This window comes from Allobaculum sp. Allo2, from assembly GCF_022701175.1.
Lineage (GTDB): Bacteria > Bacillota_I > Bacilli_A > Erysipelotrichales > Erysipelotrichaceae > Allobaculum > Allobaculum fili.
Genome location: NZ_CP078088.1, coordinates 1,648,366 through 1,702,874, shown reverse-complemented (window position 1 = coordinate 1,702,874; position 54,509 = coordinate 1,648,366). Strand labels below are relative to the sequence as shown.

General features: G+C 49.9%; 63 protein-coding genes and 9 pseudogenes (1 of these 72 running past the window's edge). 21 read left to right on the top strand and 51 right to left on the bottom strand.

Annotation, left to right across the window (positions count from 1 at the left end; all coding sequences use genetic code 11):
• The first annotated feature begins 27 nt into the window (after positions 1 to 27).
• From KWG61_RS17450 to KWG61_RS09515, 4 genes are all read left to right on the top strand, one after another.
• On the top strand, positions 28 to 1,158 hold the full coding sequence (locus KWG61_RS17450; protein WP_367614361.1) for an FctA domain-containing protein: 1,131 nt from the start codon (positions 28 to 30) through the stop codon (positions 1,156 to 1,158).
• Positions 1,159 to 1,776: 618 nt separating this feature from the next.
• Entirely contained in the window at positions 1,777 to 2,694 is a 918-nt protein-coding gene (locus tag KWG61_RS09525) for a hypothetical protein (RefSeq protein WP_242743562.1), read from the top strand.
• Positions 2,679 to 2,876: a hypothetical protein gene (locus KWG61_RS09520; RefSeq protein ID WP_242743375.1), complete on the top strand. Its 198-nt coding sequence runs from the start codon at positions 2,679 to 2,681 to the stop codon at positions 2,874 to 2,876. Before KWG61_RS09525 ends, KWG61_RS09520 begins: the two co-directional genes overlap by 16 nt.
• 559 nt (positions 2,877 to 3,435) lie before the next feature.
• On the top strand, positions 3,436 to 4,410 hold the full coding sequence (locus KWG61_RS09515) for a hypothetical protein (protein WP_242743561.1): 975 nt from the start codon (positions 3,436 to 3,438) through the stop codon (positions 4,408 to 4,410).
• A gap of 131 nt (positions 4,411 to 4,541) precedes the next feature.
• Here KWG61_RS09515 and KWG61_RS09510 read toward each other — a convergent pair whose 3' ends face one another.
• A complete protein-coding gene (locus KWG61_RS09510; protein ID WP_242743560.1) occupies positions 4,542 to 4,934 on the bottom strand; it encodes a (deoxy)nucleoside triphosphate pyrophosphohydrolase in 393 nt (130 codons plus the stop codon).
• A gap of 325 nt (positions 4,935 to 5,259) precedes the next feature.
• Between KWG61_RS09510 and KWG61_RS09505 the strand changes: the two genes are divergently transcribed.
• The 4 genes from KWG61_RS09505 to KWG61_RS09490 are packed head-to-tail and all read left to right on the top strand — an operon-like array spanning position 5,260 to position 8,343.
• A complete protein-coding gene (locus KWG61_RS09505; protein ID WP_367614360.1) occupies positions 5,260 to 5,865 on the top strand; it encodes a phospholipase D-like domain-containing protein in 606 nt (201 codons plus the stop codon).
• Positions 5,829 to 7,031, top strand: a complete 1,203-nt coding sequence (locus KWG61_RS09500) for a DEAD/DEAH box helicase (RefSeq protein ID WP_242743559.1) — start codon at positions 5,829 to 5,831, stop codon at positions 7,029 to 7,031. Before KWG61_RS09505 ends, KWG61_RS09500 begins: the two co-directional genes overlap by 37 nt.
• Entirely contained in the window at positions 7,028 to 7,399 is a 372-nt protein-coding gene (locus tag KWG61_RS09495) for a hypothetical protein (protein ID WP_242743558.1), read from the top strand. The genes KWG61_RS09500 and KWG61_RS09495 overlap by 4 nt, the downstream gene beginning before the upstream one ends.
• Positions 7,400 to 7,413: 14 nt before the next feature.
• Complete coding sequence (locus KWG61_RS09490) at positions 7,414 to 8,343, top strand: DUF3427 domain-containing protein (RefSeq protein ID WP_242743557.1); 930 nt, start codon at positions 7,414 to 7,416, stop codon at positions 8,341 to 8,343.
• Here the strand turns inward: KWG61_RS09490 and KWG61_RS09485 are convergent.
• The 9 genes and pseudogenes from KWG61_RS09485 to KWG61_RS09445 all read right to left on the bottom strand — a co-directional run bounded on the left by KWG61_RS09485 (position 8,340) and on the right by KWG61_RS09445 (position 15,351).
• On the bottom strand, positions 8,340 to 9,164 hold the full coding sequence (locus KWG61_RS09485; RefSeq protein ID WP_230267684.1) for a pyridoxamine kinase: 825 nt from the start codon (positions 9,162 to 9,164) through the stop codon (positions 8,340 to 8,342). The genes KWG61_RS09490 and KWG61_RS09485 overlap by 4 nt on opposite strands.
• A 71-nt stretch (positions 9,165 to 9,235) precedes the next feature.
• Positions 9,236 to 9,610, bottom strand: coding sequence for a hypothetical protein (locus KWG61_RS09480; protein WP_242743556.1), 375 nt, complete (start codon positions 9,608 to 9,610; stop codon positions 9,236 to 9,238).
• The gene (locus KWG61_RS09475) at positions 9,607 to 9,978 is read right to left on the bottom strand and encodes a hypothetical protein (protein WP_242743555.1); all 372 of its coding nucleotides are present in this window, start codon (positions 9,976 to 9,978) and stop codon (positions 9,607 to 9,609) included. The genes KWG61_RS09480 and KWG61_RS09475 overlap by 4 nt, the downstream gene beginning before the upstream one ends.
• Complete coding sequence (locus tag KWG61_RS09470; RefSeq protein ID WP_242743554.1) at positions 9,978 to 10,592, bottom strand: hypothetical protein; 615 nt, start codon at positions 10,590 to 10,592, stop codon at positions 9,978 to 9,980. The genes KWG61_RS09475 and KWG61_RS09470 overlap by 1 nt, the downstream gene beginning before the upstream one ends.
• A 261-nt stretch (positions 10,593 to 10,853) precedes the next feature.
• The gene (locus KWG61_RS09465) at positions 10,854 to 11,084 is read right to left on the bottom strand and encodes a hypothetical protein (protein WP_242743553.1); all 231 of its coding nucleotides are present in this window, start codon (positions 11,082 to 11,084) and stop codon (positions 10,854 to 10,856) included.
• A 39-nt stretch (positions 11,085 to 11,123) separates the two neighbouring features.
• Positions 11,124 to 11,639: a serine O-acetyltransferase EpsC gene (gene epsC, locus KWG61_RS09460; protein ID WP_367614182.1), complete on the bottom strand. Its 516-nt coding sequence runs from the start codon at positions 11,637 to 11,639 to the stop codon at positions 11,124 to 11,126.
• 226 nt (positions 11,640 to 11,865) lie between these two features.
• Positions 11,866 to 12,105, bottom strand: a complete 240-nt coding sequence (locus KWG61_RS09455; protein WP_242743552.1) for a hypothetical protein — start codon at positions 12,103 to 12,105, stop codon at positions 11,866 to 11,868.
• A gap of 171 nt (positions 12,106 to 12,276) precedes the next feature.
• Positions 12,277 to 14,905, bottom strand: a pseudogene (ppdK, locus tag KWG61_RS09450) (pyruvate, phosphate dikinase).
• 203 nt (positions 14,906 to 15,108) lie between these two features.
• Positions 15,109 to 15,351, bottom strand: coding sequence for a hypothetical protein (locus KWG61_RS09445; protein WP_242743551.1), 243 nt, complete (start codon positions 15,349 to 15,351; stop codon positions 15,109 to 15,111).
• 187 nt (positions 15,352 to 15,538) lie between these two features.
• On the opposite strand from KWG61_RS09445, the pseudogene trpS reads away from it, so the two are divergent.
• A pseudogene (gene trpS, locus KWG61_RS09440) lies at positions 15,539 to 16,520 on the top strand (tryptophan--tRNA ligase).
• A gap of 234 nt (positions 16,521 to 16,754) precedes the next feature.
• Here the strand turns inward: trpS and KWG61_RS09435 are convergent.
• The 10 genes from KWG61_RS09435 to KWG61_RS09400 form a co-directional block, all read right to left on the bottom strand.
• Positions 16,755 to 17,111, bottom strand: a complete 357-nt coding sequence (locus tag KWG61_RS09435; RefSeq protein WP_242743550.1) for a DUF6591 domain-containing protein — start codon at positions 17,109 to 17,111, stop codon at positions 16,755 to 16,757.
• Positions 17,053 to 17,280, bottom strand: a complete 228-nt coding sequence (locus tag KWG61_RS09430; protein WP_242743549.1) for a hypothetical protein — start codon at positions 17,278 to 17,280, stop codon at positions 17,053 to 17,055. The genes KWG61_RS09435 and KWG61_RS09430 overlap by 59 nt, the downstream gene beginning before the upstream one ends.
• Before the next feature lie 223 nt (positions 17,281 to 17,503).
• Positions 17,504 to 18,106: a helix-turn-helix transcriptional regulator gene (locus KWG61_RS09425; protein ID WP_242743548.1), complete on the bottom strand. Its 603-nt coding sequence runs from the start codon at positions 18,104 to 18,106 to the stop codon at positions 17,504 to 17,506.
• 502 nt (positions 18,107 to 18,608) lie between these two features.
• On the bottom strand, positions 18,609 to 19,232 hold the full coding sequence (locus KWG61_RS09420) for an SIMPL domain-containing protein (protein WP_230267691.1): 624 nt from the start codon (positions 19,230 to 19,232) through the stop codon (positions 18,609 to 18,611).
• Between the two features lie 206 nt (positions 19,233 to 19,438).
• Entirely contained in the window at positions 19,439 to 20,404 is a 966-nt protein-coding gene (murD, locus tag KWG61_RS09415; protein ID WP_242745634.1) for a UDP-N-acetylmuramoyl-L-alanine--D-glutamate ligase, read from the bottom strand.
• A 32-nt stretch (positions 20,405 to 20,436) separates the two neighbouring features.
• A complete protein-coding gene (locus KWG61_RS09410) occupies positions 20,437 to 20,760 on the bottom strand; it encodes a hypothetical protein (protein WP_242743547.1) in 324 nt (107 codons plus the stop codon).
• A 395-nt stretch (positions 20,761 to 21,155) separates the two neighbouring features.
• Positions 21,156 to 21,278, bottom strand: coding sequence for a hypothetical protein (locus KWG61_RS16285; protein WP_256460662.1), 123 nt, complete (start codon positions 21,276 to 21,278; stop codon positions 21,156 to 21,158).
• A complete protein-coding gene (locus tag KWG61_RS17445) occupies positions 21,278 to 21,646 on the bottom strand; it encodes a hypothetical protein (RefSeq protein WP_367614181.1) in 369 nt (122 codons plus the stop codon). Before KWG61_RS17445 ends, KWG61_RS16285 begins: the two co-directional genes overlap by 1 nt.
• The gene (locus KWG61_RS17440; protein WP_367614180.1) at positions 21,601 to 22,167 is read right to left on the bottom strand and encodes a hypothetical protein; all 567 of its coding nucleotides are present in this window, start codon (positions 22,165 to 22,167) and stop codon (positions 21,601 to 21,603) included. Before KWG61_RS17440 ends, KWG61_RS17445 begins: the two co-directional genes overlap by 46 nt.
• Before the next feature lie 404 nt (positions 22,168 to 22,571).
• Complete coding sequence (locus tag KWG61_RS09400; protein WP_230267694.1) at positions 22,572 to 23,954, bottom strand: neutral/alkaline non-lysosomal ceramidase N-terminal domain-containing protein; 1,383 nt, start codon at positions 23,952 to 23,954, stop codon at positions 22,572 to 22,574.
• A 343-nt stretch (positions 23,955 to 24,297) separates the two neighbouring features.
• Here KWG61_RS09400 and rpmB point away from each other — a divergent pair.
• Positions 24,298 to 24,488, top strand: a pseudogene (gene rpmB / locus KWG61_RS09395) (50S ribosomal protein L28).
• Between the two features lie 44 nt (positions 24,489 to 24,532).
• Here rpmB and KWG61_RS09390 read toward each other — a convergent pair.
• From KWG61_RS09390 to KWG61_RS09370, 5 genes are all read right to left on the bottom strand, one after another.
• Positions 24,533 to 25,387, bottom strand: coding sequence for a hypothetical protein (locus KWG61_RS09390; RefSeq protein WP_242743546.1), 855 nt, complete (start codon positions 25,385 to 25,387; stop codon positions 24,533 to 24,535).
• A gap of 314 nt (positions 25,388 to 25,701) precedes the next feature.
• Positions 25,702 to 26,778, bottom strand: coding sequence for an MBG domain-containing protein (locus KWG61_RS09385; RefSeq protein ID WP_242743545.1), 1,077 nt, complete (start codon positions 26,776 to 26,778; stop codon positions 25,702 to 25,704).
• Positions 26,775 to 28,763 carry an MBG domain-containing protein gene (locus tag KWG61_RS09380; protein WP_242743544.1) on the bottom strand — a complete coding sequence of 663 codons (1,989 nt, stop codon included), beginning with the start codon at positions 28,761 to 28,763 and terminating at the stop codon, positions 26,775 to 26,777. Before KWG61_RS09380 ends, KWG61_RS09385 begins: the two co-directional genes overlap by 4 nt.
• A complete protein-coding gene (locus tag KWG61_RS09375; RefSeq protein ID WP_230267699.1) occupies positions 28,739 to 29,305 on the bottom strand; it encodes a hypothetical protein in 567 nt (188 codons plus the stop codon). The genes KWG61_RS09380 and KWG61_RS09375 overlap by 25 nt, the downstream gene beginning before the upstream one ends.
• Before the next feature lie 36 nt (positions 29,306 to 29,341).
• Positions 29,342 to 29,608, bottom strand: coding sequence for a hypothetical protein (locus KWG61_RS09370; RefSeq protein WP_230267700.1), 267 nt, complete (start codon positions 29,606 to 29,608; stop codon positions 29,342 to 29,344).
• Positions 29,609 to 29,739: 131 nt separating this feature from the next.
• On the opposite strand from KWG61_RS09370, the gene KWG61_RS09365 reads away from it, so the two are divergent.
• A complete protein-coding gene (locus tag KWG61_RS09365; protein ID WP_256460861.1) occupies positions 29,740 to 30,486 on the top strand; it encodes an SDR family NAD(P)-dependent oxidoreductase in 747 nt (248 codons plus the stop codon).
• A gap of 200 nt (positions 30,487 to 30,686) precedes the next feature.
• On the opposite strand, the gene KWG61_RS09360 is transcribed toward KWG61_RS09365, so the two are convergent.
• From KWG61_RS09360 to KWG61_RS09305, 13 genes and pseudogenes are all read right to left on the bottom strand, one after another.
• A complete protein-coding gene (locus tag KWG61_RS09360) occupies positions 30,687 to 31,289 on the bottom strand; it encodes a hypothetical protein (protein WP_242743542.1) in 603 nt (200 codons plus the stop codon).
• A 5-nt stretch (positions 31,290 to 31,294) separates the two neighbouring features.
• Positions 31,295 to 32,011 (bottom strand): hypothetical protein, encoded by a 717-nt coding sequence (locus KWG61_RS09355; protein ID WP_242743541.1) that lies wholly within the window; start codon positions 32,009 to 32,011, stop codon positions 31,295 to 31,297.
• Positions 32,012 to 32,140: 129 nt separating this feature from the next.
• A pseudogene (locus KWG61_RS09350) lies at positions 32,141 to 32,380 on the bottom strand (thiamine diphosphokinase); the annotation flags it as partial.
• Positions 32,356 to 32,628, bottom strand: coding sequence for a hypothetical protein (locus KWG61_RS09345; RefSeq protein ID WP_242743540.1), 273 nt, complete (start codon positions 32,626 to 32,628; stop codon positions 32,356 to 32,358). The gene KWG61_RS09345 and the pseudogene KWG61_RS09350, both read right to left, overlap by 25 nt.
• On the bottom strand, positions 32,622 to 32,945 hold the full coding sequence (locus tag KWG61_RS17435) for a hypothetical protein (protein ID WP_367614179.1): 324 nt from the start codon (positions 32,943 to 32,945) through the stop codon (positions 32,622 to 32,624). The genes KWG61_RS09345 and KWG61_RS17435 overlap by 7 nt, the downstream gene beginning before the upstream one ends.
• Entirely contained in the window at positions 32,888 to 33,277 is a 390-nt protein-coding gene (locus tag KWG61_RS17430; RefSeq protein ID WP_367614178.1) for a hypothetical protein, read from the bottom strand. Before KWG61_RS17430 ends, KWG61_RS17435 begins: the two co-directional genes overlap by 58 nt.
• A gap of 472 nt (positions 33,278 to 33,749) precedes the next feature.
• Positions 33,750 to 34,619 carry a ribosome small subunit-dependent GTPase A gene (gene rsgA, locus KWG61_RS09335; protein ID WP_230267705.1) on the bottom strand — a complete coding sequence of 290 codons (870 nt, stop codon included), beginning with the start codon at positions 34,617 to 34,619 and terminating at the stop codon, positions 33,750 to 33,752.
• Positions 34,620 to 34,627: 8 nt separating this feature from the next.
• Positions 34,628 to 35,635, bottom strand: a complete 1,008-nt coding sequence (locus KWG61_RS09330) for a PASTA domain-containing protein (RefSeq protein WP_242743539.1) — start codon at positions 35,633 to 35,635, stop codon at positions 34,628 to 34,630.
• Positions 35,632 to 36,363, bottom strand: coding sequence for a protein kinase (locus KWG61_RS09325; protein ID WP_242743538.1), 732 nt, complete (start codon positions 36,361 to 36,363; stop codon positions 35,632 to 35,634). The genes KWG61_RS09330 and KWG61_RS09325 overlap by 4 nt, the downstream gene beginning before the upstream one ends.
• Positions 36,321 to 36,860, bottom strand: a complete 540-nt coding sequence (locus KWG61_RS09320) for a hypothetical protein (protein WP_367614177.1) — start codon at positions 36,858 to 36,860, stop codon at positions 36,321 to 36,323. The genes KWG61_RS09325 and KWG61_RS09320 overlap by 43 nt, the downstream gene beginning before the upstream one ends.
• On the bottom strand, positions 36,857 to 37,096 hold the full coding sequence (locus tag KWG61_RS09315) for a PP2C family serine/threonine-protein phosphatase (RefSeq protein WP_242743537.1): 240 nt from the start codon (positions 37,094 to 37,096) through the stop codon (positions 36,857 to 36,859). Before KWG61_RS09315 ends, KWG61_RS09320 begins: the two co-directional genes overlap by 4 nt.
• A gap of 217 nt (positions 37,097 to 37,313) precedes the next feature.
• Positions 37,314 to 37,511 (bottom strand): cupin domain-containing protein, encoded by a 198-nt coding sequence (locus KWG61_RS09310; RefSeq protein WP_242745630.1) that lies wholly within the window; start codon positions 37,509 to 37,511, stop codon positions 37,314 to 37,316.
• Positions 37,463 to 37,654 (bottom strand): hypothetical protein, encoded by a 192-nt coding sequence (locus KWG61_RS09305; RefSeq protein ID WP_242743536.1) that lies wholly within the window; start codon positions 37,652 to 37,654, stop codon positions 37,463 to 37,465. Before KWG61_RS09305 ends, KWG61_RS09310 begins: the two co-directional genes overlap by 49 nt.
• Positions 37,655 to 37,911: 257 nt before the next feature.
• On the opposite strand from KWG61_RS09305, the gene KWG61_RS17425 reads away from it, so the two are divergent.
• From KWG61_RS17425 to KWG61_RS09290, 4 genes and pseudogenes are all read left to right on the top strand, one after another.
• Positions 37,912 to 38,220 carry a LacI family DNA-binding transcriptional regulator gene (locus tag KWG61_RS17425; protein ID WP_367614176.1) on the top strand — a complete coding sequence of 103 codons (309 nt, stop codon included), beginning with the start codon at positions 37,912 to 37,914 and terminating at the stop codon, positions 38,218 to 38,220.
• A complete protein-coding gene (locus KWG61_RS09295; protein ID WP_367614359.1) occupies positions 38,121 to 38,873 on the top strand; it encodes a LacI family DNA-binding transcriptional regulator in 753 nt (250 codons plus the stop codon). The genes KWG61_RS17425 and KWG61_RS09295 overlap by 100 nt, the downstream gene beginning before the upstream one ends.
• Before the next feature lie 144 nt (positions 38,874 to 39,017).
• Positions 39,018 to 39,224, top strand: a pseudogene (locus KWG61_RS17420) (MATE family efflux transporter); the annotation flags it as partial.
• Between the two features lie 38 nt (positions 39,225 to 39,262).
• Positions 39,263 to 40,173 (top strand): annotated as a pseudogene (locus tag KWG61_RS09290) (MATE family efflux transporter).
• Between the two features lie 140 nt (positions 40,174 to 40,313).
• On the opposite strand, the gene KWG61_RS16280 reads toward KWG61_RS09290, so the two are convergent.
• From KWG61_RS16280 to KWG61_RS09270, 4 genes and pseudogenes are all read right to left on the bottom strand, one after another.
• Positions 40,314 to 40,442 carry a hypothetical protein gene (locus KWG61_RS16280; RefSeq protein ID WP_256460905.1) on the bottom strand — a complete coding sequence of 43 codons (129 nt, stop codon included), beginning with the start codon at positions 40,440 to 40,442 and terminating at the stop codon, positions 40,314 to 40,316.
• Positions 40,431 to 41,462: pseudogene (gene rlmN / locus KWG61_RS09280) on the bottom strand (23S rRNA (adenine(2503)-C(2))-methyltransferase RlmN); the annotation flags it as partial. The pseudogene rlmN and the gene KWG61_RS16280, both read right to left, overlap by 12 nt.
• A gap of 166 nt (positions 41,463 to 41,628) precedes the next feature.
• Positions 41,629 to 41,994 carry a hypothetical protein gene (locus tag KWG61_RS09275; RefSeq protein WP_230267712.1) on the bottom strand — a complete coding sequence of 122 codons (366 nt, stop codon included), beginning with the start codon at positions 41,992 to 41,994 and terminating at the stop codon, positions 41,629 to 41,631.
• A gap of 257 nt (positions 41,995 to 42,251) precedes the next feature.
• On the bottom strand, positions 42,252 to 42,968 hold the full coding sequence (locus tag KWG61_RS09270) for a hypothetical protein (protein ID WP_230267713.1): 717 nt from the start codon (positions 42,966 to 42,968) through the stop codon (positions 42,252 to 42,254).
• A 420-nt stretch (positions 42,969 to 43,388) separates the two neighbouring features.
• On the opposite strand from KWG61_RS09270, the gene KWG61_RS09265 reads away from it, so the two are divergent.
• Together KWG61_RS09265 and KWG61_RS09260 are read left to right on the top strand one after the other, a co-directional pair.
• A complete protein-coding gene (locus KWG61_RS09265; protein ID WP_242743532.1) occupies positions 43,389 to 44,048 on the top strand; it encodes a transposase family protein in 660 nt (219 codons plus the stop codon).
• A gap of 15 nt (positions 44,049 to 44,063) precedes the next feature.
• Positions 44,064 to 44,816 (top strand): annotated as a pseudogene (locus KWG61_RS09260) (transposase); the annotation flags it as partial.
• A 76-nt stretch (positions 44,817 to 44,892) separates the two neighbouring features.
• Here the strand turns inward: KWG61_RS09260 and KWG61_RS09255 are convergent.
• From KWG61_RS09255 to KWG61_RS09230, 7 genes and pseudogenes are all read right to left on the bottom strand, one after another.
• Positions 44,893 to 46,082: pseudogene (locus KWG61_RS09255) on the bottom strand (transcription antitermination factor NusB); the annotation flags it as partial.
• A 146-nt stretch (positions 46,083 to 46,228) separates the two neighbouring features.
• Positions 46,229 to 46,876 carry a helicase-related protein gene (locus KWG61_RS09250; RefSeq protein WP_242743530.1) on the bottom strand — a complete coding sequence of 216 codons (648 nt, stop codon included), beginning with the start codon at positions 46,874 to 46,876 and terminating at the stop codon, positions 46,229 to 46,231.
• On the bottom strand, positions 46,828 to 47,562 hold the full coding sequence (priA, locus tag KWG61_RS09245; protein WP_305138092.1) for a primosomal protein N': 735 nt from the start codon (positions 47,560 to 47,562) through the stop codon (positions 46,828 to 46,830). Before priA ends, KWG61_RS09250 begins: the two co-directional genes overlap by 49 nt.
• Positions 47,563 to 47,650: 88 nt before the next feature.
• Positions 47,651 to 47,755 (bottom strand): hypothetical protein, encoded by a 105-nt coding sequence (locus KWG61_RS17415; protein WP_367614175.1) that lies wholly within the window; start codon positions 47,753 to 47,755, stop codon positions 47,651 to 47,653.
• A gap of 14 nt (positions 47,756 to 47,769) precedes the next feature.
• Positions 47,770 to 48,372 carry a hypothetical protein gene (locus KWG61_RS09240; RefSeq protein ID WP_242743529.1) on the bottom strand — a complete coding sequence of 201 codons (603 nt, stop codon included), beginning with the start codon at positions 48,370 to 48,372 and terminating at the stop codon, positions 47,770 to 47,772.
• Between the two features lie 11 nt (positions 48,373 to 48,383).
• The gene (locus tag KWG61_RS09235) at positions 48,384 to 49,253 is read right to left on the bottom strand and encodes a DUF4438 domain-containing protein (protein WP_230267948.1); all 870 of its coding nucleotides are present in this window, start codon (positions 49,251 to 49,253) and stop codon (positions 48,384 to 48,386) included.
• A 191-nt stretch (positions 49,254 to 49,444) separates the two neighbouring features.
• Positions 49,445 to 49,999 carry a TrmH family RNA methyltransferase gene (locus KWG61_RS09230; protein ID WP_242743528.1) on the bottom strand — a complete coding sequence of 185 codons (555 nt, stop codon included), beginning with the start codon at positions 49,997 to 49,999 and terminating at the stop codon, positions 49,445 to 49,447.
• Positions 50,000 to 50,234: 235 nt separating this feature from the next.
• Between KWG61_RS09230 and KWG61_RS09225 the strand changes: the two genes are divergently transcribed.
• The 4 genes from KWG61_RS09225 (at position 50,235) to KWG61_RS09215 (ending at position 52,554) form a co-directional block, all read left to right on the top strand.
• Positions 50,235 to 50,543 (top strand): hypothetical protein, encoded by a 309-nt coding sequence (locus KWG61_RS09225; protein WP_242743527.1) that lies wholly within the window; start codon positions 50,235 to 50,237, stop codon positions 50,541 to 50,543.
• Positions 50,528 to 50,956, top strand: coding sequence for a hypothetical protein (locus KWG61_RS16275; RefSeq protein ID WP_256460661.1), 429 nt, complete (start codon positions 50,528 to 50,530; stop codon positions 50,954 to 50,956). Before KWG61_RS09225 ends, KWG61_RS16275 begins: the two co-directional genes overlap by 16 nt.
• On the top strand, positions 50,899 to 51,474 hold the full coding sequence (locus KWG61_RS16270; protein ID WP_256460660.1) for an AI-2E family transporter: 576 nt from the start codon (positions 50,899 to 50,901) through the stop codon (positions 51,472 to 51,474). Before KWG61_RS16275 ends, KWG61_RS16270 begins: the two co-directional genes overlap by 58 nt.
• A gap of 354 nt (positions 51,475 to 51,828) precedes the next feature.
• Positions 51,829 to 52,554 (top strand): putative manganese transporter, encoded by a 726-nt coding sequence (locus tag KWG61_RS09215; protein ID WP_367614358.1) that lies wholly within the window; start codon positions 51,829 to 51,831, stop codon positions 52,552 to 52,554.
• A 331-nt stretch (positions 52,555 to 52,885) separates the two neighbouring features.
• Here KWG61_RS09215 and KWG61_RS09210 read toward each other — a convergent pair whose 3' ends face one another.
• Entirely contained in the window at positions 52,886 to 54,253 is a 1,368-nt protein-coding gene (locus tag KWG61_RS09210; protein WP_242743525.1) for a CHAP domain-containing protein, read from the bottom strand.
• Positions 54,254 to 54,315: 62 nt separating this feature from the next.
• On the bottom strand, positions 54,316 to 54,509 hold the end of the coding sequence (locus KWG61_RS09205; RefSeq protein WP_242743524.1) for a hypothetical protein. The gene runs 442 nt beyond the window's last position; the window shows 194 of its 636 coding nt (coding positions 443-636); the start codon falls outside the window, past its right edge; it ends in the stop codon at positions 54,316 to 54,318.

The window sequence follows — 54,509 nt, the reverse complement described above, 5'->3', positions numbered from 1 at the left end:
ATCGAAGATGCGATCTTCCGTTTTCTGATGACGGATCCAAAAGGGGTACAAAGCGTTTTGTATTCGCCTCAAGGCGCCTTTGATATTTTGAAAAATCAGACGTTCCACAAGGCTGGAACTTATGTATACCAGCTGGAAGAACTCCCTGCCGTCTCCGGTTATCCGCAGGAAGCTCTGCAGTTTGATTCGGCCAAATATCGAATTGAAATCGATGTAGTCGATAACGGACAGGGCGTGCTTACTGCTCAGCAGCCCAGAATCTTCCGCAATGATCAGCCGGTCGATCAGATTCTTTTTGAAAATCCAATTGCCGCGATTCCCGCTGTTGCCGATGCGCTCCCGTTTGGTACAAAGGAACTGAGCGGCAAAACACTCGAAGAAAATGAATTCCATTTTACCTGGAGTCTGAAAACGGACGTCGCGGATGGCGTATTCGTCGACGGCAATTTATGGGACAGTCCGCAGGAAGTTACCAATGCGGCCAATGGCGATATTGCCTTTTTCGGCAAGGAACTTCGCTTTGTAAAGCCCGGTCATTACGAAATCACCCTGCAGGAAAATGCCGGAGAGGATCAAAATATTCACTACGACAGCACCCTGCTCAAGTGGAGCTACAATGTGTCCCTTAAGGAAGGTGCACTGACTATTTCCGTCGTCTGGCCGCAGAATCTCCCATTTCATAATGTGTATACATCCTCCGCGACCGAGCCGGTAAGGGTTGCAGTCGCCGCGAAAAAGCAGCTGAAAAACGGAACCCTCAAGGAAGGGGCATTTTCCTTTGAACTTGTTCACGATGGAAACGTCATTCAGACCGTCACCAACAAAAAGGACGGATCGATTGTCTTTGATCCGCTGGCTTTCGACCAGGAAGGCACAGAAGAACTGATTCTTCGTGAAAAGGCCGGAAAGGATACCAGCATTGAATACGACTCGTCGCAGTTCAAAGTGAACGTTAAAATTGAAAAAGACAGCTCGGGAAAACTGGCAGCAGCCGTTACCTATGACAAAGAGCCTGTCTTTGTGAATATGGTTAAATCCGCCGCTCCAAAGCCCGCTTGGCCGCCAAATACAGGAAATCTGACTTTTGTCTGGTTCTGGATCCTTCTCTTTACGGCAGCAGGAAGCACGATTCTATATTTACGGAAACGCGTCCAATAACCAGCTTTAAGAGCGGAGTTCCAAAGTGGATCAGTTTTCAATTACGCAACTGGACCAGTTTTCAATTGACAAAAACAATTAATTAGAACTTTCCCAACGAGCTTAACTATACTAATCGCTCGTTTTTGAAACTTTATCTCATTAGAGAGCCTTTTTCGAGGCTCTCTTTTAATTCTGCCTGGCTTCATGACCAGACATGCGATTAACAAGCATTATTAAGCAAAAATCGTAAATCAATTTGATTCTGAGAAATTTCATTTTTATTATAAAAATCCTCCCTGTATAGATTATTTAATGATATAAGACAGATATAAATACACTATACGAAAAGGAGCCAAAAATGTCTGTCTCAGCTGAGATTCGTGCCGTCCCACGTCCCAAAAATACGATTGTTTACGCTTATGGAAAAACAAAGATCGATACGCTGTCAAACAGCGAGTCGGCTGTATTCGCAAGAATGGCCATTGTTATCCAGTCGATGGTCCTACTATCGGCCACATCATTAATGGCAAATTCGTACCTCTTGAAGAACCGACTTCTCCAGCGGTTCATACATCTAAGACAGTTCTTAAAGACTGGGCCAATGTTGAGCTCTGTTACAGGCTGTCCGCTGACCTGTTGGATGAACTGCTTCAGGTCTATAACCGTCAGGACGCCGATAAGATTCTGTGCATGGCCATTCTTCGCGTCTGCTATCCGCATATCAAAGACTGCGAACTCAAAGAGAGTTACGATGAGTCGTTTCTGACGGAGCTGATGCCAGAAACCGCGATGAGCAAGAATACGATCAGCATATTTCAAAAAGATCTTGGAAAAACGTGTAACCGAATTCTGAAGTTCATGAAAAACCGGGCAGCTAAAGTTGGGATTGATGATCATCTTCTGATCGATGGAACACTGAAGTCGAACGATTCCAGGCAAAACACGCTTTCGGAATTTTCCAGAAAAGCCAGACTGAAAGGAAGACGGGATATTTCCGTACTCTATGCTTTTGATCTGGAAAAAATGGAACCCATCTGTTCGCAGTGCTTTCCCGGCAATATGCTCGACCTGACTTTCTATGACAGTTTTGTGAAACAGAATGGCATTCAAAGCGGAATAATGGTTGGAGATAAGGGATTTCCCGTCAAATCGATCGAAGAAATCCTTAAAGACTGCCCGCAGCTTCATTATTTCAACCCGCTTCATCGGAATGCCAAGCTTGCCTTCGATCATGAGATGTATAACTTCGAGGGAGTGATCGAAGGCTGCTGCGGCTTTCTAGGGCAGATGGAGCCAATTCAGTTTAAGAAAGTGAAGCTGTCCAATAAGGAAAAGTGGCTCTACAGTTTCCGTGACCCAAGAAGAGCAGCCCAGGAGGAGACGGACTGGCTGGATAAGCATCGTAAAGACAAGTACAGTTTCGAAGAATACGAAAAGAAAAACGTACATTTGGAACAGTGGTCTTTGAATCAGATGTCGATCTGGCTCCGGAAGATGCCTGGAAGACCTATAGTTACCGCTGGCAAATCGAGATCGTTATGCGGTATTACATGAACGCCCTCGGCTTTGATGGAACCAGAGTCCATGATGACTACTCAGTGATCGGCAGCGAATTCATTGATTTCCTGTCGACCGTCATTACGTTCAGACTTCTGAACCTGTTCGACGAAAAAGGCCTCCTTGAGGACATGAGCTATAAAAAATCATGCACATCCTGCAAAGAGGCAAAAGAATAAAAATGATAATGAGTGGGAACTGATCAAAATGAATCCAAGCCAGATTGCAATTCTTCAAAAACTTGATCTGATTCCACGACCAGATTCGGTAGATAAACCCAAAAGGAAACGTGGTCGTCCACGCAAAAATCCGACCGTATAGTTTAGCTGATTGGGAAAGTTCTAATTAATGACAATTTTACATTTTTTATCCAATATGAATATTCTTTCATAGTATTCGAATTATGCCGCGGTTGTCATTTCGTATTTTAACTGCCGTTTATCTCAAAAGATATACCTTTCGACTGAGTTGTTGCTTTCTAAGGAAAATGCAATAATGATACGGAATTTGCGATTCAAAAAAGATCAGAGAGATTCAAATCGAACCATCCATTCGGTCAGAAAAATATCTTACCCTTCTCAGGTTATGGTTCACTGACTTTTTCTCTCTGAATTCTTCCAGCTATTCATCCAGGAAAGATGATCCGCTTTTTGTAACGTCATCTGGATACCTATATAAAAGGAGGGGCGCAATTCCTTTGATGTCCTGTTTTGACATCGGTATCCTTGCGCCATTCGTATGACTACTGATGAGAAAAATTTCGGAGCCCATACTCCATCTGACATGCCTGAACTTCCAAAAACACCAGATTCGGATCCGGCTTTGAACCATCAGAATCTGGAGGAAGCTTCCGCTCCTTCAAAATCCAGTCTGGCGGAAACCGAAAAATCAGCTTCCGATCCAGAACAGCCGCTTACAGCTCAAACGACAGACACGGCACAGGCAGCGGGTACGGGCCAGGCGGAGGATTCGGATCAGACAATGACTCCCGCATCCGGCGAAAAGAAGGCTGGTTTCTGGAAAACGAAAAAGCATTCGGATGAACCTGTAAAAAGTCAGGAAAAGGATCTGCCTGCTAAAGACGAAAGAAAAGAAAAAAGTATCCGAAAAAGCCGAGGAAACCAGTGCGCCGAAAATCCGACCAGAGAAAAAGAAAGACAAGCCAAAGAAAGCGGGCGACAAGCCAAAAAGAACGGCTCGGATGAAGAAAGCTTCGCCGACGTGTTCAAACGTCACTACGCAATGACAAAAGACGAAAATTCTTCCCATCGTAAAAAGATGATCGCTTCCTTCATCATTCTTGGCGTTCTCTGCGTCCTTCTCATCGCTTCCCTGATCGCAATTCCTGTCCTGGGTGTGAATCTGTATACGCTTCAGGAAGAAAAGGCCAGCCTGCAAGGTGAACTTGCTTCCGTACAGAGCGATCTCTCGGACGCGAACAGCCGTAACGAAGAACTCGAATTTGGCCCAGCACGTCTTCTTCTCGATGCCAAAGCTCTGATGGGAGAAGAAAACTACGAAGAAGCCAAAAACACGCTGGAAGATCTGATCGAACAAAATCCGTCGACAGCGGAAGCAGAAGAAGCTCAGGATCTGATCGAAGAATGCGACGACCGTATTCAGGAACGAGAGGACAGCCTCAGCCGTCAGTCTTCCGAGCGCCAGTCCGAACAGAGTGAAGTTGGCTGTCCACTCAACGCAGTCGACGACTGATCGAGCCTGACAGCTGGTTTTCGATAATCAAAATAGAAGCGGAACATTGATAAAAACAATAAAAACAGATTCAGATATGTCCATGCACCTGCAGGACGATCTGAATCTGTTTTTCGTTTATCGATTATTTTTTAAAGGATCCGCAAAAGCGCTCGGCGATCGGCCTCTTCTAACATCTTTGTATCCGAGGGACAGAAGGTGTACTGATCAATTTCGTCCGGAGTGATCCAGGCGAAGGCCGGATGTTCCTTGCGTTCGAGCTGACCGCCAGTCTGTCTGCACTGAAAAAAGTGAAGATGAAGATTTCGATCTTCCAGACAGACGTCTGAAAATGGCCTGAGATCGCCGATCTGAATGCCCAGTTCTTCCTGGCACTCCCGCTTCAGGCAGTCTTCCAGACTCTCGCCCGGTTCCTGTTTGCCGCCGGGAAACTCCCATAAGCCGCCGCAGCTTTTATCGTCTGGTCTCTGGCAGATCAGAATTTTTCCATCTCTATGCAGGATAGCCGCCGTTACTTCAATCATATTTCATCTCTCCTGTCTCTCTGGCCACTTTCAAAGACATCCCTGTAGCATTGTCGATTGCAGGGATCAGACAGGCTCATCCTATCATGATTTTTCGGACTCCACAGAATTGCCTGGTAGTAAATCCTTGCTAGCTGCTTTTCCTGCACAATTAATGACGTATCCGTTGAATTTGGATGCACAGCTGCTAACCTGGAATCATGAATCAATTCAACTTGCTTAAAGCCGGGATGGAGAATGCTTTTCTGGATGCCAAATGCAAGGCGAATCCAGATCTTGTCCCTTCCCTGCTTACCAATAATCCCAAAAAGGACAGAAGGTATTCCTGGCGCTGGAAGCGGAACTTCAACGCTGTCAGGAATTCTGTTTCTCCGTAGCCTTTATTACCGAAAGCGGCCTGCAGCTGTTCAAGCCCGTTTTGCAGTATCTGGAACAGAAAGGAATTCCTGGACGGATTCTAACGACAGACTACCTTGCCTTCAGCGATCCCAAAGCCCTGAACACGCTTCTGGATCTGAAAAACATAGAGCTTCGCATGTACTGCTGCCAGAAACAGGAAAATCCTTCCGATTCCGTTGGCTTTCATACCAAAGGCTACTTTTTTGAAGAAGACGATCAGTGCTGCATGATTATCGGCTCATCCAACCTGACCGATGCAGCGCTCTGCACGAATGAGGAGTGGAACACGCGCCTGATCACCTCCAGAAAAGGCAGCTTTTATACGGAGTGCATGAATGCCTTTGAAAGCCTGTATACCAGTCCGCAGACCGTGCTTTACCGCGACTACGCCAGAGAGTACGAAGAAATCGTGCGGATTGCTTGCGCCAGCCATCCTTTCCAGCCGGTCCGTCAAGGGTTGAGTCATCCTTTGATCTGCTTCCTGAGCCCAACGCCATGCAGGAAGATTTTGTCGAACGGCTTTCCGAGATGATTGAAGAGGGCAAGACGATAGCCTTGCTTGTTTCCGCTACCGGAACGGGAAAAACGTATGCGAGCGCCTTTGCGGTCCGCCAGCACCAGCCCGGCCGTGTCCTGTTTCTCGTCCATCGGGAAAAGATCGCTCGTCAGGCCATGGAGTCGTTTCGACGGGTTCTGGGCGATGAGGCGTATACGTATGGTTTGCTGAGCGGCAATTCCCATGATGTAAATGCTTCCTGCCTGTTTTCTACCGTACAGACGATGTCGAAGCCGGGAACGTATATGCAGTTTGGAAAGCACGCCTTTGACTGGATCATTGTCGATGAAGTTCATCATGCGGCGTCCAATACCTACCAGACGCTGTTTGAGTATTTCCGTCCAAAATTCTGGTTGGGCATGTCGGCCACACCGGAGCGAACCGACCGCAATAGCATTTATGAGCTGTTCGACTACAATGTCGCCTGCCGCATTACCCTGAGCGATGCGTTAGAACAAAACCTGCTCTGCCCGTTCCATTATTATGCGCTGGACGATCTTTCCGTCTCTGCAGACTATTCGATCGATTCCATCGATCCTAGAGACTTTCAGAAGCTGAAGGAAGAAGAGCGGGTGAAGCATATTCTCGCCCAGGCTCGCTATTACGGCTGGAGCGGCGATCGTGTCAAAGGACTGATCTTTGTCAGTACGATCGAAGAAGCTGAAAAGCTCAGTCATGCCCTGAATGCCCAGGGCCTTCAGACGCTGGCTCTTTCCAGCCGTGACTATTCGGAAGCGGAACGCGACGAAGCGATCGAACGGCTTTGTCAGGATCGCTACGATGAACATGCGCTCGATTATCTGATTACGGTCGGTATTTTCAATGAAGGCGTCGACATTCCGGAAGTGAATCAGGTCCTGCTTTTGCGCCCGACGCAGTCGGCGATTGTTTTCACGCAGCAGCTTGGCCGCGGCTTACGTAAATACAAAGGCAAGGAATTTGTGACCGTCCTCGATTTTGTCGGCCAATACAAGGAAAACTATCTGATTCCTGCTGCACTTTCCGGAGACAAGACGGGCAATAAAGATATGCTTCGCCGTTTTGTCTATGAAGGAAATCGAGAAATTCCCGGATCAGTTCGGTTCATTTTTCACCGATCGCGCGCTCGCGGATTTTGCAGTCGATCGACTTGGCCCACATGAATTCCGCCGCTAAACTGGCGGAAGGCTACTTCGATCTGCGTCAGCAGCTCGGCCGGATCCCGCGCCTTGTGGATTTTGAACAGGCGCAGGGCATGGATCCTATGCTGATCTTCACCAATCCCACATATCGCTGCTATCCTGAATTTACAAGCCGTATGGAAAAGGACCGCACTCTTTTAACGCAGTATTCCGATCTTGAACTTGGCTTTTTGCAGTTTGTCTCCCGGTACTGGGCCAATGGAAAGCGAGCGCTCGAACTCTGGCTGCTGGAAAGTCTGGTTCATCACCAAAAGGACTGGCTTGAACATTTTCTTGCGGTTCTCGATGAGTATGGCATTCGGCTTAAAAAGAAACCTGGAAAAATCTGAACCGTCAGTTTGAGATGAAGTGGCTGCTGCCGCAGACCCGAAACGATCTTCGTTCTAAAGGCATTGTCTTTCTTGAACGAAAGCCGTCGATTTCCGAAGAAGAAATTCTTATCCGACTCGTCAAAGCTGCTAGTCTTCCTCTGGAAGCACGCCAGGCTCTCTCCAGACAAATCGAACACGACTTTGAAATTGCACCCTCTTTTCTTCAGGCGCTTACTCATCCCGACTTTTACGATCAGCTGACGGATCTCATGGAATTTAGTCTGCTTCGCTGGAAAAACAAATATAGTAAGACGACGGACGGCACATGGTTCGATCTGTATCAGTCCTATACATATGCGGATGTTTTCCGCTTGCTCGATCTTCCCGTCTTTGAAAATGCGCAGAACGTCGGCGGATACAAGCTCTTTAAAGAACAGAATCTTCTCCCCGTCTTTATCAACTACCAGAAAGCGGAAGATCTGGCTCAAAGCCTTCAGTACGAAGACCATTTTGAATCGCCTTCCCGTCTGATCGCGTTCTCCAAAAACCGAAGAACGCTCGCTTCACCGGAAATTCGATCGCTTCAAAGCGAACATCCGCCAATGGTTCTTCTCTTTTTGCGAAAAAGCAATGACGACACGACCAAGGCGTTTTATTTCCTCGGGGAAATGAAACCGGATGGCCTGTTTGAGCAGACTACGATGGCCAACGATGCATCTGTCGTTAAAATCGGCTATCGTCTGCTGACCCCTTGCGCGAGGATCTGTACGATTACTTTGTCAAAAGCTGATCCTCTGGTTAACGTATTCGCTTACTGCCTCAAATCATTTTTCATTCCGTTGAAAAAGGACGGGATTCGGTTTATGCCGTTCCCGTCCTTTCATTTGTATTGTTTGTCTGAACGGTATCCTGTTTTCATGAGCAAATGGAACCAGTCTGTTCGTTTTGTCCAATGCTTTTAAAGCTTAAGCAGCCGATCGAGGACCAGCTCAAAAGGAACCCCTTCAAAAGGCGGTGTATTTTCCTTTTGCGCCTGTCGCAGACAGATTCGAACAAAATCGCCAGCCTGTCGGACACTCTCCCCGAGAGAGCTGCCCTGCATAAGCAGACCGGCTGTTACCGCCGAGAAGACATCGCCGGTTCCGGGACGTCCAGCTCCTTCCCTGGCTGAGATGATTGGATCAAACTGTCCCGTTTTAAAATCGCAGACATAGTCTTCAATTTTTCCATCGCGTTCAATGCCGGAAATCACGACCTGATCCGGTCCAAGACGATGGAGCGCTTCGGCCAGCGCATGAATCTGTTTGCGATCGGGATGCGAATGATACGATTTGCCGCAAAGCAGAAAGGCTTCACTGAGATTGGGAAGAATCAGATCCGCCCGTCGGACCAGATTTCGCATCGCTTCTACTACGTGTTCGTTCAGACCGGAATACAGCTGCCCGTCATCGGCCATGGCCGGATCGACAACAAGAAACGGTTTCTGCTCCTTAAACCGATCCAGAAACGTCTGAATCTTATCGGCCTGTTTTTCATTGGCGATATACCCGCTTAAAACGGCGTCAAAAGAGACGTTTGCGGCTTTCCAGGTTTCCATCCAGGGATCAAGATCTTCGCTCAGATCGCGCAGCGTATACGCCGGATAAGCCGTATGACAGGAAAGGATGGAAGTCGGCATGAGCAGGCATTCCATGCGCAGAACGCTTAAGATCGGCAGCCAGACCGCCAGAGAACTGCGTCCAAAGCCGGAAAGATCATTGATGAGTACGATTTTCTTTTGCATGTTTTCCTTTCCTGCCGCAGCAGGCGGCAGCTATCAAATGCTCGTCTTTTAAACTTTTGGAACCGATGAATTTACCTGCGGTTTTCTTCAAACCCGGCATACACGTCTGTCCAGGCATTTTTTCGAGCCGGCTGATCGAGAGAAAGCTGCTGCAGATGCTGCGCCTGTTTAAGCCCGTCTTTCATAAAGCTGGAAAAGTCTTTCCGAACTCGGCTGGCGAGCAGTTCGCTTTTCGGATTTTGGATTTTTAATTTCTGATGGCGCAGACACGCGACCGCCTGTTCCTGATTCAGCCGTTCAAAGAACACTTCCATATCCGACAGGAACGTATCGAGCTCTTCCAAAGCCGAACTGCCTGTATCCACGTCATACAGAATTCTGGCCTGATCGAGCGGCAGAACGCAGGAGTTCTTAAAATTCTGAATAGCGTAAATCTGATCTTTCATCGACAGCGAGAAATCGTCGAGACAGGCAAGAAAACCAGAAACAGATGACAGAAATACGCATCGTCGGCACTGATGCCAGAAAGTTCGTACGGATTAAGATCGATCATGCGCAGTTCAATATGGCTGGCGCCAAGACTATTGAGCGCGTCGAGCGAATACGCTGAAGCCGGCTTAATGCGGACGGGATAATACAGTTCCCGCGGCGCCTTGAGCAGACCTTCTTCTACGTAATGCTCGATGGAAGACGTATAGCTTTGCATATCGGTGTAGTCAAACCACGGCGTAAAGAAATTCCAAAAGCCGTGGATGGAATTGCGCATGGAACTGAATCCAAAATAAAGCGGCTGGCCGCACGCAGATTCGTTCATCAGCGAACCATCAAAAACCGGCGACGCATTGAGCAGGGCATCAATGATCCATCCGTACCAGACCGCTTTCTGCGCCAGATCGAGATAAAACGCGTTGCGAAAAGACTTGTAGGAGTCAATTTCATGTCTTGTACCGGAATTGTGCTCAGAGTAGAGCGTGTATTCCCGTTTGAGCAGCGCGTCGGAAAACGAAAATTGTAATGAATGCCGGAAAACAGCATTTTCATTTTTCCATAGCGGTCCGCCAGATAATGACGATATTCCGTCGAAGAAGACAGGCCGCTTTGCAGCATCGGTATGTCTTCCATCGAGGAAATCATCGGCGGGTTGGAAAACGGCCAGAGCGTCTCGCCCTGTTTGGCCAGAATGTTTTGCATGAGAACGGTCAGTTCTTCACATTCCCTGCGTGCGCTCTGCCAGTCCGGATAGACCGCGGTATTGATCTCTGTCTGGTTTTCCGCAAAGTCCTGCACAATTTTCGAGTGGGAAAACGGATGCAGGCTCTGTGCCATTTTTCCAGTTTTCGACTCGATTCGAAGACTTTCCTTTTCCAGACCGAACCCGCCCTCAAACAGATGGGATCGGACCTCTGCATCCTGCAGATGAATCTTCATAAAACTCCCCTTTAAATCGAAGAATATCACACTCTACCGCCCTGAACTGGGCGGTGTTAAAAGATCGAAAACAGATCTACGGGTCAAACTCTCGATTTCCGTATGAAACAGAAAAAGGAAGAAGTTGCTTCCCTCTTCCTCTTTAGTAGATTTCTTCAATTTTAACAGGACCATGCAGATTGCGGACCGCTCCCTGCCCGGCAACTGGCATGCCGATTTCATACAGGTTTTCATACTGGGAATAGCCGCCGTAGTAGAGAATTACTTCGTTCCACGGTTCATGGTAGCAGAGGCCTTCAATGCCGCCCGGCGCAATAGGAGCGCCGAATGTGGAGAGTTTTTAGGCGGAACAAAGGACATCTCCGAAGAACCGATTTGATTGAGAATTACCGTCAGCGGAAGCATGCGTTCGAGGGCATGACCAAGCTCGCTGTCATGGATTTCATAGGTGACGTCATTTCCATAGCTGTCTGAAAACTTGAATTTCATCATTAATCATCCTTTTCATTTTAAAGTCATGGACTTGTTTTCTTATTCTTTGTCTATTTTAGACTTTCGCCTGTCTTTGGCAACCTCCCGTTCATTATCGATCGCCGATTTGGCTGGACAGACGGCTATTTTGCCTTCCTGAAGGCATCGAATGTCTTCCCGGCTCCAGCGTTCCTTACCCTGAACGCAGAGATTGGAATGTTTTCCCTGTTTATAGCGTACCGGATAGGCTGGCGGGCAGACAACAGTAGAGCCCGGTTCCACATTCCGGATGACAATCGCGCCGGCACCAACTTTGGCGTCCTTTCCGATCGTAATATTTCCGAGAATTTTGGCACCGGCGCCAATCAGAACGCCGTCTTCGACGGTGGGATGACGCTTTCCTTTATCTTTTCCCGTACCGCCCAGGGTGACGCCCTGATAAATTTTCACATCGTCGCCGATAATGCAGGTTTCGCCGATGACTACGCCGCTGCCATGATCAATAAAGAAGCGCTTGCCGATCTGGGCCCCGGGATGGATATCGATTCCCGTTTTCTGCTGCGCACGCAGGGACATCCAGCGCGCCAGAACATAATGTTTTTCTGATACAGCCGATGGGTTCTGTACCAGGTTTTGATCGCCCGATAACCGGGCATCCTCAGGATTTCGAGTTTGGAATTTAAGGAAGGGTCAAGAGCCATGAAGCATTCCTGCTCTTCCTTGATAAACGCGCGATATCCCATAAAATCATCCTTTCCAGTCAACAGATTCAATTTTAATCAAAAAACAGGCACCTGACTAATCAACGGCCTGTTCCCTTCCCCAACTTGTCGATTTTGAATGAAAATCCATGAAACCCGTTGGCATATCGTGTAAGCAAGCCTCGTTTTTCACCAAAGCGGCAAATAAAACCGATCCGGCAGGACTTTTCCAAGACTAGAGGATGAAACCGTCCATGGCAAGATGCATTTTGAAGAAAATCGATAGGATATCGCCAAGCCATGGCAAGGGACAGAGATTTAGTGCGGTCATCATCGAGCATCACACATTCCTCTTCGTTTTTAAATTGCCGTGAAGTTTCATCCGGCCAAAGAAAACAGCGGACCGTTTTTGCGGGCGGTCCGCTGTGGATCAACGAGATTCAATAGTCAGACGTATGGGTCTTCAGACACGCTGGTCAGGAAATCCAGCATCTGGAATCATCGAAAGGATCTTATTTGGAATGCTTGATTGCAGCCTGAGCAGCAGCCAGACGGGCAATTGGTACGCGGAACGGCGAGCAGGAAACGTAGTTCAGGCCGAGTCCGTCTACAAATTCGATGGAGGCTGGATCGCCGCCGTGTTCACCGCAGACACCAAGCTTGATGTCCGGACGGGTAGCGCGGCCGCGTTCTGCAGCAATCTTGATCAGTTCGCCGACACCAGTCTGGTCGAGTTTGGCAAACGGATCGTTTTCGTAAATCTTGGCTTCTGCATATTTTGGCAGGAAGTTTCCAGCGTCATCGCGGGAGAAACCGAAGGTCAGCTGGGTCAGGTCGTTTGTACCGAAGGAGAAGAATTCCGCTTCTTTAGCGAGTTCTCCAGCCTGGAGAGCCGCACGGGGTACTTCGATCATCGTACCAACATGGTATTCCATATCCACGCCTTCTTCAGCCAGGATTTCTTTTGCGGTATCATCAACGATCTTCTTCACGTATTTCAGTTCTTTCAGATCGCCGATCAGCGGGAGCATAATTTCAGGAACGATGTTCCATTCCGGATGTTTCTTGTTTACATTGATTGCAGCACGGATAACGGCTTCGGTCTGCATTCTGGCAATGCCAGGGTTGGAGACAGCCAGACGGCTTCCGCGATGACCCATCATCGGGTTCACTTCGTGCAGTCCGTCAACAACCGCCTGAAGTTCATCGGCTTCCATGCCCATTTCAGCAGCCAGTTCAGCCACTTCTTCGGCTTTGTGCGGGAGGAATTCATGCAGAGGCGGATCGAGGTAACGGATGGTGACTGGACGGCCTTCCATCGCTTCGTAAATGCCTTCGAAGTCTTCCTGCTGGAGCGGTTCGATTTTCGCGAGGGCCGCTTCCATCTGTTCCGGAGTCTTGGCAACGATCATTTCACGGATGGATTTGATCTTGTCGCCGTCAAAGAACATATGTTCGGTACGAACGAGACCGATGCCTTCTGCGCCGAAGCTTACAGCCTGTGCAGCGTCACGCGGAGTGTCGGCATTGGTGCGGATTTTCAGACGGCGTCTTTCATCGGCCCACTTCATGAAGCGGTCGAAGTCGCCGGAAATTTCAGCTGGTACGGTCGGGATGGCTCCGCCGTATACTTTACCGGTCGAACCGTCGAGGAAATGAAGTCGCCGCGCTTGAAAGTCTGGCCGTTAACGGTGAACTGACCGTTTGGCTCATCCATTTCAATTTCGCCGGCGCCGGATACGCAGCAGGCACCCATTCCGCGGGCAACAACGGCTGCGTGGGAAGTCATGCCGCCACGAACGGTAAGGATACCTTCCGCAGCTGCCATACCCTGAATGTCTTCTGGAGAAGTTTCGAGACGGACAAGAACAACTTTCTTGCCGTTGGCAGCTTCTACGATCGCTTCTTCTGCAGTGAAGACGATCTGACCGCAGGCAGCACCAGGAGAAGCAGGCAGCGCTGTCGTTACGGCTTCAGCTTCTTTCAGAGCGTCGGCGTCAAACATCGGGTGAAGCAGAGAATCAAGCTGCTGCGGTTCTACCATCAGCAGGGCTTCATCGGTGTTGATCATGCCTTCGTCAACCATGTCGCAGGCAATTTTCAGAGCGGCCTGAGCGGTACGTTTACCATTACGGGTCTGGAGCATGAAGAGTTTTCCGTTTTCAATGGTGAACTCCATGTCCTGCATGTTTTTGTAATGATGTTCAAGAGTGTCACAGATCTTAACGAACTGTTCGTAAGCTTCCGGAGCAATCTCCTTCAGCTGGTCAATTTTATTTGGAGTACGAACGCCGGCAACAACGTCTTCGCCCTGTGCGTTCATCAGGAATTCGCCGTACAGCTTTCTTTCGCCGGTAGCCGGGTTGCGGGTAAAGGCTACGCCAGTGCCGCAGTCGTTGCCCATGTTGCCGAATACCATCATCTGTACGTTAACCGCAGTTCCCCAGCTCGACGGGATGTCGTTCTGTTTGCGGTAGTAAATCGCACGTTCATTGTTCCAGGAACGGAATACGGCTTCAATGGCTTCCATCATCTGATCTTTTGGATCGGTCGGGAAGTCGGTACCGAGTTCTTCACGGTAGAACGCCTTAAAGCGTTTTACGAGTTCCTTCATATCTTCAGCGTCGAGATCAAGATCGTTTTTAACGCCCTTTTCTTTCTTGACTTCGTCGATGATTTCTTCGAAACGTTTTTGGAAAGTCCTTTAACTACGTCTGCGAACATCTGAATAAAGCGGCGGTAAGAGTCGTAGGCAAAGCGGGGATTTCCAGTTTTTGCAGCAATAACTTCAGCAACGGTATCGTTGATGCCCAGGTTCAGGATGGTGTCCATCATGCCCGGCATGGAAGCCCGTGCACCGGAGCGTACCGAAACAAGCAGCGGGTTTTCGGAATCGCCGAATCTTTTACCGGTTTCTTTTTCCAGGTTTTCCAGAGTAGCAAAGATCTGCGCCTTGATTTCGTCGTTAATCTTTTCCCCATCGTCATAATACTTGTTGCAGGCTTCTGTCGTGATGGTGAAACCGTTGGGGACGGGCATGCCAAGCTTGCTCATTTCTGCAAGGTTGGCACCTTTTCCGCCAAGCAGTTCACGCATACCGGCATCGCCTTCAATAAAGCGATACACATATTTGGTATCCATGCGTTTCCTCCTTGTTAAAATCTCATACTTCATTATTTTACAAGGTTTTTCGGGAATGGAAACATCCTCATTGCAATCGCTTACACAATCTTCAAGCGAAATGACCACAAACGCGGCAGGTTTTAAAACGGCCGGACAGACGTCCTTCAGCTTGCATTTCCTGTTGCATCTGGCGAACGAATCCAAGGTGTAAAGCTCCTCAGCTAGCTCTTTTTCGTCCGGTGAAAAAGAAGAAACGGTCTTGGAATCAGAGACGGAGAAGAAATAATCTTTTCGGGATTTTTATCGCATACGTCAGCGATCATCTTTATATAGGGCAGATTTTCTTTTTCATCAAGAAGCAGCGAATAGAGAGGCTTCTGCGTAAACGGAATGTCCTTTTCCTTGAGCAGCAGGCGGGCCGCACGCGTTCGGGCGCATCCAGGAACGGTAAGCAGTACAGGCACAGTTCATCTTCCTTTCGAGATCTAGAGTCGATCCTGCAGAACGGGGATCGGGTCAAAAAGCCCGAATTGCTTCAGACTCTTTAGGGTTTCCTTTCTGCGGGGAAACGTCTAAAGTGTAATAAATGATGCAAAAATGTCATAAACTCGAAGAACCGAATGACACAATTTTCGCAATAAGGAGAATTTCATGAAGAGAATGCTCAGCGGAATCAAGCCGACCGGACGTCTGACTTTAGGCAACTACATCGGCGCCATCCGCGAATTTGTTAAGTATCAGGATGAATACGAAATGTTCATTTTCATCGCTAACCAGCACGCACTGACCATCCCGATTAAGGCGGCGGAACTGCGCCGCAACACGAAGGATCTGATCGCCATTTACCTGGCGGCCGGTCTCGATCCCAAAAGGTTACCCTCTTTTGCAGAGTGATGTTCCCGCCCACGCCCAGCTTGGCTGGATCATGACGTGCCTGTCCGGTTATGGCGAACTGCAGCGGATGACACAGTTCAAGGATAAAATGGCCAAGCAGGAAACTGGCATTACCGCAGGTCTGTTTACGTACCCGTCTTTAATGGCAGCCGATATTCTGCTTTACGATCCGGAATACGTACCGGTAGGTCAGGATCAGCAGCAGCATGTGGAACTGACCCGCGACCTGGCGGAACGCTTCAACAAGCGCTATTCGGATACATTCACCATTCCAGAACCGCTCGTAACGAAAGTCGGTGCCAAAATTTACGACCTGCAAAACCCGACGAAGAAAATGTCCAAGTCCGAATCTTCGCCAAAAGGCGTAATCGACCTGCTCGACGATCCGAAATCCGCCCGCAACAAAATCAAGGGCGCCGTTACCGATTCCTTAGGCCATGTCGCCTTTGATCCGGAAAACCAGCCCGGCGTCTCCAACCTGCTGACCATTCTTTCCGCGCTCAGCGGCGAATCTATCGATTCCATTGTCGCCCGCTACGAAGGCAAGGGCTACGGCGATCTGAAAGAAGAAACCGGCCAGGCCGTTCATGACTTTCTGACCGCTCTGCAGGCCAAATACAAGGAAATTCTTGCCGAAGGCAAAGTGGATGCCATTCTCAAGGAAGGGGCAGAACGCGCCAGCAGAATCGCCAACAAGAAAATTTCCAAAGTGTACCGCAAAGTCGGTCTGAGTCTTTAATTCGACTTTAGAAAAACTTCTTAAGACCTGATTTCTAATCCAAAATAAAGGCCTCACGTCTCCTTTTGAAAGAGACGTGAGGCCTTTTGTGCTCTATTTGCGATAGGTAGGGTGCAGACCAAGTTTTTGACACCCAGATAAATCCCATCTGCATCCTTTGTTCAGACGGTCGGCATCATTTTCAAACCGGCTCTTTAGTCTACGCCAGGCTGTTCTTCGCAAACCCGATCTGGATTACTGGGCGATCGCCAGCAGGCTCTGGGTAATGTGCAGATAGGCTTCGGTCCAGTATTTGGTTTCTGCGGCGCTCCATCCATCGCTTCCCGATTCAAATCCGTCGAGCTTGTCATCCATGTCGGCGACTTTCGTCGTCCAGTTCGCCATTTCCAGAAGCAGTCCCATATCGCCCGGATTTTGCATGTAGCGTTTCATGAAGTCGACATACTCGTCATAAAACTTCACATAAGCGTCGACCGCTTCCTTAAACTCCGGACGAATGCCGTCGGAAGCCGGCTGTTGGGCAGGTTCCTCTTTAGCGGGAGCGGGCTGAGGAGCCGGTTCCGGTTTTTTCAGCGACCGGCGTTTCTTCAACCGGCTTTTCCGATGGCGCAGCTTCCTTTTTGCTTTCGCTTGCGATCGATGAAATCGCAGAAGATTCTGTAATGCTTGTTTTTGCTGCTTTTTTACTGGAAGATCCGCACGCTCCAAGGACCATACTGGTGGCGAGTGCTGCCATCAGCAGCGCATTTCGTTTTTTCATATGTGTTCCCTTTCTTTTTCGATCTTTTTCGTTTCTGATCTTTTTTCTATGAATGGATGGGCCAACGATTTTCAAAACTGTTCGGCTTCTTCACTGGATCCATTTTCAAAATCTCTGCATTTTCATTCCGACTTTTTCTGCTTCCGTATCTCGTTTTTCCTTTTCTGCTCGGATGAATGCTCCAGCGCAGACTGGCATCACCCGGGCGTATGGAGTAAACGGCCTAATCGGCCGGGAACTGGATCCAAAATTTGCCTGTAAGAAAAACGAACCGGCGAATCGTTCGAAATCGCCGGTTCGTACTCTGGACTGGATCTGTATTCCGTAAGTTTTTCTGTACTGCGCTTACTCCTCCGCGCTCTGGATCGGCTTCATCTTCAGCCAGAGTTCGAGCTCCCGGCCTGCCTGACCGAGGATCTTTCATACGCTGACTGCTTTCCTTTAGAAACTCCGCTTCTTCCGCGGTGATCGACTTGGCGGCTCCGAGCTGCAGCAGGCGCTGACGGTCGCCTTCGAGCTGGGTATACGCAAGTTCGGCATGAACGATGATCTGAGCCAGTGAATAAAGTTCCACCGCTTTGTCATATTTCTGGCCAATAGCGCAATGCATGGCGCAATGGCAGCTGGAGAGCGTGTAATCGCCGTACGCTTCCTCCATGGCCAGAACATCGTGCGGATCGATCGCCGATTTGTTTCGTTCCATTTTTTCAAGCTGATTTTCGGAGAGATAGACGATTTTTTCTGACGCTTGCTTCCGGGTAAGCCCGGCCTTTTCGCGCGATTTCTGGTAAATGCTTTTCTGACTACGCAAAGATTTTCTTCCCATGAGCTGACTGGCGTCCCTTTGGGACGCACTCCCTTCCAGGAAGCGCATCCGCAATGGACCCGTATTCAGCTGATTCTTTTTGAAAAGGCACATCGCCCATGGCTTCCATTAAAGGGGCCGCAAATTTTGCGAGATGCCTTTATGAGTGATCCAATGAAAAACGAACGAGTTTTCGTTCGTGCATCCTTGAACAAGTTCATCGTATCAATCTAAATTTGTTAAATATACATTCAAAACGGCGATTTCCTGATTGGTTTTCGCCTTTTTGGCGGATTTATTTCCTGTCTCTGCTGTTCGGCTCGTTCCAAAACGCGTTAAAAGTACCCTATGTCGTACAAAAACTCAGGGGTTAAGGAAGAAAAGCTGATCACCAGCCAATCCTTTCTTGAGCGGAACGGCTTCTAAGCGCCAATGAAAAAGGACTCCAGCCTGATCTGGCTAGAGTCCCTGAATTTCTGTTCTATTCTGGCAAAAGCGATCCCTGGGGAGGCTTTTGCATAGTTTATTCGTTGTTGAGTTCCCAGCGGCTTTGCGCTTTGACGCAGAGCGTCTTGTACGGTCTGGCCGCAAAAGCCAGATACCCGCTGACAATTTCTTCAGCCGGTTTGGCCTCGCACGCGATCAGGCCGCCGTTACCGGCACCGTCTTCGACGCGTTCAAATTCAATCTCACGACAGGATACGTTCGCTTCCCCAAGCTGTGCCCCCATCGCGGATGCCCGTTTTGACGCCATACGCAGTGCTTCGTCTTCGAGCGCCGCAAACGTCTCTTCGGTTTTATCGCAGGAAAAGGACAGAGAGATTTCGACCGGGAAGGAAGCGGCTGTGATGATTTGCCACAGGCGGCAGAGCTGTTCATGATCAAATCGCCCGCGTACTTTCAGCTTCGCCATCGCCCGTTGTTTCGGCGGATTATCCTGGGCGGCTGAATCGATATCGCATAGGCTGAATGAATTCGGATCAATGCCTGCGTTCTCCATAGAAGCCATCAGCTGATCGCTGCACTCCTGCAGACGGTGCAGACTGGCCTGCATGGAAAGCCCTTCGCACTTAATCGTGAGCGAAATTTCCATGCTGTCGCAGACCAGCGTCTTCTGCGCTTCCGTCTTCAAAACAACACTCGTCATAGATTTTCTCCTTCAGATCAAGAGGTGTGATCCTGTTTCATACATCTTAAAGGATTATGAAAACTCTTTCAATCCTTTAGGTAAAGGTGAATAAATCCATTCGTGTTATTTTTGGAAAATTTCTTTCCCTCTTTTCATGCGAAATCGGTTTTTCAAAATAGAAAGACAATATGGATGCGTATTTCCCTTACCGTTGCGGGATCCCTCTACTTCTGCGAATTTACGCGCTGCGCAACGAGTTCCTTGAAAATATCTCCGCGCTGCTCGTAGCTTTTGAACTGATCAAATGAGGAAGTCGCCGGACAGAGCAGAATGACTTCACCTTCTCTGGCATTCGCCAGTGCCGCATCGAGTGCTTCTTCCATCGTTTCCAGTACTACGGTGTTTGAGAAAATATCCGGGAACTTCGGTCCGATCTGTCCAAAGGCGTAGCACTTCGCGATCACCGGATCGTATTCCTTTAAAACGGAGTAGTCGATTCCCTTGTCCTTGCCGCCTGCAAGCAGATGAACGCCGCCTTTAAAACTGGAGAGCGCCGCGATAGCGGAATGGGTATTGGTCGCCTTGGAGTCGTTATAAATGCGAACGCCATTGAGTGTATCTACATATTCAATACGGTGTTCAACGCCTTTGAATGTCTGGATGACGTCTTCAATATCTTCCTGCTTCACGCCCATCAAATAAGCCATGGCAGCGGCCATCATCGCGTTGCCCAGGTTGAAATCGCCGACCAGTTTGAGATCGGCCGCGGTAAACAGCCGGGTGCCCTGAAGACAGACTTCCCCGTCTTTTACACAGAGATCCGCATTGGGATTCGTAAGCGAAAAATCAATCACCTGACAGGGAATGTTTCTGGCATACTGCATGATCGTTTCATCATCGATGTTACGGATGAAATAATCGTCCATCGTGCAGTTTTCGTAAATGCGGAATTTGGAAGCGTAGTACGCGTCCAGACTGTCCATGTAATCGAGATGGTCCGGCGCCAGATTGGAAACGACCGATACGTGCGGACGGAACGTATCGATGCCCAGCAGCTGGAAGTTGCTCAGTTCCAGTGCGATTTTTGCGGGTTTGTCCTTCAGTTCGAGAGCACATTCAGAAAGTGGAATACCGATGTTTCCAGCCGCACGCGCGTTCGGATCGGCCTTTTTCAGCATTTCGTAAAGAATGGTCGTAATCGTCGTCTTGCCGTCCGTTCCCGTTACCGCCGCGTATTCAAGGTTTTTGCGATGCGATACGCAGTTTCGATTTCGGTATAGACCGGTACGCCAGCTTCGACAAAATACTTCACCAGCGGTGCTCGATACGGGATACCCGGATTTTTCACGACGAAAAGATAGTCTGTATTTTTCAGAAATTCAGGATGACCGCCGTCGTAGACGCGGATCCCCTCCTGTTCGAGTTCGTTCTTTTCAGGAACTTCCTTCATATCCGTGAGGATCACATCGTATCCGTTTTGGTTCAGTAACCGAGCGCCGGCTATGCCCGAACGGGCGGCGCCAATGACAAGGACAGGTGCTGCCATGCTTTTCTCCTTTACGCATCGGCCAGGCTTTCGTTTCGGCCGATTTTCTTCTGCTTTTCCAAAGAGACTGGTCTCTCTTTGTATTCGTTTTGCTCCAGACCGTATTGCTCATGCTGCATCTAGCTCTCGCTTTACGAGGTGAAGGCAAGCTGGCCTTTACGGTATTCAGGCAAAAATCTAAAACTTCAATATCTAAATTCGTTTAATTCGGTTTTGATTGTATCGCTTTTGTGCGCCATACGCGAAACTCTAAAGCTTTTCGCCGAGTTTCAAAAGAATCAATCCGACCAGATTCGGCGATATATAGAGGCGTTTCGCTGTTTCGCTGGTTAGAGATTTGAATGGCATGAAAAGGCCTGATTCCTTTTCGAACCAGGCAAATGAATCAACGGGAATTAATGAAGAATAGCCAGCAGGATGGAAAGCGCGCCGGCGACCATGCCGCAGCCCCAGAACACGTAGCAGACTTTCATCTCACTCCAGCCCTTCTTTTCAAAATGATGGTGAAGCGGCGCCATCAGGAAGATGCGCTTTCTGGTCTTTTATAATAGGTGACCTGAATGATATCCGAGAGCGCTTCCGCAATGAAGACGATACCTGCAATCAGCAAATACAATTCCGTCTGGGTAACCATAGCCGCTGCGGCAAGCAGACCGCCAAGAGCCAGGGAGCCCGTGTCGCCCATGAACACTTTGGCCGGATGAATATTGAAAAACAGATAGCCGATCAGGGCGCAGATGACCAGAAACAGAATCAGAGCGGTATTCAGATCGTTCATCCACACCGCAAAGCAGAGAAACGGAATGAAAGCAGCAATGCAAAGGCCTGCGCAAAGGCCGTCTACGCCATCCGACAGGTTGACTGCGTTGGTCGTGCCGGTAAACATGAAAAAGCGATGATCACAAACAGCCAGGTGGGAAGAACCGCAAAGGACAGGTTGTGCAAATAGAAGGCCGGCTCATTGTACATAAGATAGAGCGCGATCAGAACGAGCGCGAGAATCGACTGCAGACCAAACTTCAGTTTTGGTTTTAAACCGATGTTGGAGTGCTGAACGACGATCAGATAATCATCCGCAAAACCGATCAGACCATAGCCGACATACGCCAGCAGAACAATGGCTGTGTTGATCGTCCAGCCAAACGGCCGGAAGAAAGCGTAATACACAAGGTAGACGAGAACAGGAATGAGAACAAAGGCGATTCCGCCCATCGTCGGGGTTCCCGATTTGGCTTTATGACTTTCCAGTCCTTCCTCTCGCTCCGTCTGGCCGTATTTGAGCTTGCGTAAATAGCGAATCAGCGCCGGCATGCACGCCAGCATCAGACAAAGCACCGCAATTCCAGACAGGATGACCATCGTCAGAAGCCCCGGAGTACTGGGCAACCCGTTAAACATAGATAACATGAAATTTCGCCTCTCTTATTTGTATAAGGGTATCGACCTCGATCTGTGTTTCTTCTTCCGGCAGCGCAAATCCATTTCCAAAGGGATGCGTTGATCGTTTAGGACACCCGTTCAGAATTACGGCACAAAAAGCCGTTTTTCTATGCGAAAGAAAAAGATAGAGGATACAGCGGGTCGAAATCCCGTTTCAATTCCATTTTCAATACCGATCGAGGCTGTTCACATACGCCGGACTGCCGGATTCTGATCGCAAAAACACCAGAAAAGCAGCCGGGAAAAATAGATGAGCAGCCTGCTTCTGCCGGATTTGCGTACCAAAAAAGGACGCAGGCGGGCAGATCGCATGAATTATACCATGATTGGGAAAACGCAGGAAAAACGGGATTTCCCTATTCTGCGTACGACTATTCCCGCTTCTTTGAAGCCATCGTTTTCTGGATCTGATCCATCAGCTGTTCGCCCTGCGAGCGGGCAAACAAGGAGCAGCAGGCTTCATAGTCTTCATCATCCCAGGCTTTTTCATCCGTTAAATACAGCTGATAGCCGTTCGTACAGGAAACAAAGTGAACACGCTTTGAATCAAAAGGCGAAATGAGCGACGAGAAGATTTCGCAGGGCAGCCCGACAAACGTCTGCGCATCCCAGCGCACAAACGTTACATTCATTTCTCGCTTGGGTACGCCGTCATAGCTTATGGCGTAAATACAGCGTGCCTGATCAGCATCCCGTTTGACGGCGGCAAGCCGTAAAGTCAGCGGATCCAGCGGGTTTCCTGCAACGCTGGCCTGTTCCAGTTCGTTCAGATGGTTCTGACTGGCTTCCAGCCGTCTTTGCGCTTCCTGTACTGGTTTTGGGCGGGCGCTTTGAAGAACATATGTTTTTTCAAAGACCTCAATGGGTTTTACAGGCTGTTCGTTCCAGCTCAAGCCCAAAACAGCGCTTGCCAGAATGGATCCCAGACGATCGGCTTCGTCAAAACTGGATGCTTTGCGGGTATAGCGCGTGGAAATATCGCCGCAGGCCCCGTTAAAGAAAAGAACCTGATCATACCCGGCTTCTTTCAGATGCTTGCGCGCGGCTCCATAAAAATCAGCCGATCCATATACATTGGAAGCGTTCAGAACCGTCGGATGACAGGCAAAGAAAACAAGCAGAGCCTTTTGCGCATCCGTCTCGATCTGAAGGGCGTAAAGCGCATCGTTACCAGGCAAACTCGGATCGGTACGATTGCTGCCAAGGCCTTTACAGAGCGAATACCCGGACTGCACGTGCAAAATGCGTCCATCTTTCATCGTATTCCAGGCATCCAGGATGGCTGCGCCTACGCTTTGTGCGACGGCTTCAATCGTCTTTTCGTCGGTCTTGCAGGCAAAATACTGCGCCTGCTTCAATATTCCGGATCGGGTTTCTAAAAGGCCGCCCATGGCGGAATGTGTATGGATCGCATGTACGATCAGCGTACGCGCCGGAAAGTTCTGGGCATCGAGCGCTGCCTGGATGGCTTCGATCAGCAGATGATCCACAGCCAGGACGTCCAGACTGGCAATCACGATCACTTCCTCCATCTGGTTTAAAACCATGATTGAAGCCATGAGCGGATCATGACTGCCTTTCGCACTTCGCGTCTTTCCATAGCCGGCCAGCGGCGTGTCGATCGGAAGCGAAAGTTCCCTATGGGCAACGCCGGCCTGAATGCATATTGTATTGCCGGATTTTTCTCTGATTCTGTCCGTGGAATCCATGGCGTTTTCATCGAGTTCGCATGAGTTTTGTGTATTGGTTTTCATACCTTTATCTTAGCCGCAAAGCGCGCAGATGAGATCGGATTTTCGGAAGAAGGCAGCTATGAGTGCGTATGGAGCGGATCGTCGAAATCTGGCGTACTTTAAAGGAAATTTGCGATCTTTCATTCTTCCCTTTTGAACTTGTTTTCAATTCCCTGTACAATGTACAGCGTTTGGTAGAAATTCCTCTGATTCAGGCCTTCTCATTGCTCGGCTTGCCGAATGGAAAAGGCCCCGCCAGATTCGTCTTTGTACTTTATTTTTGAAGACTTGAATTTGTATGGGTTGAATGTTACTATCTTTAACGACTGTTTGGACAGTCAAGACTGGAGAAGGAGGGATCAAGATGTCTAGAAAGTGTGCAATCTCTGGTAAAGGACCTATGTCCGGAAACAAACGTTCTCACTCCATGAGAGCTTCCCGCCGCAAATGGAACGTAAACCTGCAGAAAGCAACTGTCATGGTGGACGGTGAACCAAAACAATTCGGGTTGCTGCCAGAACACTCAGAACCATGAAGAAACAGGGTACCATCTAATTCCTGCTCTTCCTGTGGACTGTAACATCCTAATCGAATACTGATTACATGCAAGAGAGGCCGCCAAGCGGTCTTTTTTGTGCTTTGCTGACGGTTTCCGATGAAGCAATAAAAGCAGAAAAGGCATTCCAGAGAGGAAAATCCTCGTTGGGATGCCTCTTTTCATGGAATGCCTGTTTCATCCTTCCAAACTGCACGGAGAAAGCCAGATCGCTTGGTCCGACATTCTGTCCAGTCTGGATCAAAACGGCGTTATTTACCTTTTGATCTTTACGATCTTTTCTGTTTTTGCGATGCAGTCCGAAAAGGGCGAGCAGCGCAGCAGCGGCGCTGATCACGGATGCGCCAAATGTTGGAAGAAGCGATGCGGCCGTATCTGGTGTGTTTGCCGCCTTGGAATCGTCTTTCGGATCCGTTTTGGGATCGTTCGTTTTGTCGTTTTTCGGATCTTCCGGCTGTTCTGGCTGTTCGGGGTCTGGAGCATTTTCTTCTTCCAGGCGGCTTGTGAGCAGGCAGTCTCTTCTCTCTTCAAGCCCAAAGGAAATAGAAGATCCGTCCGCAGAGCGTGTAAAGTCGATCGGTGTCCATGTGCCGTTTGAAAGAGCGAAAAGACGAAGCTCCGTGCCTTCTTTTCGCATCTCTTCAGGAAGACGCATTTGTGCAGGCACAGAACAGCCTGTCGATTTAGCGTTCTGGCCATTCGATCCAAAGGGATGTTCGAGCGCAAGAGAGAAAGCAAGTGCATGCTCCTCTGCATCTGGATTCGACAAATCCGGAACTTTCTCAGCGAGATCTGCGCTTCGATCCTGAATATGCAGCGTAATCGTCTGATCCTGTCCGTCCGCAATAGCCGCCATTTCCATCGCGCTGAGTTCTCCGCGATCAGCAAGAACATTCAAAATATCCTCATGCAGGGCAGACAGGGTGAAGGCAGGAAGCGCGGGATCGGTTTTCGTCTCCAGAAGGAGCTTTCCTGTCCGATCTGGGCGGCTGCATCCTCCGTTCGATCGAAAGTCGGACCGTTAGCGGGAAGAACGACAAAGCTCTGCTTCAGTTCGCCGGTAAAGTTCTGCGTACCCTGAATGGTCAGGACATAGGCGCCGCCGGCGCTTTGGATATGGTCCTTTAACTCCAGCGTAACGAGATATTCTTTGCCGTCCTGCGCTGTATAGATCAGATCTTCAAGCGTCTGTTCGAGTTCCGTTCCGTTTTCTCACAGCAGATCCTTGAGAGTTGCAGAAAATTCTTCAATGGATCGCGGCTCGATGGTCAGCGTTCCCTGTTCTGCTTCCAGACGATAGTTGTCCGAAAGAGCCTCCACATTTGCGGACACCGCGTATTCTCCCGCGTTTTCGCCTTCTTCTCGCGTGAATACGATCTTCGGCTTTTCCTCTTCAAACCAGCCGCTCATTTCCGCTTCAAACTGCGGATCCTTCTCGCCAAATATCTTGCTGGTATCGTTAACGCTCAGATGTACAGCGGCGGGCTGGATTTCAAAGGCTGTGGATTTTTGCGTTTCTTCCAGAACATAGTTGGGATTGCTCAGAGCGGAAATCTGCGCTTCATAGCTGCCGGCATCGGTCTGTGCGCCCAGAACGGCGGCTTTGCAGTCATCGTTTTCGACCAGATTGCTAAGAACAGCCTGCGGATATTGCGGTTTGCCATTATAAATCAAATCGGTGTTCGGCCAGGTGACCTGCACCGTTCTTGGCGTGATGGTTAGCGTACCGGGCTGCAGGACAAACGCGTAATCGCGGTTCGTCTGATCGCTGGCTGAAGGAGACAGCACATAGTCTCCGACCGTTTCGCCGGGCGTTCGCGTCCAGACAATAGCCCCTGGCGTATCGCCTTCGATCAGTCCTTCTGCCTGGAAATCAAACTGCGGATCCGCTTCCCCATATACTTTGGATGCATCCTTCGCTTTCAGGATCGCCGGCTTTGGTGAAATGGAATACTCCATCCTTCCTTCATCCGCCAGTCTGTAGTTGGCGTTCGTCAGTCCAGTAATGCGGACTGTATATCCCGCTCCGGCATGAATGTGCTGACCGTCCACAATGGCTTCACACGTGTCCGTCTCCAGGACACCGTCAAGACGCACTTTGGGAGCCTGCGCCTTTCCGGAATAAACGAGAGGATCTGCAGACCATTGGCAACGAACGTCTTTGGGTTCAATGGTGAAAACGGCGTTTTCTTCTGCGGACAGCTCATAGTTTTCCAGGCCTTCGGGCAAATCGACATGCATCGCATACGTTCCCGCATTTTCACCGGGTTCGCGTTCAACAAGAATCACATACTCGAATTCCTGGCTAAAAGCGGATCCGCGATGACCAGAGCCTGGTTCAGATCGGGTTCCAGATCGCCATACGTTTTTGAACGATTCTTCACCTGGATTTTCACAGGTCGTCTGGCAATGGAATAAAAACAGAAACTCTGACCGGAATCCAGTCTATAGTTCGGATTTTCGAGCGTATCAAAATAGGCCAGATAGTCCTTTCCCGCATTCTTCTCTGCACCGTTTAAATGAAGTCCCAGGGTATCTCGATCTTTCTCAATAACATTGAGGACTTCATAGTCGGGCAGCTGTTCCTGCCCGTTGTAAATCCGCTCCGCATTCGACCATTTAAAGTCCAGAACGCACCGCTCGACATGCATCTTGCCATTCATTGTCGTGATGGAATAGTCGGGGTTGGCCGCTCGATCGACTTTCACCAGAATGTCCGTCATGCCGGCATCCGGATCGGTGTTTGCGGAGACGGTTATGCCGCTCAGCGTATCGCCTTCCACCAGATCCGAAGCAGTCCAGGTCAGTTCCGGATTGGGATCTCCATACGTTTTCGTTTTATCCTCAGCGGCTACCGCAATAGATTTCGGCTTCACTTCGATTTCGACAAGAACTCTGGATGCCGAATAATCGCCGCTCGCTTCGCTTGTAAATTCCAGGACCGCCTTTCCGGCATGATGAATCGACACGCGGCCCGTTTCATCAATGGAAACCGCGCTGCTGTCACTGGGAAGAACCCGCCAGCTCGTTTTTCCTGAGGAGGTACAGTACGGATTGAGCAGATAACTGCCGTCTCCATACGTAACGGAAATCGAATCCGGCAAATACGGCCATGCCGGTTCGATATAGCCTGCCTTCATGTCGAAAGAAACGGATCCGGCCAGATAGTTTTCCGTTTCACTGACCGATACGGTAATGGCGGAGGATCCGTATTTCTGCCCGACCATGTACGTCTTTCCGGCATCGCTTTCGAGTCGGATCACTTCGGGATTGGAACTCGAATAGGTATATTCTCCGTCGCCATTACACCTGACATCGATCGGATACCGGTTGTTCAGGGCGATGTGATGACTCGAAGGCTGACTCCAGACGGGGCTGGCTTTGGTCACGGTAAAAGAATACGTAATCGGGGTATCGAGCGTATAGCAGTCGATTCCGTCTTTGAGGACGATTTCCTGTTCGTAGTCACCGGCTGGAAGCGAAGAAGAAAGCGTGACAATCTCGCCGGTTTTCTTATTGCGAATTGCGCCTTCCGCAAAATCATCGGCGCTTAAAAAGGCGACGTCATGGTCGTAAGCGATATCCAGATTCAGCGCCTGCGGCTCCTGTCCATACGACCAGCTCTGTCGGGAAGGCGTAACCAGCTGGGACACATCCCGCGGCGAGATTTTCAGTGTCTTTCTTATAGACTGGGCACGGTACGTATCGTTGCCCGCAAAGCGCATTTCGATCGTATAGTCGCCGATGCCCTGCAGGCTTAACAGACCGCGTTTCAGTTCGACTTCGTTCTGATCGTCCTGGATCCAGTAATATTGAACCGGCAGTTTATAAGGATTGACGAAACTTGAGCGAATGTCGACAGGAATAATCGTGTAGTCGCGCCAGCTGTCATAGGCATCCAGATTTGGATTTTTCAGCTCGGGATTATAGGCGAGGATCGTTCCGGATGAGCGGACATTGCACTCAAAATCGTCCAGATTCAGTCCTTCTGGATCCGCAATTTCCGCCGTCCAGGTCAGCGTATTGACGACGCCGCGCGTCGGACTGTAGTCCGGACACGAATATGTATAGTAAATGGTTACTTCCTGACCGTTGCTTTCGCGTCGGCCTTTGCCGACAGGATTCGGCGCGTAGGTGGACTTCATCAGAGCGCTGAATGTTCGGCAGTCGCTGGCAAGATGAATATCTTCCGGAACCGGAACAATGGTCAGCTTTTCTTTTCGCGTAGGCGAAAAGACTTTTGTCAGGGTTACGGTGTTTTCACTTTCTTCCATAAGCTGCCATCCTGAATTTCAAGGATGACCTGGGCTGTATAGATGCTGCTGTATCCGGCCCGGGCAGTTTCCGCAAGCTGTGTTCCGGAAAAATCCGACCAGCGAATCACGGCACTGGTCACACCCTCTACGGCTGTAAGCGAACGGCTAAACAAGGCGCCGGGCTCCGGATCCGTAAGAGAAGAAAGCAGCGTATTCAGATCGATCCGGACGGCTTCGTCCGAAACAGCAGGATAGGTCTGTGTTGGCAAGTGCAATCCCGAATCGACAGTATCAGCGCCGCTCTCCGCTTCACCGGATGGGGTTGGGGCTGGCGTACTAGGTTTTTCTGCAGGAACCGAAGCGTCTGCTTCCTGAAAAGCAACAGACTTTACCGCCGGCTGGGATGGGGCCGCTTCCGGGGTTGCAAAATCGGAATGAGCGGGAGCCGGTTCCGTGCTGGATTCGACAGGATCCTGTGCCTGTACAGGCAGAGCGGTCAGAATCAGCGAGCACGGAAGAAGGCAGGTTAAAAATCGGGCAAGACGATCACGTTTATTCATTATGTTCTCTCCTGGATCGTTCTCTATTTCAAACGATCAGTCAGAATCAGTATGCCAAGCTGCGCAATCCCAACGCACAATATCTTTTTGCTCTCTTTGCGTTTTATGATTCAATTCGTTCATTTTTATTGAAATATACAAATCATATCTTATTAATAAACAATAATTATTTTTAACGATAACTGTTATATTTTGATCGGTTTCCCGATTGTTCTGTTCTGTCGCTTCTCTCTTGCGCAAATTCCGGATTTTGGATGCTTCTTCTGGAAACCGTTTCGCGTACAGCGCTTTCTCCTCTTTCAAAAGCTGTGAAGCAGATCGATTTCACCTGATAAAAGTCACTTTTTGAGTACTTTTCCCTTCATAAATCGTGAATTTATTATCTTATCCATTTTAGTTTGTCAAATGAATCCCAGCGGTTAAAATAGAAACAAATTCAGGAGGTCTCTTATGTCCCAAAAGTCGCTGTTATCACGGGCGGAACCCGCGGGATCGGTTTTGCGACCGTGGAAGCTTTCCTTGCGGAAGGCTATACCGTCGTCCTGTACGGATCCCGTAAGGAAACGGTCGACAAAGCTCTCGAAGAGCTAAACCATAATCCAAACGTTTCCGGCCGCTGGTCATCTCTCGTAGATGAAGACGCCATCGCGAAAGATTTCCAGGAAATCAAGGAGGAATTCGGCTCGCTGGATGTTCTCGTCAACAATGCCGGCGTTTCCGACTCCACGCCTTTCCTTTCCTATACGGAAGAAAAATTTAAGAAAATTATTGATCTGAATGTCGTCGCTCCTTACGTATGCTCCCATGCTGCTGCTCTGATCATGAAAGAGCAGGGTCACGGCGTCATTCTGACGACCTCATCCATGGTCTCCAAATACGGCCAGCCTTCCGGTGTGGCGTATCCGGTTTCCAAGTTTGCGGTAAACGGCATGACCATTTCTCTGGCGCGTGAACTCGGCAAATACAACATTCGCGTCAATGCCGTCGCTCCTGGCATCACCATGACCGACATGGTCAAGGCCCTGCCGGAAAACATGATCAATCCATTGATCAGCTCCATTCCGATTCGCCGGATCGGCGAACCCGAAGACATTGCCAAAGCGTTCGTCTTCCTTGCCAGTGATCAGGCCAGCTACATCACCGGCGCCATCCTTCCTGTTGACGGCGCGATGAATACCTGAGCTGCTGACTATCGCTAAAAAACAGTTCATTCCAGCCAGACAATACAAAACCGCCCGTCCTGCATAAACGCTGCGCAGAACGGGCGGTTTTTGTTTCAGAAAAGAAGAAAGCTCTGGCGGATTTGAGCCAGAACAGCCGATTCATTCGGACGTATAAAGCGGCGATACGGATCTGAATCTTCGTGCGACGCAAGACGTACTCAGATTCCGGGCTCGCCGACTTTTGGCGAATAGACTTTTCGCTCGACGATCGGCGAATGTTCCTTGGAATATTCGCTTTCCAGATAGTCGTAATACGTTCCCGGCGTAACGATTCCGCGCATTGAAAGAACATCGGAACCGATCCGTCCTAGAATGACATCCGCAAACTGAACACAGTTTTCGCCGGCGACCCAGTACGTTTTGAAGCAGCCGTTCTTGATCTTGAAAAACTTGGCGCCGGTGTGGAAATGAAGCCGGGACGGATAGTTATCTTCCAGACCTTCCAGCTGACGGCTTCCTCGCCGTTCGATCGGCGAATACCAGCGATAGGAGCGCTTTTTGAGATCTTCGAGTTCCCGCTCGATCAGTTCGTCTTCTTCAGGCGTTGTCTCAATCGAATATTCGAAAATCGTATTGTTTTCATGCGTGATGATGTTGGGGAGATACAGTTCAAACGGAACGGTAAAATAAACGCCATCTCCCAGCATGGAAAAGAAGCGTTCGCTTTCCTTGTCGTAGTTGCCGTAGGAATACACGATGCCTTTCCAGGAAAAGCTGAAATGGCCGACTTTCTGCAGGCCTTCCGGTCCGATGTGGACCATGGCTTTCAGTTTGACTGGGCCCTCTTTTTGGCCGGCTGCACGGGATCGGATTTTCCGCTCTGAAGACGGGTGTTGATCTGACGCAAGGCGAAATCCGGCATAATGGCGGCTAAAACGGTCGGCAATGAAAGGTGAAGCCGTCGCTTCCACTGGTATGTGGCGCTGGTGCGGTCATACAGGTCGATCGCGAAGCGTACAGAAAGCAGGCAGAAATAGACGCCGAAAACTCGAATGAGATCCTGCGTGGAAAACAGGCGGGTAAAGATCAGCGAGAAGCCCAGAATCGCATACGCGATCGTAAACAGAATCATGGAAAAGCGCACGCGGGAACCGTTGGCCCGATTGATGAACGTCTGAATGAGCAGGCAGACGCTGATGCCGACGCAGTAAAAGCCAAAGACGAGCTGCATGATTTTTTCCGGGCGAAGATCACCAAACATCATCAGTACGCCAAAGACCAGAGCCAGCAGTCCGTACACAATTTTGGCTCGTCCCGCTCGACCGCTGATCAGAAAAAGAACGATATTGAACAGACCGTACACGATCAGCGTAACGATCGAAATGTTCAGCACCGCTTCATACAGAAAAGCCGGCATGAACAGGCAGAGAATACCGATGACCAAAAGGCCAAGAGCGAGCAGCCACCCGCCGACCTGCGATCCTTTTTCGATTTCCGACGGATTGGGACGGCGCAGATGCTTACGGTTTTCTTGACTGGACACAGAGAACCCGTCCTTTCTCGACGATCGCAAGCGCCGAATCCTGATGGCTGATGGAGTTGGAGCACGTATAAAATTCGGTCTGGTCAATCGCCCTGTGCGAAAGCGGATAGTCAAAACCGTCGAGTGTGATTACCGAAGGTTCCATCGCAAAAAGGAAATGTGCGGATAGGCTGCATCGATCGTATATTCCCCAGGCAAAAGTACAGAGACTTTATGCCAGGCATCCATAGAGATCGCCTGCGGAACTTTCCAGCACATGCAGCGCAGATTGGCGATCGTATGATCGAGCCTTCCTTCCAGTCCGCCGTACAAAATGATTGTCGTATAGCCCATTTCTGCGGCTTTTAATAACGCGATTTCCGAATCGGTTTCGTTTTTGCGACCGGATAGCGCAGGAAAGGAAACGTATAGCCTTCTGTATTTGCGGCTTTTTGGGTCCTGGCATCCGTCAGATCTTCTTCACTGTCAAAATCCCCGATCGCAAACAGCGGCGTGATGCCTTTTTCGACGAGGATGTGATAGCCGGAATCGATGCCGATCCAGTCGCAGTTCTGAAAATCCGGAAGTATGCGCACAAGCGGCGTCACCAGAATGGCTGTGTCGTGTTTTCTTAACACAGGGATTCAACCGCGCTTTCGATATCGTTTTTGAAAACGTAGCTTCCGGCAACGAGCGTATCTACGCCGGCCGCTTTGGCTTCTTTAGCAGTTTCGGCATTGATTCCGCCGTCAATTTCAATACGGCAGGCCGGGTTGAGTTCTTTTCTCGCTTTGTCAAAGGCGCGGACTTTTTCCAGCACATCCGGAATAAAGCTCTGGCCTCCATAACCTGGATAAACGGACATGATCAGAACGAGATCCGCCTCTTTGACCAGGTTCAGGAAAGGGGCGGGATCGGTATCCGGCTTGAGCGAAAAGCCGGCCTGGATGCCCATATCGTGGATTTCTTTGAGCAGAGCCGACACTTTTTCGGATCGTTATCGAGTGCTTCGACATGGAAAACGATCAGATCCGCCCCGGCGTCCTTAAAGACGCGGGCAAAATACGCGGGATCGCTGACCATCAGATGGACATCAAGAAAGAGATCCGTCGATTTGCGAAACTGCTTGAGAATATCCGGACCAAAGGAGAGATTCGGTACGAAATGTCCGTCCATGACATCGTAATGAATCCATTTTGCCCTGGAGCGTTCGAGCGCGCGAACCTGCTCCAGCATTTTTGTGTAGTCCATCGAAAGAACCGATGGAGCGATAATTAACTCAGCCATTTTTCTTACTTCCTTATCTAATCTGTCCGACAAAACCGATGCCGGGCTGTTCATACAGCCTTTTATCATTAATTTTGTCCTTTACTCTGTCCCCTGTGAACAGCTGGCCAGATTCCCTTTTCCGGCTTTTGTAAGACAAAGCACAGAATCCGGCACCATTAGATTAACAAAAACGATTCAATCGCCACATGGAGCGATTTTTCCCATCCAAAAGTGAGCACGGCCTGCTCGTTTTCTAGCCAGACTGATCGTTCTGTCCATGTGCAATTCTTCCTGCATACGCGGCGGATCTGTCCATATGCGTGGAGTTTTGCAGGGGCAGACTCGAACCTGTAGAAGTGTTTCGATGAAAAGGATCGGATACCGCATAGACAGAAATAAAGCTGGCATTTTCCCTTTTCAGGAAGTCTGCCAGCTTTTGTTTTCTCTGGTGCAGCCGGAGGCAGCTGTTCCATGCGTTTTGGCCAGAGAATCAGTACTGCTTTCGGTTTTTGAATTCTTTCATGATCAGCGCGTAATCTTCATACAGCGTCGGATTGATGTTTCCGTTTTTGACATTTTCCTTAATGATGCAGTCCGGTTCATCCACATGAATGCAGTCCGCAAAGCGGCAGCCTTCTTCCAGATACGGCGCAAAGTCGATCAGACGGCTGGCCAGCGAGGAAACATCCATGCGCGTGAAGTCGAGCGAAGAAAAGCCCGGCGTATCCGCGACGAGGCCGCCGGCAACCGGATGCAGTTCGCAATGGCGGGTCGTATGCTTGCCGCGTCCGAGCGCCTTGGAAATTTCCTGCGTCTGCAGATGGAACGTGGGATCCAGACGGTTTAACAGCGAGCTTTTTCCCGCACCCGACTGGCCGCACAGCACACTGATCCGGCCTTTGAGCAGTTCCTTGAGTTCTTCATCATCGCTGCCCGGATTGGAGACGAACACGCGATAGCCGGCTTTTCGATACCATTCGAGTTCCTGATCGATTTTTTCCTTTTCCTGCGGAGTTAAAAGATCGGACTTGGTAATGCAGATGACCGGTTCGATATCGCAGAGGACAACGAGAAAAATGAGGCGGTTGAGCAGTCTGGACGAAAAATCGGGATCTTTCAGACTCGTGACAATCAGCGCCTGATCGACGTTGCAAACCGCCGGGCGAAGCAGACGGTTGCGTCTAGGCAAAATGGAGTCAATACGCTCGGATCCTTCGATCGTTTCGTAATTTACGATATCGCCGGCCAGCGGCTTTTCGCCTTTGCGCATGCGGCCGCGCGGTGTGGCGACAACCGCTTCCTCGGGCGAGTAAATCGTGTACTGATTGGAAATGACTTTAATAATTCTTCCCTGTTTCATAGGCCTCGTTAGTGATACAGCGTAATGACGCTGTTGCTTCCTTCCTGGGTATAGGTAGAACCGATCGGCGGATCCACATTTTTGACGACAGAGGATCCGTAGACATTTTTCAGAATGACCGCAATGCCCAGTTCGTTGAGCTCATCCTTGATTTCGTTGACATCCCGGCCGATCCAGTCGGAGCGGATGACAACCGATGGATACGTCGATACGGTAAAGCGAATGGGATCCGTTCCCTGCGGATCGATACGCTCGCCCGCGCCAAAGCCGGACTGTGAAAGAATGATGCCCGGATTGGTCTGGGCTGCAGGAACTTCTTCGACTTCGATCGGAATCGTCACGCCATCCTGCGCGAACATCGCCTTGACGTCGTCCAGATACAGACCCGTGTAATCCGAAATCAGATACGTCGGTCCCTTGACTACGCTGAGTGTTAAATGATCGCGTTCGCGAATGTAGCAGCCAGCCGGAAGGCTTGTCGACTGCGCTGTTCCTTTTTCGTAGCTGTCGCTGACGACTTCTTCGATCGTAATCATCGAGTCGCTGATCCCTTTCTCATGCAGAAGGGCGATGGCTTCCTCGTAGGACAGACCCGAAATATTGGGAATCTGGTGCCAGCCAAACCATCCGTCCACCGGCATAACGCCAACGGCCATCAAGATGACCACAATGAGCGCAATCGTCCCGACCAGGCCTAGAACGCCCAGTCCGGCTTTTCGGAGCATCTGTTTTCGTTTCTTCTTACGGACCGGTTTGCGCACCGATTTAGAAGAGACTGACGATGCCAAAGAGGAACGGCCGGTTTTCGGTGTCATTTCGACACGCTCGCCTTTTGCCGGCGCCGCTTTGGATGAACCGCCTGGAAGCAGTGCTTTGGGCAGTTCGAGCGACTTCGTCTTTAATACGAGCGGCGCGACGTTTCGCATTTTCGGATCATAACAGTGATCGAGGGCGTAAAGAAACTCTTCTGCACTCTGAAACCGTTCGTCCGGGGATTTGGCCGTCGCCTTGATCACGATGTTTTCAATAGCCTGCGTAACGGTTGGATTGTACGGCTGAATCGGCGGAAGCGGATCCTGCAGATGCTTGAGGGCAATTTCTGGGGAGGATGTTCCGGTAAAGGGGACGCTTCCGCAGAGCAGTTCAAAAAGACGATGCCTAACGAATACAGATCGACACGCTTGTCGGCATCTTTGCCGGCCGCGCTTTCGGGAGCAATATAATGCGCCGAACCCATAACCGCGTTTTGCGAAGAGAGCGTATCCTTGGAATCCGCCGAAATGGCAATGCCAAAGTCGGAAATTTTCAGTTCGCCGTCCCGGCTGACCAGAATGTTCTGCGGTTTGATATCCCGGTGAATGATATTGCGCTGATGCGCCTGCGCAATCGCGCTCAGCAGCTTTTTCATAATGGAAATCGCCCGTCTGGCCGGCATGGCTCCGGACGAAGCGATGACTTCCTTTAACGTGGAACCCTGAATGTACTCCATGACAATATAATGAAGATCGCCGCTTTCGCCAACGTCATAAATTTCCACCACATTGAGATGATCGAGACGTCTGGCGGCATAGGCTTCGCGAATAAAGCGCAGCAGCGTCTGCGAATCTTCAGCCAGTTCCGGACGAAGAACTTTCACTGCCACTTCCCGGCCGAGCACTTCGTCGTACGCCAGGTAAACCAGCGCCATGCCGCCTTCGCCGATCAGACGAATGATCCGGTAGCGGTTTGCGATTTTATCCTGCATAGCGCCCCCGGTCCGGTCACAATCACCGTACAGTTGTCCGATCCGCCGGCTTCATCCGCAAAACCGATCAGAAGCTTCGCCTTCTGCTCCAGAGAAAGCGGCGATTCCATCGTGCGCAAAATTTTGGCTTCCGGAACGTATCCGTGCAGTCCGTCGGTACAAAGAAGAAGGGCCGCGTAATCGGAAGCGATTTTGTTTACGTCCAGACGGAACGTGCGCCATACGCCAAGAGCATTTGTCAGCGCGCTTCGCTTTTCGTGCTCCATCGCTTCCTGCTGCGTGATCTTATGCTCGTTGATCAGACGCTGCACATAGGAATGGTCTTCACTCATCTGAATCAGGCCGTCGTCATACAGCGCATAGATGCGCGAATCGCCCGCGTTAAAAATATACGTGCCCTGAGAGCAGAGAATGGCGCCGCACGCCGTGGTTCCCATGCCCCGGTTTTTGCGGCTCCACATGGACTTGGAATAAATCGAGTCATTGGCTTTGGTCATCGTCTTATGAATCCAGTCATTGACCTGATAGTCCTTTTCAAAAAGCGGGGCGCTTTTAAACTGCTCTTTGCGATCTGGCAGGCCATGGCGCTGGCCACTTCGCCGCTGACCGCGCCGCCGATGCCGTCGCAGACCATCAGCAGCAAAGCCCCGTGCCGGTTGCGGGCGATGAGAAAACTGTCTTCGTTCAGATCTCTGGATTTGCCAATATCGGTCAGTCCATATACTTCAGTCATGGCCTCATTCCTTTCTTAAAACGTACTGTGAATACTTTCCTGGTTTTTGATTTTCTTTTTGCAGACAGGCTCAATTTGCAAATCCGCCGGCCTGTCTGTTTGGCTTGCAGCTGTCCTGACCTGGTGCCGGTTTCTGGAGAGGATCGTCTTCGCAATCCAATATTGCAGCAGCGCACAAATTCACACCTTTGCAAGGTAAAGGGAAAACCTGAATAATTTAAAGATTGTAAATCAGCGCCATGAACTCGAGCGGTTTGTCGCTGTTGTTTTCAATCGAATGAAAATGGTTGTCTTTAATCGAGCAGATGTCGCCGGCATGAACGAGCGTTCTGGACTGATCATTATCGATGAACGTGCCTTCTCCGCTCAAAATATAGTAGGGCTCGGTTTCCCCAGCGTGCTGGTGCCAGCCGATGGAGCAGCCCGGATCCAGAACGACGCGGGCATACAGCCGTCCGGCTTTTTGAGATCTTCTTTTGTCTGAATATGGAAAACTTTTGCGACGCCTTTTCCGCCGCCAAGATTCGATACATAATCGCAGGTTTCGTGACGAATCATACGCCCCTCCTTGAATTCTTCTCTGATCGGCTGAAAGCCGATTTGAACACGATTTGTTCAGCCGTTTTTCAGGATTTCAAAACGGCCTGCAGGTTCAGTGTATCATTCCCTGGCGCCGGCGTCTGAGCCGGTCCGGATTTCCAGCAGGAAATGCAGACGGATCCTGCAGACCGCCAGGAAAACATCGATAATTTTTCGATTAGCAAGGTTAACAATTTAACATTTGAGTTTGATTTTTGACTTTCTAAACTGAAGCTATGGAAAAAATTCGACTGGCGGATATTGCAGAATCTCTCGGGCTTTCTGTAGCGGCCGTCTCCTATGTACTCAATGGAAAAGAAGGAAAAGTCTCGGCCAGAACCCGTGCGCGCGTTCTGGAGATGGTCAAAAAGCGGTTACCTTCCGGAACGTGCGGAAGTTCTGCTCGGACGCAATCCTTCAAAAATGATCGGACTGATCGTTCACGATCATCCCGAATACGAAGGGCTCCCTTGAGAACCCGTATTATGCCCGGTTTATTTCCTTTCTTCAAAAAGAAGTCGTCAAAGCCGGCTGCGATCTTCTGATCAAAACCGCCAAAGGCTGGAAGGAAGCGGCGGAATTCGCCTCGATGTGGAATATGCAAGGCCTGATTGTCGCCGGCTTCTGCGATGGCGATTACCGCTCTTTGCAGGATATGCTTCACATTCCGATGACCGCCATGGACGTCTCTTCTCCTGCGCCGGGAATTTCTTCGGTCTGCGCCGATGATTTTAAAGGGGGCGTTCTGGCGGGCGAGTATTTAAAAGCGATGGGTCATTCGCACGTGCTCGTTTTGACAACCAATCTGGAATGCAACGACAAAAACCGAATCGACGGTCTGCGAAGCACCGGAATCGACACAGAAATTCTGATGATTCCCCCAACGCACAACGCGCGAAACGAACTTTTGCGAAACTATGACTTTTCCCGCACCAGAGCAGTCTTTTGCGTCAGCGACCGGCAGGCTTTAGAACTCTCTTCCCTTTTGTATCAGCGAAACCTCCGTGTCCCGCAGGACGTGTCGATTCTTGGGTTTGACGGAATCGATGCGGGTGCGTATGCGTGTCCGCCGCTGACGACCGTTGCGCAGGATCTGGAACAGAAAGCGCATCTGGCCGTTGCAGCTCTGGACGAAAATCCTTCCCGTAAAGTGAGCGACGTCTTTCTTTGCGAACGAAAAAGTGTGGCGTATGCGTAAGGACTTTTTCAGAACCGTTTTGAAAATCGCGGTTCCCGCGGCTTTGCAGTCGATGGCGGTCAGCTGCTTTTCCATCGCCGATCAGATCATGATCGGCCAGTCCGAGAGACCGTCATTGCAGGTGTCGGATTCGGCGCCAAATTCGTGTCGCTGGCCCTTGCGATCCTGTCCGGAGCTGCCGCTGGAGCCGGTATTCTCTGCGCGCAGTACGAAGGGCAGAATAACCGACAGGCCATGATAGAAAGCTTCTCACAGATTTTTCTGTTTTCCATGGCGATCAGCGCGCTTTTCATTTTGCTTTCGCTGACGGCTTCCGTCCCCGTCATGGGCTTGTACAGTCCAGATCCAGATGCAGTGGCAGCCGCTTCGCGCTATTTGACGATTTATGTGTGGACGCTCCTTTTTCGAGCGTCACCACGCTGTATGCGGTTCTGCTTCGCTGCTGCGGCTATCCATCGCACCCGTTACATGCGTCCCTGGCAGGTATCGTCGCCAACACCGCACTCAATGCGCTGTTCATTTTTGGTCTGGGCGGACAGGAAGTCGGCGCAGCCTGGGCTTCGCTGTTCTCGCAGGCGCTGATGGCGGGACTCGCCTGGAAGATGGTTCGAAAGCATCTTCCCTGGGTACATCTTCATTTTTCAAAATCGCATCTGGGCATGATCATCCGCATCCTTCTGCCTCTGCTGATCTGCGAAGGGTTGTGGTCGCTTGGCGAAAACGTCTACGCGATGGTATATGGTCATACCTCTACCGTCCAGTCGGCGGCCATGACGATGACGATTCCTTTACAAAGCCTGCTGATGGGAATTCTTGGCGGCTTTTCGCAGGCTGCCGGCATTCTGATCGGTCAGCGACTGGGAAAAGGCCAGTACGAAAATGCCTGGAACGATTCCCTGTCGCTGATTCGCTATTCGTTTTTGCATCCCTGCTTTTTGCGACTTTGCTCGTTCTGCTTTCCCCGCTGTATGTTTCGCTTTTTTCGGTCGACGGGAATGTACGGCAGATGACTCTGCAGCTCATTGCCGCCTTTGCGCTGATGTCGATCGTCAAAGTGCAGAACATGGTTATTGCCGGCGGGATTTTACGAAGCGGCGGGCAAACGAGTATTGTCATGGCCATCGATCTGATCGGGACCTGGGGCTTTGGCGTACCGCTGGCTTTCTTTGCGCTCCATCAGGGCTTTTCCATTCTCTGGATTTATCTGATTCTTTCTTCAGAGGAAGTCGTTCGTCTTCTGATCAGTCTGGCCGTTCTTGTTTCGCGCAAATGGATGAAGACGCTGCCTGCGCAAGGTTAGCAAGAGACGCCCCTTCTGCCTGAAGCGCATCGCTATAGTCTGTGGCGGGATGCTCGACTCGCATAAATCCAAATACCAGCAGGCAAAAATCCGTCGTCTGGACCAGACCAGATCGGCGGATTTCCCTTTTAAATGTATTTTTAAGCCAGCGCGTCTTCGTCTTTTTCAGCAATCTCGTCGTAGACATTTTCCACCAGACCGCTGTCGGCTTCCTGCTGCTGTTTACGGCTCAGTTCCTGATTTTGCTTCGCAGCTTTTTCACGCTTCATTTCCTTAATGCGAAGCTGGCCGCATGCAGCATCGATATCCGAACCGTGTTCTTTACGAATCGTAACGGCAATGCCTTCCTTTTGAGAATATCGTAAAATTTCATCGCTTCTTCGCGGGTCGTCGTCTTAAAGCCGTGTTCGTCGACGGCATTATAAGGAATCAGATTGACATAGCAGCAGTACGGACGCAGAAGACGCGCCAGTTCTCTGGCCTGTTCTGGAGAATCATTCACGCCTTTAAGAAGAATGTATTCAAACGTCAGGCGGCGATTGTTCAGGGATGTGTAGTATTCGACCGCACTCATCAGCTGGTCAAGACCAAATGCGCGGTTGACCGGCATCAGCTTCGAGCGCAGAGTGTCGTCAGGTGCATGCAGCGAAATCGCGAGATTGTACTGGTAATGACCTTCGGCGAACTTGCGGATCTTATCGACAATGCCGGATGTCGAAATGGTGATGTGACGGCTGCCGATCGCCAGTCCCCGGTCATGGTTGACGGTCTTAATAAAGTTCATGACCCGGTCGTAGTTATCAAACGGTTCACCGGTCCCCATGACGACAATGTGCGAAAGGCGTTCGCCTTTTTATCGAGCTCTTTCTGGACGTGCATAACCTGGGCGGTCATTTCCGCACTCGTCAGATCGCGCTGCTTTTTCGTCAGACCCGACGCGCAGAAGGCACATCCCATATTGCAGCCGACCTGGCTGGAGACGCAGATCGAATTGCCGTAATCAAAAACCATCATGACACTTTCGAGCAGAGCGCCGTCTTCGGTTTTAAACAGGAATTTGGTCGTTCCGTCTTTGGATTCCTGCTTTCGAACGAGCGTCAGCGGATTAAAGTAAAAATCTTTTTCAGCTCTTCGCGCGTTTCCTTGGACAGGTTGCTCATCGCATCAAAATCCGTAACGCGCTCTTTGTAAAGCCATGCAAAAATCTGCTGGGTACGAAACTTTTTCCAGCCCTTGGACAGACACCAGTCTTCCATCTGCGCATAGCTCATATCGTAAATACTTTTCATTTTCTGCCTCCGCTCTGAACTGTCATCCAGCAGCCACGATCGCCTTCACCAAATTTGTGCCGGGATCTGGCTGCGTATTTTTATTTTCTACAGGTTCTTCTGTATTTTAAAACAGATTTTTGAACTTGCCGGTTTTGGGCCTTTGTATACCTGCTCAACGTTGGGGCTATTTCGAGAGGATCTGGTTTAGTTTGAGGCAAAACACCTTTTGTTTACACCGGTCTCTTCTCTTCGCTTTGGCTGAGCGGTAAAGCGCAAAGAAAAACCAGAATGTTCTGGTTACAGACGATTCTGGTTTTCTGCATTCTGGCAGATCTCTGGAATTGAGAACGACATCCCACTTGCGCTTGCTCCACTTCTTTTCATCGCCTTTTCCCATCTCTTCAAACAAAATGGGCGTTCTGGATTTTCCATAGTGAATCCGGCATTTGGGTGCCGCGCCTGCTGGCAAAATCGCATTTTCAAACAGGGAAAGCTGCTCGATGCGAGATTCTGGATGACCATACGGAACCCTTCCGGTCTCTGGATCCATCTGCCAGAAATTCCAGGCAATTTTCGTCGCTGCATCCCGGATCGCCTTCTTTTCTTCGCCGGTTTCGATGCATCGTCTTCTTTAGTATACGGGACTATTTCAGGAACATTTTACAGCCTCGGACGGCCAGGCCTTTTCAAAAATTCAGGAAGGTCAGTCCAACCGCATGGACTGACCTTCCCGGCTTTTATTTTTGCCAGTTTTTCTGTTCTGGCTGTTTCGTATTCAAAAGGTGTATTGTCCCTTGCCTGCAGCAACTACTGGTCGTACTGTACGGGAAAGCCCAGCGCCTGAAGCACCTTGAGCATGGGCTGCAGCTGATCGGAAACGGTATTGGAGCAGTGAAGCGTGAGCTCCTGTTTTTCATCGAGCACTTCGATGAAATTGGCTTCCGCGCGGTTGTTATGAATTACGCGCACGGTATTTCCGTTGTCCGTCCATTCGTTTTGAACGTCCATGTTTCTGGTCCGATCGAGTGTCGTATTGCTTTCAAACGTCTGTCTGGGCGAAGTCGATGGCGTAAAGAACGTCAGCCAGATCGCGCCTGGATCGTTCATTCCGTTAAAAGTCAGAATGCATTCCCGATTGCCGGTGTCCGCCATCTGCCACCTGGAGACGATATTGGTGAAGCCGTTATCGCTGAGTGCCTGATACAGCTTGCCTTCGATTTCAGACTGAAAAGCGGTCGGTTCGCTGGAAGCCGCCTCCGGCGCTGGAGTCTGATTCTCTTCATGAGACGGCGTACTGGTATTTTCGGATCCGCTGGATTTTGAGGAATCCTCATTTTCCGAGTCATGACTGGCGCCCTGACTTGTCTCATGCATGGAAGACGCGCTGGAAGCGGTACGGCTTTCGGCGCTGGAGGAAATCGAAGTCGATGGGTTCGAACGGCTTGAAGCGCTGTCCTCTTTTGGTGCGCTGCATCCGGCAAGCAAAAGCGCACAGGCAAGAATGGTCATCGTTTGTCGTTTCATTTCGTGCTTCCTTTCCCTGTATTCTGGCGGATCGTCCAAAGACGATCCGATTTTTTATACAGATCCAGTCAGCGCATTTCGCTTTGAAGAACACTTACTCTTCGCGCAAAGGCGACTGTCGGATCTTTGCTTTTGATCTTTGCTTCTGATCTTTGCTTTTATTGTAGAAAGAGAAGGAAAGGATGTCGTCTAATATGTCAGCAAGATTCATTTTTCTATCTAATGCAGATAATTCCATCCACAACCGGCAGCAGCGCCCGCAGGAAAAATTAATCGAGAAAGCCGTATTTTGCAAAAGAAATTTTGGCTCTATGAAAATATTTGTGGGATCCTCCGAGCCAATGTCTTCATATAGAAAATAAAAGGATCTTCCGTAAGCTGGAAGAGTCGATCAAGACTACCAGATACAGGAGATCCCGTATGTACTCTACTAACTCTTCAGCTGCTTTTCAAGTTTCCAATGAATCGAATAACGGTCTGCTTTTCATTCCCTCATCGCTGCCGGGCTTTACCCAGTCAGGTGTTTATCCCCGGATCGATGCTTCCGGAAACCATTCCATCTATCAGTGTGACGGAGTACTCTGTGAAGTCACTGATGAAGAACGAATCTGCCCCGTTTGCGGTCAGAAGATGCACATCAAATCATCTCGTTCAATCACACTGCGCCACCTTCCCTTTGGCTTTACTTATATCCATGTCACCGTGAAGGTTCAGCGCCTCTTCTGCGAGAACGGCCATCATACACAAATGCGATCTATTCCATTCAGAGCACAGAAGCATACGATTACTACAGCTCTCGAATCGTACATTGAAGATCTGCTGGCAAGCGGCTGCTATACCCTGAAGGAAATCGCTGAGCGGACTGGTGTCGGAGCTCATCTCGTTGGCGAGATTGATAAAGCCAGGCTGAGCAGGCTTTATACGGATCAGACGGAACTCGGACCAGTGCTGAAGAAACCCGATACCTGCAGTCGATATCTGGCTATCGATGAATTCAAGCTTCATAACGGCCATAAATACGCCACCCATATCATCGATCTGGAAACCGGCCATGTTCTTTGGATTGCCAGAGGCAAGTAAAAACAGGTCGTATACGATTTTATTGATCATGCGGGTATTGAATGGATGAGTCATGTTCAAGCTGTTGCCTGTGACATGAACTCTGATTTTCAGGAAGCATTTCAAGATCGATGCCCATGGATTTCTATCGTATTTGACTATTTTCATATCGTTAAGAATTTTAACGATAAAGTGGTCTCTGAAGTCCGGAAGGATGCTCAGAGAGAGCTGATCGCAAGCGGTGAAATCGTGCAGGCCAGGCTTCTCAAAGGGTCGAAGCATATTCTGATGTCTTCTAAGGCAACGCTGGCTTCCAAAGATGCAAAAGGGAAGGCTGGAGCCATGATGGGTGGCGAGAACACCTTGTTTGGGTTAAAGCCAGTTCTTGCCAAAACAGGTTTTGTCAAACGTTACAATGAACTGCTCAAAGTGAACTCTCTCTTCATGACCTGCGATCTGGTAAAAGACCAGCTGGAAAGAGGCTTCAAATGCTCAGATCCAGAGGAGGTGGTGCAGCTGCTGAATTCACTGATTGACACGTGCAAAGGAACGAAAAACAAGCACTTTAAATGGTTTGCGCGACTAATCGAGAACCATTACGAAGGGATCCTTTCACATACCATTTTTGGGATATCTTCAGGAAAGATTGAAGGCATGAATAACAAGATCAAGACCGTAAGACGACAAGCTTATGGTTTCAAGGATGATGGGTATTTCTTTCTTAAGATCATCGATGCTTCAAGAAACCCATCAATCAGGAATCCCAAATCCCACAAAATTTTTCATTGAACCGAAATTTTAAAGTGTTTCCCCGCTGGAAAAGAAAGCCTGTCGCAGTTCAGGACAGGCTTAATAGATTCGATTTTCAGGCTCTGGCAATGGTCTCTTCTGCGGCTGCAGAGGTTTCTGTCTTTGGTTGCGGGCTTTCTGGACTGGCATTTTCCTCTGCTTTTCGGGAGGCGGCCGGTTTTACTTTCTGAAGTTTTGCCAGGAAGAAGCCGCCGTGGCGGTCATCTGGCTCAATCGTTTTCTGATCGAGCAGGACAAACTCGTCGTGGGCACTCAGAAAGGATTCAACCTGCTTTTCGTTTTCCTTCTTGTTGAGCGTACATGTGGAATAAATGAGAATGCCGCCGTTTTTAAGCTGTCGGGAGCCGCTTTCGAGCAGTTCGTACTGCAAAGGCGGAAGGGCGTCAAGATCGTTCGAAGAGAGACGAAGCTTCATGTCCGGCTTGCGGCTGAGAACGCCAAGACCGCTGCAGGGCACATCGCAAAGAACAATATCGTAAACGGGATCGTCTTCGAGCTTTGTACTGTCCGCCGCTCTGGCGCTCACGCTTTTAAGGAGAGCCGTTTTGCATCCTTTTCGATCAGTTTGGCACGATGTTCGTGCAGATCAATGGACGTAATCTCCGCCAGATCTTTAGCCATTTCGGCCATTGCCATGCTTTTGGTGCCCGGTGCGGCGCAAAGATCGAGAATTTTCATCCCCGCTTTGGGATCGGCCCAGCGGGCGATTTCGCAGCTTCCGGGATCCTGAACGGAAATTTTTCCCTGCCGGTAAAGCGGATCGGTCGCAATCTGGCTGCCCGTATAGCGGTACAGTCCGTTTTCATACGGTTCCAGACGGCCGGTCGCTTCGGCCTGTTCGGGCGTGATCTTCATCGGATTAAGACGAACGACAATCGGCAATGCAGCCAGCGAGGCCTGCGCAAAGCGGAAGGCGCTCTGCGCGCCGTACTGCGCAATCCACATCTGAATCAGCCAGGAAGGCAGCGATGTTTTCAGCGCCAGCATTTCCACCGGATTTTCCGGATATTCCATCGGTGTGGAAATGACCTTACGCAAAATCGCGTTCACGAGTCCGCGTTCTGCGGGCAGACGTCTGGCCGCAATTTTATTGGCTTCATTGACGACGGCGAAATCCGGAATTCGATCCAGAAAGAGAATCTGATACACAGACATGCTGAGCAAAATAGACGTCTTCGGTTTGACTTTCCCTTTGGCAAACCGTTTCCAGGCCGCCTGACAGAGGGCATAGTTCTGCAGGGTGCCGTAAAAATATTGGACGCCAGCGCCCGGTCCTTTTCGTCCACTTCCTGCAGATGTTCCTTTAAATAAAGATTAGAGTACGTCTCCTTGCGAATGACTTCGCATAAGGCGTTCCAGACCCATTCACGTACGTTCATAACATTTCCTTACTACTCTTCCAGGCTCATGGGATGCACGTTGATTTCCATTTTGCATCCATTGGCGTTTGAAGAGAACCACTCATCGCACAGCCACAGCGTCTTGATGAGCATCTGATCGTTCCGGCTGCGCAAAATCAGGCGAAAGCGGCTTTCCTTGTTTCGCATGCTGATTTCAGCCGGTCCTAAAACGGAAATTCCAAACGATTCAAACGAAGCGCGGATTTCCATCGCCTTATTGTAAGCCCGCAGTGAATCTGCATGGCGTAAAACGACTGTCGCCATGAAGGTGTAGGGCGGATTGGCCTGCTTACGGCGCAGCTCCATCTCCTGCTTAAAGAAATTCAGATAGTCGTGATGCAGCACGCTCTGCAGGACAAAATGATCGGGTGTGGCCGTCTGTATGAGCACTTCGCCTTTCTGCTTTCCGCGCCCGGCGCGTCCGGAGGCCTGTTCGGCCAGCTGGTACGCTTTTTCCGTAGCCAGATAGTCCGGCCGGGAAAGCAGCGTATCAATTGAAAGAATTCCGCAGAGGGTAATGTCGTGAAAGTCGAGTCCCTTGGCAATCATCTGCGTACCCAGAAGAATATTGCCTTCGTTTTCAAATTCGTTCAGTCTGAGCTGATGTTCCCCTTTTCGCGAAGTCGTATCGTGATCCATGCGTACGATTCTGGCTTCCGGGAAAGGTTCTGCGCGTCTTCTTCCAGACGTTCGGTTCCCTGTCCGGTCGTCTGCAGCTTTTGAGAATGGCAGTCCGGACACTGATGAATGTGCGGATAGCGTCTTCCGCAGACGTGACAGACGAGCGCATCTTCCTGCTTATGGTAGGAAAGCGGAACGTTACAGTCTTCGCAGCGCAAATACTCGCCGCACGAAAGACACCGTATAGTGGGCAGATACCCGCGCCGGTTTAAGAGAATCATCGATTTTTCGCCGCGATCGAGACGCTTTCGAATGGCCTGAATGAGCGGTCTGGAAAAATTGGAAAACACCGGCTGATAGCGCAGATCCACCAGGCGAATCTGGTTGTTCACATTTAAAGCACGACCGGGCAGCGTGACGAGATGATACACGTTTTTCAAAGCCCGCGCATACGTATCCAGACTCGGGGTTGCCGAACCTAAAACGAGCGGACAGTCAAAGGCCTTCGCCCGCAATATAGCCGCGTCTCTGGCGTGATAGCGGGGACTGGTTTCCTGCTTATAGGAAGAATCGTGTTCTTCATCCATGACGATCAGCCCCAGATTGGTAAACGGCAGAAACACGGATTTGCGCGTACCAATCACAATGCAGGGACCGGCTTTGGCGACCGCGTTCCAGACCGACAGCGTCTGAGAAGCGGTCAGCCGGGAATGATACGAAAAATATCGCAGTCAAAGCGGGACAGAAAGCGATCTTCCATCATCGGGGTCAAAACGATTTCCGGAACCATGATCAAAACCTGACGGCCTTCGTCCAGCGTCTTTTAGCGAGATGGTAATACACTTCCGTCTTGCCCGATCCGGTGGCGCCAAAAAGCAGATGGATTGCATGATGCAAATTGGAAAGCGCGTTTACCGCTTCCTGCTGTCCAGGATTGAGCTGCGGCCATTCGATCTGCTCTTTTTGGGCAGAGCCCCATAGCTGACGGTCTTTTTCTGCCGGTGGAGCAGCTTTTTATTGACCAGCGTCTGAATCATGTAGTCGGAAATCCGCTTGCGCGCTTTGACCTGTTCAATTTCATCGGGCAGTCTGGACCAGGCTTCATTTTGAGCAGGGCTTAACGCTTCGAGGGCGGACTCGTCGACTTTTTCCTTGACCAGCCAGGTGGTCATGGCTTCATTTGGTCTCTGAGACTTCGAGGAAAGAGCGGCTGGGAGCATGCAGTTGACCATGCTCATCGGCGAGCTGATCGTCGAATACGCCATTTCTCTGGCTAACGTCAGCTGTTCCGCGCTTAATACGGGATGGGCATCCACCACTTCAAGGACCTGCTTAATCTGATACTTCGCATCTTCCGGTTTCTCGCACAGCGCAACGACCATGCCGGTCAGTTTCTGTTTTCCAAAAGGGACGACAACGCGGTATCCCGGTTCCACTTCAAATGGACAGGCGTACGTAAACGGCGTGCTCAGCGCCCGGTTTTCGTGTTCAACGTTTACTTGAACATACGTCATTCCTGTTTTCTCTATCTCTCGCTTTGCAGGGCAGCGAAGTATTTTCCAATATTGGCTTCCGGATCGTAAACGGGTTCAATGCTGCCGTTTTCGCTGGTCGCTACCACCGTCAGTCCAGGTCCATGGCCGGAAGTGAAGGAATCGGAATGGACAACGACGCCGATCGTTACCGCATTGTTTTTATAATGAGCGCCGTATGTGGAATCGTGATCGAGCACCGCAACAAAGTCGCCGAATTTCAGATCATTGATGCCAAACTTTTCGTTGGCTTCCTTATCCTGCGTCATGATGTCATAGTCACCGTTCATTAAAGACGAAGACCCCAGACCGCTGCCCATCAGATAGGCTGGCAGTACGGCGGTTACCGGGAAGATCAGCTTGCCTTCTTCGTTTACGTGCAGATCCATTTCATCGAGAAGCATCGGGTCGATATTCATCCAGAACACATCCGGTGTTTCTTCGGCTTTCAGTCCCTGTCCATACGTACGGATTAAAAACTTTTCCGTTCCGTCCATACGGCACAGATCATCGGCTGGAAACCATGCCATCGTATGTTCCACGCCGCCATGCGTTCCGGTGACGATGCCTTTGGAGCCTTTCGCCGGTCCGCTCAGGCAGAGGACTTCGTTGCCGATGCAGCTGAACGTTTCGACCGCCATATTTTTATTCGGATCGGGATTGGCCATCGACACGCCGGGTTCTACATGATCGCCGGCGATGTTCATGCAGGAATCGCCGATCGCATGGGAATACGTAATGCCGCCGGTTCCCAGCGTAATTCTTGCCCGTCCGTCAAAGCCTCCGCGATACGACTTGATGGTCGGATGATCTACTTCCGCATTTACCGCCATGCAGACGAGCTGCTCACGATTCAATTTCATACTCATTCTCCTTTTGGCTCTCGCCAGATCCATCCGGCTTTGCGGATGTCCTTTTCCTGTGTTCGATGCAGTCTATCCATTGTTTTATCTATTGCAGTGCTGTATCTATTGCCGTATACAACGGCTGCTTTCCATGAATTTCATTCGATCGTACGTATGCCGACGTATGTATGCCGATCCATTTATGGGATTTACGCCTGATCCGGGTGCGCAAACGTCCACGCAAACGCGAAGACGGATGCAGCGCTTGCGGTATCGAGGGCGTTATGAAAATGCCGGCCGTATGGAATAAACAGATGATGCGAACTGGCTTTCAGAATTTCCGAAGACAGGCCGCGCATGGCCCCGCCAATCGCAAGCAGGCAGTTTTCCGGCAGGATCGTATCCGCCAGAGAGGAAGCCGAATCATCGCGCGCTGCGCAATAGATCGGACGATCCGCCATTAAGGCGCACTCAATCAGCGTCGTGTCGTTTTCGATGGTCGCAATTTCGAGCCGTTCCCAGGCGCCCGCCGAAGAGCGCATCAGTGTGGAAAGCGCGCTTGACCAGTCGCGTTCGTGCAAAATCAGAAGCCGCGCACCCGCCGCATAGAGGGTACGGCATATGCTTCCCATGTTATACGGATCTTCGACGCCGCTGATGTAGACGCAGAGCCCTTTTTCTAAATGTTCCGGCTTAAGAGCAGGCAGCGATCGTGTTTCACAAAACAGAATGACGCCGCCATTGCCGGACGCTTTTGCGTTCATAGTTTCAGAATTCTGAAACTCGACGGGAATCCTTTTCTTTTACATAAGGCAATTAAATAGGCGATGTCCCGGGAGCGTTTTTCGGGTTGACCCAAAGCATTCTGGCGGTTCGTTTTTCTTCTTCCAGTACCGCTTTGACTGAAATGGTTCCATATACAAAGTTGTCCATAACGATATTGTGAGTCTGCGAGGATTCATTACGCAAGTGATATTATAGAGTGCGAAAGAGGTGACCATGAAACTCGATTTAAAAAACAAGATCACGCAGCGAATCTTTATTTACAGCGTTTCGCTCATTATCGCCATTTTTGCGTATCTGCTTTTCACCCGGATTAACGATATTCTTCATTTCCTGTCGAGCATCGTCAGTCTGCTTGCCCCGTTTCTGATCGGCTTTGGCCTGGCCTTTATTCTGGAAGGACCGGTCCTCTGGTTTGAAAACCGGCTCTCCAATTTCATGAAACGTAAAAAGCGCGTGCCCTTTCGGTCGTTCTTGTCGTTATTCTCTTTATTCTGTTTTTCGTCTTCGTGCTCTGGGTCATGATCCCTTCCCTCATTGACTCCATACAGATTTTCATACGAAATTTTTCGACGTATTCGCAGCAGTTTGAAAACACGCTCGAAACTTTTGCCGAAAAATACAGTCTCGACATTTCTTCGATTCTGAACTTTCTGAAAAACCTGGACATCAGCGCTACGCTGCGCACCGTTCTGTCTTCATCCATGACCAAGATGATGTCCTATTCCTACAACGTCATTCACTGGGCGGCCAATCTCGTAATCGCGCTGGCTGCAGCGGTTTACATGATTCTCGACAAGAAGAATCTGCTGCTGACGTGCAGACTGCTCATCTATACGATTTTTGGCAAGCGTCAGGAAACTTCATCCACCTGTACTCCATGGACGCCAAAAACGTATTCCAGCAGTACATTGTCGGCAACCTTCTCGATTCTCTGATTGTCGGTCTCTGCGCCTGGTTTGGCTCTCTGGTACTCGGCCTTCCCTACGCCCCGATGATCGGCCTCATTATCGGCATTACCAATATTATTCCCGTCTTCGGTCCGTTCCTTGGCGCGATTCCGGTCATCCTGCTTCTGTTCATGATTCGACCGGGCTATGCCCTGATCTTCGCGATCTTTATTCTCGTTTTGCAGCAGGTCGACGGAAACGTCCTCAAGCCGGTTATTCTCGGCGACAAGCTGGGCATTTCCGGATTCTGGATTCTGTTTTCGGTATCGATCGGCGGCGCGCTGTTCGGTCCGATCGGCATGCTGCTGGGTGTTCCAATTTTCGCCCTCGTTTATGAAGCGTTTAATGACTTTGCGCTCTTCCGCTTAAGCGGCCATCATCTTCGCGTCCCCTCCTCTGCCGTCATTGTTGAAGAAGAAGATTTTCCTGCATCGGAAAGTCATTCCTCAAAAGGGAATGATGCACTTCGGCTCGACTCTGCAGCAGAGGATGACAAAATTCAGTAGTCTTTTCACCTGAATATTCAAAAGCCATGCCGGGCTTATTTTGTGCATGAATCGAAAGGATCAGACATCTTGTTTCTGCTTTCTCGTCCTGTTTCTTTCATGTTCCTGATTCGCCGCTTTTTCGGATCCAGAAAAGAAAGCGAAAACAGAATGTTCATTACGCGCATCCTGTATTTTTCGGGTTGCCCAAAAGAGAAGGCTTCCTCACTTCGTGTTATAAACAAGGTATGGAATTTTTATTGATATTCTTACGGACGCCTGGAAAGACACCTGGCTGATGATTCCGATTTTGTACGTCGTCTATCTGTTTATCGATTCTCTCGATCGAAAAACCGATCAGTCCGACAGCTTTTTCTGGAAGCTTCAGAAATACGGACCGCTGTTTGGTGCCCTTTAGGCCTGATCCCGCAGTGCGGCTTTTCCATTCTGGCCGCCATGCTCTACGTATCCAATAACATAACGCTCGGCACAACGATTGCTGTTTTTCTGGCCACGAGCGATGAAGCGGTCCCGATTCTGATTTCTCAGCCGGACATGATTCCCTCTCTTGGCGTTCTGCTCGTTCTGAAGTTCATTGCAGCAGCCGTCATCGGTACGCTGATCGATAAAGTACTGTACCGTCATCAGCACATCGTCCGCTTTGAAGATCTCGAAGAGGAAGAAGAAGTCGAAGAAACGGACGAGAAGGAAGCGGAAAATCTGGAAGAAGACAGCCAGAGCGCCTGTTCGTGCTGCTATACGCAATACCCTGTATGGCTTTCCGCCCTGCTTCGTACCATCAAGATTTATCTGTTCGTCTTCGTGGTGACTCTCGCCATGAACGCGATTACCGGATGGATCGGCGAAGATCAGCTAGCGGCCTTCCTGCAGACCCAGACATTATGGCAGCCGGCTGCTGCAGCCCTCTTTGGATTTATTCCAAACTGTGCCGCTACCGTTGTTCTCTGCTCGCTCTACAGCTCGCATGCCCTGACCTTTGGTTCTCTGTTTGCGGGTCTGATGACCAATGCCGGCCTTGGACTTGTTGCGCTGTTCCAGTACTCTACGAATAAAAAGCGATCTGGAAAACCGCGCTGCTGATGTACGTTCCCGCTGTACTGCTCGGCTATCTGCTTCAGCTTGTCCCCGCTCTGTTTTAGTCTCTGCCAGAATTCCGATCGATCACCATCGGTTGAAAGACCTCGTCAGACGCTTTATAAAGCACTCAGAAAATTTGTAAAAACACAAAAGTTCTCTCGAATATCCACATCCGGCCTGACCCGGGGCAGTCGAGAGAACTTTTTCTTTGCGCGGATTTTCAGAATTTCGCCGCCCAAAACGCAAAAACGATTCCATTCCAGACATAAGTATCTGTTTCAGAATGGAATCGTTTGATGGCAGGAGATTGCATCGTCAGCCAGAGCGGCTGTTTTTATTCATCGAGCGTGTGACGAAGATGATTCATTTTCACGCCCGCGTTGAAAATCTTATCTTCAACTTTGGACTGCGCAAGTTCGCTGAGCGATTTTACGCGAATGCTCATCTTCTTCGCATTGGCATCCTTTTCATCTTTCGCAAAGTAGCCGACAAAATGGACACCTTCTTTAGGCACCGCATACGTTACGTTTCCATAAAGCATGCGAATTTCCCGAGAGTTCAGCTTGATGGTGCGGTAGTCGCTGATCGCTTCGGCCCAGATTTCATTGGAGCGGCCATCCAGGTTTCCTTCCTGAATGAGCAGCGTGTCTGTGGCTTCATCGTAGTCGAGAACGATGCCGACGTGGTTATGCGCGGCGTCCGAAGAGAATACGGCGCCGGCTGCCGGTTTTTCGGAAAGTTCAAACTTATCACCGTGAGCGCTGAGCAGCTGCTTTACACATTCATAGCCGTTTCCGGAAAAGCGCGGCGAGAAGCCGTACAGTTCATAGAAACGTCCCCACGCAAACCAGGTGCACTGGCCCCAGAGGGTCGGGCTGTTGTAAGGCGATACCGATTTTCTCCAGGCTGCTCCGTTGGAATAATCCGGAAGCAGATTGTATTCGCCAAGGCGAAGGGTTTTCAGCCGTTTATTCTGACCGTGGGAAATCTGTCGGACATGAATCGATGTCGTCATCGCGTGCTGGCCGCCCGGGTTTGCTCCCGGATTGCTCAGAACCGGCGAGGCCGGACCGACAACGGTATCGGTTTCGGTCATGGAACCAATCGAGTCCGACGGCTTATTTGCGGATCCGTCTGGACGCTCGGGCATATTCGGAATGGGATCGTCCGGCTTTTCCCCGGAGGGGTCATTCGTGCCGGGATCCTTGGAGTCTGGAGGGGTCGGCATGGTCGGATCCTTGGAAGAGGCGGATGAATCTGACGAGTCCGAAGAATCGGACGAATCAGAGGAATCCGACGAGTCCGAAGAATCGGACGAATCAGAGGAATCCGAAGATTCATCGGAAGAGGAATCCTCATCGGAAGAATCCGATTTGGAATCTTCATCCCAGGAAGATGCGGAAGAACTGTTCTTATCGTCATCTTTGGATTCGTCTTTATCGGATTCGTCCGGATCGGAATCGTCTTTCGAATTATCCGATGACGTTTTATCCGAAGAGTTCGTATCGTTTTTCCCGCCGGTCACTTCGTGCATGGGCAGTGAAGACACTTTGCTCGTTTCATCCTTTTCCTCTCTGAACTCTTTGAGGGACTGGGACAGTTCCGAGAACGTGCGCGGTTTCGTTTTGTTTTCTTCTTCTTTTAACCAGGAAGTCAGAGAAGGCTTCTGGTCAGCTGGATCGGAAGGCGAATTTGCATTCATCGAATTTTCTTTCGATTTTGTTCTGGCAGTCGCTGCTTCTTCTTTATGATCGGAAGAAGCGTTCATCGAATGTTCCGTTTTCGAAGCCGACGCATCCGACTTTTCGGATGTCGACTGTTCTTTTTGAAGCGGTTTCGTTTCTGGAAGACGTCGAATCGGCCGAATCCGCTTTTTACGGTTTCGCTGCTGTCCATATTCTGAACATCCGATGCGTTTGCGTCTTTCTGACTTTCCGCTTTGGATGGTGTGCTTTCTT

Excerpts from the sequence above, each read along its gene's own strand:
- KWG61_RS09325 (WP_242743538.1), bottom strand. The coding sequence starts at position 36,363 with ATGCAGGATAAAATCGCAAACCGCTACCGGATCATTCGTCTGATCGGC.
- KWG61_RS09270 (WP_230267713.1), bottom strand. The coding sequence starts at position 42,968 with ATGAAACGACAAACGATGACCATTCTTGCCTGTGCGCTTTTGCTTGCC.
- KWG61_RS09410 (WP_242743547.1), bottom strand. The coding sequence starts at position 20,760 with ATGGCAGCACCTGTCCTTGTCATTGGCGCCGCCCGTTCGGGCATAGCC.
- KWG61_RS09430 (WP_242743549.1), bottom strand. The coding sequence starts at position 17,280 with ATGAAAAAACGAAATGCGCTGCTGATGGCAGCACTCGCCACCAGTATG.
- KWG61_RS09490 (WP_242743557.1), top strand. The coding sequence starts at position 7,414 with ATGAAGTGGCTGCTGCCGCAGACCCGAAACGATCTTCGTTCTAAAGGC.
- KWG61_RS09230 (WP_242743528.1), bottom strand. The coding sequence starts at position 49,999 with ATGAACGCAAAAGCGTCCGGCAATGGCGGCGTCATTCTGTTTTGTGAA.
- KWG61_RS17450 (WP_367614361.1), top strand. The coding sequence starts at position 28 with ATGACGGATCCAAAAGGGGTACAAAGCGTTTTGTATTCGCCTCAAGGC.
- KWG61_RS09425 (WP_242743548.1), bottom strand. The coding sequence starts at position 18,106 with ATGGGAAGAAAATCTTTGCGTAGTCAGAAAAGCATTTACCAGAAATCG.
- KWG61_RS09240 (WP_242743529.1), bottom strand. The coding sequence starts at position 48,372 with ATGACGTATGTTCAAGTAAACGTTGAACACGAAAACCGGGCGCTGAGC.
- KWG61_RS09275 (WP_230267712.1), bottom strand. The coding sequence starts at position 41,994 with ATGGATCCAGAGACCGGAAGGGTTCCGTATGGTCATCCAGAATCTCGC.
- KWG61_RS09380 (WP_242743544.1), bottom strand. The coding sequence starts at position 28,763 with ATGGAAGAAAGTGAAAACACCGTAACCCTGACAAAAGTCTTTTCGCCT.
- KWG61_RS09455 (WP_242743552.1), bottom strand. The coding sequence starts at position 12,105 with ATGCTCGATGATGACCGCACTAAATCTCTGTCCCTTGCCATGGCTTGG.
- KWG61_RS09360 (WP_242743542.1), bottom strand. The coding sequence starts at position 31,289 with ATGGTCCACATCGGACCGGAAGGCCTGCAGAAAGTCGGCCATTTCAGC.
- KWG61_RS09250 (WP_242743530.1), bottom strand. The coding sequence starts at position 46,876 with ATGGATCACGATACGACTTCGCGAAAAGGGGAACATCAGCTCAGACTG.
- KWG61_RS17440 (WP_367614180.1), bottom strand. The coding sequence starts at position 22,167 with ATGTTATCTATGTTTAACGGGTTGCCCAGTACTCCGGGGCTTCTGACG.
- KWG61_RS17430 (WP_367614178.1), bottom strand. The coding sequence starts at position 33,277 with ATGGCTGAGTTAATTATCGCTCCATCGGTTCTTTCGATGGACTACACA.
- KWG61_RS17425 (WP_367614176.1), top strand. The coding sequence starts at position 37,912 with ATGGAAAAAATTCGACTGGCGGATATTGCAGAATCTCTCGGGCTTTCT.
- KWG61_RS17445 (WP_367614181.1), bottom strand. The coding sequence starts at position 21,646 with ATGTTTACCGGCACGACCAACGCAGTCAACCTGTCGGATGGCGTAGAC.
- KWG61_RS09400 (WP_230267694.1), bottom strand. The coding sequence starts at position 23,954 with ATGAAAACCAATACACAAAACTCATGCGAACTCGATGAAAACGCCATG.
- KWG61_RS09480 (WP_242743556.1), bottom strand. The coding sequence starts at position 9,610 with ATGAAAGATCAGATTTACGCTATTCAGAATTTTAAGAACTCCTGCGTT.
- KWG61_RS09305 (WP_242743536.1), bottom strand. The coding sequence starts at position 37,654 with ATGATTCGTCACGAAACCTGCGATTATGTATCGAATCTTGGCGGCGGA.
- KWG61_RS09465 (WP_242743553.1), bottom strand. The coding sequence starts at position 11,084 with ATGATGAAATTCAAGTTTTCAGACAGCTATGGAAATGACGTCACCTAT.
- KWG61_RS16280 (WP_256460905.1), bottom strand. The coding sequence starts at position 40,442 with ATGAAGCGTGAAAAAGCTGCGAAGCAAAATCAGGAACTGAGCCGTAAA.
- KWG61_RS09510 (WP_242743560.1), bottom strand. The coding sequence starts at position 4,934 with ATGATTGAAGTAACGGCGGCTATCCTGCATAGAGATGGAAAAATTCTG.
- KWG61_RS09210 (WP_242743525.1), bottom strand. The coding sequence starts at position 54,253 with ATGAATGCAAATTCGCCTTCCGATCCAGCTGACCAGAAGCCTTCTCTG.
- KWG61_RS09485 (WP_230267684.1), bottom strand. The coding sequence starts at position 9,164 with ATGCAAAAGAAAATCGTACTCATCAATGATCTTTCCGGCTTTGGACGC.
- KWG61_RS17435 (WP_367614179.1), bottom strand. The coding sequence starts at position 32,945 with ATGGGCATCCAGGCCGGCTTTTCGCTCAAGCCGGATACCGATCCCGCC.
- KWG61_RS09470 (WP_242743554.1), bottom strand. The coding sequence starts at position 10,592 with ATGAAGATTCATCTGCAGGATGCAGAGGTCCGATCCCATCTGTTTGAG.
- KWG61_RS09265 (WP_242743532.1), top strand. The coding sequence starts at position 43,389 with ATGTACTCTACTAACTCTTCAGCTGCTTTTCAAGTTTCCAATGAATCG.
- KWG61_RS09315 (WP_242743537.1), bottom strand. The coding sequence starts at position 37,096 with ATGACTGAAGTATATGGACTGACCGATATTGGCAAATCCAGAGATCTG.
- KWG61_RS16285 (WP_256460662.1), bottom strand. The coding sequence starts at position 21,278 with ATGGCGCCGCTTCACCATCATTTTGAAAAGAAGGGCTGGAGTGAGATG.
- KWG61_RS09495 (WP_242743558.1), top strand. The coding sequence starts at position 7,028 with ATGAATTCCGCCGCTAAACTGGCGGAAGGCTACTTCGATCTGCGTCAG.
- KWG61_RS16270 (WP_256460660.1), top strand. The coding sequence starts at position 50,899 with ATGGACGCCAAAAACGTATTCCAGCAGTACATTGTCGGCAACCTTCTC.
- KWG61_RS09500 (WP_242743559.1), top strand. The coding sequence starts at position 5,829 with ATGCAGGAAGATTTTGTCGAACGGCTTTCCGAGATGATTGAAGAGGGC.
- KWG61_RS09475 (WP_242743555.1), bottom strand. The coding sequence starts at position 9,978 with ATGAACGAATCTGCGTGCGGCCAGCCGCTTTATTTTGGATTCAGTTCC.
- KWG61_RS09520 (WP_242743375.1), top strand. The coding sequence starts at position 2,679 with ATGCGGTATTACATGAACGCCCTCGGCTTTGATGGAACCAGAGTCCAT.
- KWG61_RS09225 (WP_242743527.1), top strand. The coding sequence starts at position 50,235 with ATGAAACTCGATTTAAAAAACAAGATCACGCAGCGAATCTTTATTTAC.
- KWG61_RS09515 (WP_242743561.1), top strand. The coding sequence starts at position 3,436 with ATGACTACTGATGAGAAAAATTTCGGAGCCCATACTCCATCTGACATG.
- epsC (WP_367614182.1), bottom strand. The coding sequence starts at position 11,639 with ATGTCCCTGCGTGCGCAGCAGAAAACGGGAATCGATATCCATCCCGGG.
- rsgA (WP_230267705.1), bottom strand. The coding sequence starts at position 34,619 with ATGAAACAGGGAAGAATTATTAAAGTCATTTCCAATCAGTACACGATT.
- KWG61_RS09375 (WP_230267699.1), bottom strand. The coding sequence starts at position 29,305 with ATGAATAAACGTGATCGTCTTGCCCGATTTTTAACCTGCCTTCTTCCG.
- KWG61_RS09235 (WP_230267948.1), bottom strand. The coding sequence starts at position 49,253 with ATGAAATTGAATCGTGAGCAGCTCGTCTGCATGGCGGTAAATGCGGAA.
- KWG61_RS09320 (WP_367614177.1), bottom strand. The coding sequence starts at position 36,860 with ATGACCAAAGCCAATGACTCGATTTATTCCAAGTCCATGTGGAGCCGC.
- KWG61_RS09420 (WP_230267691.1), bottom strand. The coding sequence starts at position 19,232 with ATGACGAGTGTTGTTTTGAAGACGGAAGCGCAGAAGACGCTGGTCTGC.